We start from the raw sequence: 57,671 nt of genomic DNA on the forward strand, positions 1-57,671 counted from the left end.
GCGGTGAAGACTGGGAACTATGGATTAACGCACTATCAGAAGCTGGCGTGCTAGCAGATGGTTGCAAAACAGTAGCATACAGCTACATCGGTACTGAGCTAACTTGGCCTATCTACTGGGATGGTGCTCTAGGCAAAGCGAAAATGGACCTTGATCGTGCATCAGCAGCACTGAACGAGAAACTATCTGCAACTGGCGGTAGCGCAAACGTAGCGGTACTTAAGTCTGTTGTGACTCAAGCAAGCTCTGCAATTCCTGTTATGCCTCTATACATCGCGATGGTATTCAAGAAAATGCGTGAAGAAGGCGTACATGAAGGTTGTATGGAGCAGATCTTCCGTATGTTCAGCCAGCGTCTTTACAAAGAAGACGGCAGCGCTGCAGAAGTAGATGAAGTGAACCGTCTACGTCTGGATGATTGGGAACTGCGCGAAGATATCCAACAACACTGTCGTGACCTATGGCCACAGATCACGTCTGAAAACCTAAAAGAGCTAACTGACTACGTTGAGTACAAAGAAGAGTTCTTGAAGCTATTCGGCTTCGGTGTTGACGGTGTGGATTACGAAGCAGACGTGAACCCAGCAGTAGAAACAGATTTCACTCAAATCTAATCGTTTCTAACGGAATTAAAAAAGGCGCTCAATGAGCGCCTTTTTTGTGTCTTAATGCCTTGTGTTGAATCATGAGCGCTACCTAAAACCAACCAGCAACGCTCATTCAAAGGGTTTAGCTTAGAATAATCAGGATAGTACCTGCTAGCGTCATCAAGATATTAGCAATCGCGTACGTACCAGCATAACCCAGAGCAGGAATTGTCGACTTCGCGTATTCGTTCACTACATCCATTGCTGGCGCACATGTACGCGCACCGATGATGGCACCAAAGAGTAGGGCACGGTTCATCTTAAGTACGTAAGCGCCAACTAGGTAAGCAAGCACGACAGGCACAACGCTGACGATAAACGCCAAACCGATGATCTGCGGACCGACTTGTGAAAGGTGCTCAAAAATCTTACCACCAGCGCTCAAACCAATTCCGACCATAAAGAACATCAGTCCTAAGTCTTTGACCATGTTCAGTGCCCCCTGTGGAACATAACCAAAAGTGGGGTGGTTTGCTCGTAGGAAGCCCAGTGTGATGCCAGAAAGTAATAGGCCGACTGCGTTACCTAAGCTGAATGACACTTGACCAAACGTCATGGTCACCAAGCCAAACATAATGCCCAGAATAAAGAAGCTACAAAATGCGAGTAAGTCTGCCATCTGGCTGTGGATCGAGATGAAACCGATTTTCTCAGCAAGGCCATGAACACGACTCTTTTCACCACTCACCTGAAGTACATCACCTTTAGCGAGAACAATGTCTAAATCCATCGGCATTTCAATTTGAGCACGTACTACGCGGTTCAAGAAACAGCCGAATTCCGATAGGTTCAAATCAGATAAACGCTTACCAGCAATTGCATCGCTTTTAACCACGATCTCTTCTTCGACAATTCGAAGGTCAAGTAGGTTACGGTCGAATACTTCTTTGCCGTTACGGAAACTTGGGTCAAGACGTGCGTGGCTGTCTGGGAAACCTACTAGTGCGATTTCGTCTCCTTCTTGTAGGATTGCGTCACCATCTGGGTGGGCCAGAATGCCGTTACGACGAATACGTTCTATGTAACAACCTGTCTGGCGGTAAATGCCCAGCTCACGAAGGTTCTTACCATCTGCCCAGTCAATCAGCTCAGGGCCAACACGGTACGCACGGATAATCGGCAGGTACACCTTACGTTGGCTAGAGTTACCAAGTCCACGCTCTTGTGCGATCTGCTGCGCTGAATCCGATAGGTTTTGCTTTTGCAGCTTTGGCAGCAGTTTGGCGAACATGATCATACTGATCAAACCCACCAGATAAGCCATCGCGTAACCGACGGATAGATTTTCTAATACCAAAGAAAAGTCCATGTTACGCGGAATGGTTGCAAGACCAGAGTTTAATGCATCTTGTGCACCTACCAGAACAGGCGTAGCGGTAAGAGCACCCGCCATCATACCGGCAGATAAACCAAAATCGAGGCCCATATAGTGGCTGCAAAAGTAGGTAAGACCTACCGCAGAGACTAATACGGTCATACTTAGAATAAAGTAATGTTTACCGTCTCGGAAAAAAATGCCGAAGAAGTTAGGCCCAGCTTCAATACCTACACAGTAGATAAACAGCATAAAGCCGATGGTTAAGGCCTCTGCATTAAAAGAAAAGCCAAGATGGCCCATTACGAGAGAAGTAATGAGAACGCCAATAGAATTGCCTAACTGCAACTTTCCAAAGCGAATTTTACCAATGGCAAGGCCAATTGCTAATACGACGAAGATTAGAAGAATGGGGTTTTGTTCGAGAAGGTGTACGACGTCTATGTTCACTGCGTGGCTCGGGTAAGGTGTGTGCCAAATAAAATAGTTAAGAATTTCGAATTGTAACTAAATATGGAAAAAAGATAAGTGAAATTTTTTAGGTTTTACTATTACTTGACGTAGGGGAATTCTAATTTGGAAAGATAATAAAAAAGCCGCTAATAGCGGCTTTAAAAAATCAGTAATTTGAATTACTCATCGAACAGACCTAGGTGCTCTTTTGCGTAAGCTTCAAAGTCATCACAACCACCGATGTGCGTTTGGTCGATGAAGATTTGAGGAACAGTTTCTACTGGCTTACCAACTGTTTTCTCTAGGTCAGCTTTAGAAATGCCTTCAGCGTGGATATCTACGTAACGGTAGTTGAAGTCATCACGTTTTGCTTTTAGCGTTTCTGCGTGCTCTTTTGCACGAACACAGAATGGACAAGCTGGGCGACCAAAGATAACTACGAACATAATCTTATTTCTCCTAAAATCTCTTCTTGTAGAAAGCGACACTAGACTTCATGTCGGTACACGCCTTCATTTGTTGGGATAACTATGCCCGATCCAGTTACGGAAATAAAGTAGCAATTACCTCTTGTCTCGATAGGTGAAATCTATCGTATAAAAACTGAACGCGCACTAAGCTTATAGCCAAGAAAAGTCACTTTTGAGGGCAATTCTTAATCGTTTAAATGGCGTGTTAAGTATGTGAAGTGACGCATAAAAACATACTTAATGTAGGGTTAATGGCGGCAAGGTGCACTCGGTCAACTTTTTTTTGCTGAAAGCATAGCACTCTAGTGTGAGTTGTTGTTTGGGGAGGAAGTGTATGTTTCAGTTTATGACTGCGACACGGATTATCTTCGGCGAGGGGGCGCTCCAATCTTCGCTGTCTGTAATCAATCAATTTGGCTACAGCGTTTTACTGGTCACGGGTAAAGATACGCAACGAGCCACACCTATCATTAATTATCTAAAAGCGCAGAACATGCGTTATCAGCATGTCGCCATTAATGGCGAACCTAATATCACCATGGTGGAAGAAACTGCCGTGCTTGGGCGCAAGTTTCAGCCGGACATGGTCATTGCCATTGGTGGGGGCAGTGTCATTGATATGGGCAAAGCACTTGCCGCTATCATCCCCAACCAAGGTGATGTCTATGATTACGTCGAAGTGGTTGGGCGAAACGTACCTTTAAAAACCAAACCGATTCATTTTATTGCAATTCCTACGACAGCAAGTACTGGATCTGAAGTGACCAGAAATGCGGTGCTTAAGTCGGGGCAAGATCAAGTGAAGGTCAGTTTAAGAAGCCCGGAAATGCTTGCTGATGTAGCGATAGTCGATCCAACGTTAACCTATGGCACTGATCAATATACCTCTGGTCGCGGCGCGATGGATGCGTTCACTCACCTTATGGAAGCTTACGTATGTGGTGATCCTAATCCGCTCACTGACATGGTGTGTGAGGAAGGGTTGCGTCGTTTAAGCCGTTCGGTCATTGCAGGGTGTAAGCAAGACAGTCACAAAGCCAGAGCAGACCTTTCTTTTGCAGCACTTTTGGGTGGAATGGCCATCACCAACGCTAAGCTAGGCGCTGCGCACGGTTTAGCTTCTGCATTGGGTGGCAAGCTTGATGCTCCTCACAGTGTCATTACCGCGCGTTTGGCACCTCATGTTATGCAAGAAAACATCAATGCTGCAAAAAAGGCAGGGCGCAGCGACGTAATAAGCCGTTACAAGCGATTGGCGCAACTCGTCACGGAAAGAACCAATGCCAACGAGCATGACGGCGTACTTTGGGTGAAAATGGTGCTGGATAAGCTTGAGTTACCTCAGCTTGGAAAATTTGGTGTGTGTCAGACGTCGTTTGAGCAAGTCGCCGATGATGCACTAAAGTCAGTTGCCATCAAAGGTAACCCATTACCGCTTACGCAAGATCGTTTGGTGTACATTCTTCGCCAAGTATGTGATTGCAGCGATGCCTGCGTGGGCGAGAGTGAGGGTAGCCAACATGTAAGCTCAGTAGAGGTGTTGGAGTCACGTTCTGATCTCTCAGATGTGAATCAATAGAAATACGATTGACCAGATACGAAAAGGGGAGCTATTTAGCTCCCCTTTCTATTTTTTATTACTGACTAAGTCGATTCGCTAGTATTGACTCAGCTTGTCGTAGCGGCTGTCTTTCAGCGCGTCTTTTACTCGCTTCAAGTTCTCACGGAAGCCAGTGCCACGGCGCAGAGTAAAGCCAGTGGCTAGCACATCGATCACCGTCATTTGTACTACGCGACTTGCCATTGGCATGTAAACGTCAGTGTCTTCTGGTACGTCTAGAGTAATAGCCAGTGAGCTTGCTTTCTCTAGCGGTGAATCTTTTGCTGTGATAGCAATAACGGTTGCACCGTTTTCACGTGCAAGGTTCGCAATCTCAACTTGGCTCTTAGTACGACCCGTATGAGAAATCAGAACGATCACGTCGTTATCACTGCAGTTAATGCAGCTCATGCGTTGCATTACGATGTCTTCAAAACAAGTAATTGGAATGTTGAAGCGGATAAACTTGTTTTGAGCGTCACGCGCAACAGAAGAAGAGGCGCCTAGACCGAAGAATGAGATGCGCTTCGCTTGAGTCAACAGATCAACCGCACGGTTAACTTGCATCGCATCAAGGCTGTTTTTCGCAACATCCAAACACGCCATTGTCGATTCAAAAATCTTGTGCGTGTAGGCATCAGGGCCATCGTCTTCTTCCACGTTACGGTTAACGTAAGGTGTACCATTGGCAAGGCTTTGCGCAAGGTGAAGTTTAAAGTCCGGGAAACCTTTGGTATCCAGACGGCGACAGAAACGGTTTACAGTAGGCTCACTCACGTCAGCCATTTTCGCTAACGTTGCAATGCTTGAATGAATTGCAGTTTGTGGAGACGCCATAATTACTTCTGCAACTTTGCGCTCTGACTTACTGAAATTCTCCAGATTTTTTTGAATTTTTTCTAATGTATTCATAGTGTTCACGAGGGTATAGAGAACAACTCGCTGGCTCTGCTAACGGGTGGAAACCCAAGGGCTTCTCGGTCTAGAGGGGCGTTAACGAAAACTACCAGCGCCATAAAATCAGTATAAACCCGATCCTCAATCTGGCTAAACCAAATACGGTTACTATTTCGTGAGAATTTGACAAGCCTCAAACAAAATGTTGTAAAAACTACAGAATTGGATGTGGGATAGTTGGTTTGTTGCTCTAGTGGCACAATAATGATGTTTGAGTTACACCAAAACGAAAGAAATTTTCAATTTGATGTAACTCACATTGACGCTTAAGAATTGAGAATGTCTTCGACTGTTTCTTCAATCTTCGCCATTAAACTTGGAGCTTGCAAAGCAATTTCGCGTTGTTCATCCAGAACAGCACTTAGAATATCGTTCGTGGTCAATGGGTTGGCTAATACAACACGGAAAACGATGGTGTTCATACGCTGCCATTGGTCTGGGTTCAGTCGAGTACGAGAAACGAATGATTTGCCCGTTTCACGTTGACGCTTTTGGATAAATTGAGTCAGCTGGTTTAACAACTCGTTCAATTTCTCTTTCTGCGTACCTTGTGCTTTTTCTAGCGCTGCTCGTATATGAGTTGGCAAATAGCGATAGGTCAGCAGGCAAAGCTCAGGCTCAGACACCAACTCAAAGTCTTCCTGCTGGTTGATAAGATCAGCAAAGTAACGAGCCTTGGCAATACTCTGATCGATAAGCAGTTCATAACCAGGGCGGCTGATGATGTGCATCGCTGCGTAAACCAGCATCGCCATACCTGAACGTGAGCCTTCCAGAGTGTGGCTGCCTAAGTCTTTTGAACCTTTACGCAAGATATACTGCGCGTGATGCTCGATAGACTTCATCGCGTCTGGATCTTTAAACAGAACCATGCCCGCGCCCATTGGGATGTAGAGCTGTTTGTGGGCGTCAATGGTGACCGAGTCTGCAAGCTCAACACCGTCAAGCAGGTGACGATGGTGATTCGACATCAGAGTAGCTCCACCCCATGCTGCATCCACGTGAAAATGGCAATTGTGTTCCGCACAAACTTCGGCGATTTGAGCCAGAGGATCAACACTACCCGTCTCGGTTGTACCTGCAACACCAACGACAGCGATAGGCTTGATGTTTTGTGCTTCAAGCTCAGCGATTTTCACTTTAAGGTCATCAACGATAATGCGGTTATTCGCATCTGTTTTGACAGCAACCAAGCCTTCTTGGCCAAGTCCAAGCACGTCAGCGGCTTTCTTTAATGAGTAGTGGCCACGCTCTGAAACCAGAATTGCCAGTCCTTCATAGCCATAGTGCTTCATGGCTTTGAATAGACCTTCTTTCTCCACGCCTTTAAATGCGCCGTTCGCTTTTAATGCCTTGTTGCGTGCAACCCAAAGCGCAGTAATGTTGGCGATGGTACCGCCAGAACAAAATGCACCGAGAGAGTGCTTCGCACTGTGCATCCACTTAGCGTAGAACTTATCGTCCTGTCCGTAGATAAGGCGGTGCAACATACCAAGTACTTGGCGTTCAAGTGGTGTGAATGCTTTCGAAGTTTCAATCTTTACCAAGTTTTGGTTTAAAGCAATCATGATCTTCGACAACGGCATTAAGAAATACGGTAGGGCAGAAGTCATGTGACCAATAAAGCTTGGTGCAGAAGTGTGAACCGAGTGAGATACCAAAGTATCCAGTAGGTGCTCGGTGTGGTCTGAAACGAACTCAGGTTGCTCAGGAATCTGAGCAGAAGAAAAGTCTTTCTCTATTTCGTGTAAAGGCTTTTCTTCTGCCACGATGTGTTCACGAAGAAATTGATTCAAGTTCTGGGAGAGACTTTCGTCGATTTTGGTCAACGTCGAATCTGGACCTTCAGGAATCGTGAAGATCTTTAACAAGCTCTCGAAGCTAACGTCAGCGGTTTTTTGTTCCTTAACCATAGCAAAGAATCTTTGTAGTTATTTTGGTAATGCGAGCGGCACAATCTAAACCAAAACGGGCGCAAAGTCCCGTTTTAATTATTGAAACCCATGTTGCTGAAATGAAATTCTTAGGCGAGGTTTATTCACACTTCTGCTTTTCAATCTTAGCAATTGATTGATTGTACTTATTAAGTGCAGAATCGATCTGTTTTGGATGGCTTAATAAGTCAGCAAAAGCAGAACGTAGGTCATAGTTCTTTGGGTGGTTTGCTGATTGGCGGTCGCTGAACGTCTTTTGTGCCGCTTGGCCTAGTTCATCGCTGCGTGTCGCCAGTTGTTTTACATCGTGCTGTTCTAGCTTCAGCCATGCTTCGACGGGTTGCTCTGTTGCAACACGGCTAGGATCGTTTTTCAAGAAGTAATGTACCGCTTCACGGTTAAGCTCAAAGTGGTGCTTACGACCTTCTAAGAACCACTGACTTACTTCTTTCAAATCAGGGTATTGCGTAACGGTTAGGTCAACGAGATCTTGGTACCACTGCAGAGAAGCGTCGATGTAACCGTCGTATTTATTTGCAAGACATTGCTGATCAGCAGCAAAAGTGAAAGTTGAGCTTGTAGCGAGGAGCGCCGCAACGACAAAGCGTTTCATTGTTATTCCTTTTGGTTGTATTCCCTTTGTAACCCTAATAGGCACTATGCCTTGCCTGTCACTGATTACCGATCCAAGAGTTAAAAATCAAAGGGCTCGATAACAAAGCGGTAAACCAGAAAATTCTCTTTGAATTGAGCATTTTGAGGTTACGTGGGTATTTGAATTTTTGCCGTATTGTAATGGATGTTAAGGACTATTCCTGAGATCTAGCTAGCAAGAGACACAAAGAAAAGCATCATTACAGGCACTAATAAGCTTAGGATAAAACCGCTAACAATCGCGACAGGCACACATCGAACACCACCAGTGGTTTGAATCACCGGTAGGGTAAAGTCCATTGCTGTAGCACCCGCGTAGCCAATAGCAGTCGAAGGATAAGTGCGAATAAATAGTGGAATCGCGACCAATGCAACCAGCTCTCGCATTAACTCAATCAAGAAGGAGGCTCCGCCAAAGATTGGGCCAAATGCATCGCCCATCAAAATACCCGCCAGAGAGTACCAGCCAAAGCCCGATGACATTGCTAACGCTTGATAGAGTGGTAGGTCGAGAATCATTCCGGCAATGACGCCACCGATCATGCACGTCACTATGATCACAGAAGCGATTGCCATACCTTGTTTATTCAAAAGAATCTGGCGCAGCGTTAGGCCACTGTTGCGTAGTTGAATGCCAATAAAGAACAGCAATAGAAATAAAATCCACTCGCTTGCGGTATCTACCCAAGAAAGCCCAATAGGAAGAATTAAGCCGGCAATCAAACCGCCGCCAACAACGACCACTAATTTGACCGATTCTAATGCCATAGAAGAGAGAGGAAGTTTCTTTTGATTCTGGTCCGTCTGCAAAGGCAGCAGCTTATCAACCAGTGGCAAAGCCATTAGGTTACATACACCCAAGCAAACAAAAAAAGTGCCCGCGTAGAGGAGGATGGTTTGCAGGTTGCTACCAAGGTTATCAAGCGCAGCCAAGCTCAATCCCATCAAAGAGAGGATGACGTAAATAAGGTAAGAGGTCGATTTATTGATCTTCTCCAGTACTGACGAGCGAGAAACTGGAATTAAATAGCCCACCACTAATGGGGCGAAGATAAATAGCATCCCTGAGAACATAAAACTCAATGATTCCTTTCTGAGATAAGCAAGATAATTCAGCCACGCAAAAATGAATCAGAATACTATCTGAATGAAGTCGTGGCTGGATTTTGATGTATTAGAGATTAAAGACCGCTTGCGCTAAGCACTTCTTTAATTTCACTTTGGAAGTCAGTATCACTCATATTGCTGAGATCGTACAAGACCTCGGCGCCAGTTAAATTGAACTCTACTTCGTGATCTTCAATGCGTTCGTCTTGGTTACGGAACATTAATAGATGGTTTGCGATACGAGCAATATCTAAATAACTTACTTCAGGGCGAGCAGATTCGAACTTCTCATTCGAGGAGACTTCGCGGAAATCATTATCAAAGCCCCATTTTTCTAGTACTAATTTACTCGTAGCAGAACAGCGGGTTTGGAATATTTGTAGCGCGATATCGGCATCAAGGTAATTGCCGCGATCAAGATACAAGTGGTATTCGTTTATCAAGCAGAACAAGCCGATGTCCGCCAATAAGCCAACCAACAATGCCTTCTCTTGTTCTAGATGACCATAAGTCGCAGGTTCATGCTTGCGAAACTCCTGAACCACCAACACCATGGTTGCGCCAAGCTCACGAGAAACTGCGGCACTTTTCACCAAGATACTATTACATTCTTTGGTTAAGTTTACTGAATGCTTTAATTGTTCAATCGCTTGTGCAGTGACAATGTCTCTTACGCGAAGAATACCGAGTCGAGAAACGGCCGTTATTAAGTCATTACAAGTGATATTGCGACGATTAAAGATAACGGAGTTCGCGACACGCACGACAACAGCAGCTAGGCCAGGATCTTCTAAAAGTGCATTGGCAACGTCTGCGATGGTGGTGTGTTCTTCAGTGCAAAGCTGTTGAATCCTGAGTACGACATCAGGGATCGGAGGAAGGGAAATTTTGCCAGTAGAAATAGACTGTTCTACCAGCTGAGCGAACTCAGATTCGAGTGCTTTTATAAGCTTATCTTTATTATTCGGTAGCCAGAAAAATGATAGATGTTCCATTACGACGCTGTGCTTGAGAGCTTTCGTACAGTGTACCCTCACAGTATGTTAGTTATCAATTAAATACCTGTCTCGCTTTCGCAATTGCCGTATTAATCACCATGATGCTTAATTTTTGGCAGTGATTGCGTCAAAAAAACATCGGTCTAGGAGTTGTAAGTGTGAAACTAATCACGTATGTTGAATTTGTACTTTGGCATCTGTGACATAGATCCTAACTTATTTTTCAACGTTAAGTATGATTAAGACAGTTGGTGAGCGCAATTCACAAAAAATACGCCAACATATCGACAATTTATAATTCGCTACAAGCTGCTGTTTATCTGGTGACATCGCTAATCGGGGTAACTTATTCCAATTAAAGAGGTCAATGGACATGACAGACCAAGCTTTTTTTAACTATGTAAGCAATTTTAGTGAGTACCAAAAACGTTCAATGTTTGGCGGTATTGGTTTATTCAGCAACGACGCAATGTTTGCTCTAGTAAGTAACGACTGCTGTTACTTGCGCGGTGGCAATGGCCTCGATGAAGAGTTCACTCAACTAAACTGTGAAAAATATAAGCACGTCAAAAAACAAACGACGGCAACGGTAAATTATTACGATGTAACAGAATTGTTCGATTCCGGTTTTGCTGGGTTGGATGAGCTGCTACAAAAATCAATTAATTGTTCTATCAAGGAACGCAAATACCAAAAGTCTTCAGCCAGTAGACGTTTGCGTGATCTACCGAATATGCAGCTAACGCTAGAGCGTATGGTAAAGAAAGCGGGTATTGATGACGTAGACACGTTTTTGGAGCTTGGCCCAGTAGAAGTCTTCAACAAAGTAAGAGTGGCATACGGCAGTGATGTAGACGTTAAGCTGCTTTGGAAGTTTGCTGGTGCGATTGATGGTATCCATTGGAAACTGATCCAAGAACCACGCAAGAAGCAGCTACTGGCTATGTGTGAATAAATCTATTTAGTTTCACGATGATTGACTCGTTTAGGATGAAGTTAGCGAGTCATAAAAGGTGAGTGTTGAAAGCGACAAAAAGGAAGTTGATGTTTTTGACCACTTCATTTGAGTTAGTCATTGCAACAAATTAGTTTTTACCCATAAAAAACCGAGGCATATGCCTCGGTTTTTGTATTTTTGCTTCTGATGGAGCGTAATCAAATGATTGATTAGAACTTGAAGCGAGTCGTGAACATTACTTGATCACCGTAGAAGTCGTTGATACGCGCTTCTGCACCTAGAGAGAATAGCTCTGTAGAGTGGAATCGAGCGTAAACAGAACCGATCCAATCGTCATCGTTGTCGATAGATACGTAACCTGCTTTACCACCCACCTCTAGCTGAGGACCAAGCCACTGGCGTACACCAAGGTTCAGTTCCATACCCACGTCTGTGCTGCTTGAGTTTGATGGCTGCACAACACGCATTAGCATTTCACCAGTTAGGTCTGCCCAGTTGTTAAGTGGAGAGTGGAAACCAAAACCTGCAGCTGAGTCGAAATCGCCATCGAATTCTGAATCGATGCGCGCAACTACGTGTGCATTTGGGTGGATTGATTTGCTAAAACCAGCACCGAATGTCACAGGGCTTGCACCAATGCGAGCTTCCATGTAGTCGTAGCTAAAGTTGCTCATTGTTGCTGGAGCGTTGTAGTCGTTCGCAGCTAGAGCTTGGCTAGATGCCAGCAAAAGGGCAGTGGCTAATAGTGTTTTACGCATAACTAACGATAAACCTTGTCTTATAGTTCCATGGATCCAAGTAACCACTTGAACCGTAATCTGATTTGTTCGACATCATAATAAAAACCAAGGTCGACGACCAACAAAAAAGTGTCGATGTTTTGTCAAATGAGTCAATTGTGCCATGTTCACAGCAAAAAACGCGCCATGTAGGAGGTATCTTGGTGCCTTTTTCTCGCAAAACGATTATTCGCCAAAGCTTGCTCGTCTGTCAGCCATTGCATTGAGGATGGCTTCTGCATCCAGAATTGAGGTCCACGACAACAGATTGTCATCATTTTCTATCATAAAAGCAGTCAGTTGAGACGTGGTGGCTTCTCGCAGTTCTTCACCTTTCCATGGCTTAGCGATGTAGTAATCGAGACTTCCATGATTTACAGCTTCAACGGTGTCTTCTAGGCCTGCTTGCCCGGTGAGCAAGAGTTTACGTGCCGATTTTGTGTCACCATTTTGACTGAGCTCGATTAAGAAGCTTATACCAGTCTGCTCTGGCATGATGTGGTCACAAAGAATGAGGGCGAGTTGAATGCCATCTTCCGCCATTTCTTCAATCACTTGTTTGGCTTCCGTGACGGATTCCGCACCTTCGACCACAAAGTTATCTTCAAATGGAATCAGATCCTGAAGGACACTATCTAAGACTTCTCTTTCATCATCCACGCACAAAATCAGATATTTAGTCATGCTTCATCTCCTTCTTGAGTGATAGGTAACCAGACGGTCATGCAAGTGTACTGGTTGAGCTCAGACTCCACCTCTATCCAGCCTTTATGGCTAGCCATAATTTGTTGGCAGATAGAAAGTCCGATTCCTAAGCCGAAATTGCCTTCTTTCTTGGTTGTAAAGTTGAGTTCAAAAATGGCTTTTTGTTGTGATTTTGGGATGCCGCATCCGTTGTCTTTGAATGAGATGACAGCGTAGGTTTGATTATTTTTCTCGACCGATCGCGATCGAATAGTCAGCTCGCCTTTATCGGGGAAGGCATCAATCGCGTTGGAAATTAGGTTGGTCCAAACTTGCTGCAGCGCAATGGGTTGGCAGAGCGTATGAGGCAGCGGAGCGTAGTCAGTAGTGACCTTGTGCATTTTGAGTTTGTTTTCAAAGATCACTAACGTATCTTCAATGCCTTCATGCAGATCAGCAAAGTGCAAACTTTCATCATCGGAACGTGCATATCCCTTCAAGCTCTTCACCATGTCGGCAATGCGGGCAGCACAAACATTTATCGAGCGAAGTGATGAGCCGACTTGATGATATTGCTCTAATGTTCCTAATGTCTGTAATGAATCCGCTTTTTGACGAGTAAGATCTGTTATCAACGCTTTATCTGATTCGAGACCAAGGTTCACGACTTTTTTGGCTAGGTTCCTGTCTGGCAGGAAGTTGCTAAGCTGTTTAACGCGCTCTCGTAACTCCGCGGTTGAGGCTGGCTTAACCCTTTGGGCTCTAGTCAACAAATCAATGCCCTTTTCTTGAATGTCGTGGCTAGGGAGTTCTGTGAGCAGATTCTCCAGTGTCTGCGTCAGATTTTCCACCCCGCGGAGAATGGCTGCGATAGGGTTGTTTAACTCATGGGCAACGCCGGCGACAAGTTGCCCAAGCATCGCCATTTTTTCTCTCTCAATAAGTTGTTGGTGGGCAGATTCTAGAGACTCCAGAGTTTTTTGTAGTTGTAACTTGGTGTTGATGCTGCGTTGCAATCGTCGGTTGAAATGACGGAGGAGCAGGTTAGTAAAGAGCGGTAATAAGTTTGAATCGCTCTGCATTACTTTGCGGAATTCGTTTCGATCTAGTTTAATGACTTCTGTTTGAGTCAGGGTCAGTGCCGTAGAAAATGAGTTTTCACCGGTGACAAAGGACATGCCGCCAATGATATTACCTTTAGAGTGACGAACCACCTCACGTTGCATTCCTAGCTCGTCGCGTTTGTACAGCGCAACTTCACCACTGGTGATAAACCACAAGAAACTGTTGGGTTCACCTTCTACCGTCAGTAAGTGTTCTGGGGAGTAGGTTCGACATGCTTCACTATCGTCATCTTGTTCAAAGAAATGTTGTAGTGCGCTGATCACTTGTTCCGCCAGCTCTTCGTCGGAAAGAGAGTGGTAGTCGTTCAAGAAGCCTGCTTGGTAGTTGCTCATTTGATTTTCGATGTGAGCACGAAGCAACTTGTGCTGGTCGAGAATTTGGCTGTAGCTAAGTAAGTCTTCTCTATCGTGACGAAGAATAAATTGGGTAAGTTCTTTTTGTGCCGTATTGAGCAGCACCTTGTCTGGCAGTGGTTTCGTTAAGCAATGATCTAGGCGTCCTTCATTGACGGCGGTTAAGATTGCCTCAATATCAGAAGAACAACTGATAAGGATCTTTCGAGCTTGCTCGGTATGAGGTTTACGATCTAAACCGATAAGAAAATCGACGCCGTTGAAATGCGCGTGATGGCTAGCGATAACGAGCGCCACTTTTTGTTCTCTCTCTTCGAGGTATTCCAAAGCACTCTGGGCTTCTTCAATCGATTCTACCGACAGAATATCAAACTTGCTCGAGAAGGCAGACAACTCCAAGCGAAACTGCTCGGCACTAATGGGATTGTTGTCGAGGCACAATACGGCGTAGCGGTTCACAGTGGTTTGAGCTCCGGTTAAAACTTAGCACTAACAACATATCAATTAAATACAAGAATGGTTGGGAGCTGGGTATTGTTCTCGATTAATGAACTAAAATAACCATCAATAGTCTGATATATCTCAATGTTTTATCCGCTTTGGGTTTGGGTTAGACTGAGCACAAATACTCAATAAGTGACGTTATGGAAAATCTAAAAAAAATGGGTGCCATCGGTGGCGCTATTTCTCTTGCGCTATGTTGGCCGTTAGCGGTTGGTCAGATTGGTCAATCTATTATTGAAGACGGCATTGCCAATATGAACGATGAGATGGTGAAAGGCGAGGTTGTTGAATATGACCGCGGTTACTTATCTTCCGTTGTTTTGACGCGTTACACCGTGGTTGATCCAGAAATCAAAGCGCAGCTTGAACGTGATGGTTTGCCAACAGCATTTGATGTGACCAGTGACGTAACTCATGGTTTAACAAGCCTAAGTGCAGATTCTAGATTAGTAGACGCCGATTTCTTGCCTTTGACAATGCACAGCCAAACTCAGCTTAACGGTAATACCGATTTCACGCTTGATTTAGCGAGCTGGAACTACCAAAACGACGCTCAAGGCATGCACCTTTCATCAAGTCCTGCTCAGGTTAAAGGTAACGTGACAGTCCTTGGTGATTTGAACTACCAAGTGTCGATTCCTTCGGTACAGATTGATTTTGAAAACGGCGAAGAAATTCACCTCACTGAATTGACTGGCGAGGGTAAAGGCAAACAAGCGAAAGGTTACTGGTTAGGTGAGCAATCTTTCTCACTGCAAAAGCTGGATATCGTCGATGCGCAACTGGCGCCTTTGTTCCTGATTGAAAGTGCTAGCTACAGCGGCAATACCTCTCTCAACGAAGCGGGTGATAAGCTGAGTTCGAAACTGGTGTTGGATGCGAAGCAAATGCGCCTAACGGATGGAACCGATGTTGATAACTTCAAGCTGGATTTTGCTATTGGCGACGTAGATAGCAAATCGTTTGATGAGATCATGTCGATTTACCAAAGCTCGCCAATGCTTGATGAGCAAGAAATCCAAAAACTGTTGCCACATATTGATGCGCTCTTCAGCAAAGGCTTTAGTCTTTCTGTGAACGAACTGTCTTTGGCGTTTGGTGAAGGTAAGTTCCGTAACGAATGGCAACTGTCTGTTCCTCAAGGCACGGACAACATCACTCAAGACCCAATGAAGTTGATGACAGCAACGAGTGGTTCACTTAACACCTACTTCTCGGATGAGCTGGTGGATCTCTACCCATTCATTCAAGAAAGTGTTGATGAGTTGATGGTGATGGAGCTTATCGAGAAAAAAGACGACGGTTATGAACTAAAAGCGCAAATTTCGGATGGGAAATTGAAGTTCGAAAATGGACAAGAGTTTCCTTTAATCGCACTGCTTATGCCAGCGATGATGCAATAGAGAAGTATACAAAGTAAGTTTTTAGCTTTTTCAGTTTAAAAAGAGGTCGTAAGACCTCTTTTCTTGTTTTTATCCCTGCAAAAACGTGATATTAATTTCGTCATACTTACTTAGCAGGAGCAATGAGCATCATGGAACAAAATACGGACAACGTATTTAACTTCAGTGCAGGGCCAGCAGGTCTGCCAAAAGCAGTCATGCAGCAAGCACAAAAGGAGCTAATCAACTGGCAAGGTCTTGGTACTTCAGTGATGGAGATCAGTCACCGAAGTAAAGAGTTCATCAAGGTTGCGGAAGAAGCAGAGCAAGACCTTCGTGATCTTCTGAATATCCCAGACAATTACAAAGTACTGTTTTGCCAAGGTGGTGCTCGTGCTCAATTTGCCGCTGTTCCACTTAACTTGCTAGGTGATGCGGAAACTGCGACTTACATTGATGGTGGTTACTGGGCAGAAAGTGCCGTAGCAGAAGCGAAAAAGTACTGTGAACCTGACGTGTTTAATGCAAAAACAGTCATCGATGGAAAGGCTGCTGTGCTGCCAGCAACGGAGTGGAAGATCTCACCAGACGCGGCTTACGTTCACTTCTGTCCTAACGAAACCATTGATGGTGTTGAGATTAGCGACCTACCAGTAACGGACAAACCAATCGTTGCTGATATGTCTTCAACCATTCTTTCTCGTGAAATTGACATTTCAAAGTACGGCGTGATTTACGCTGGCGCACAGAAGAACATTGGCCCTTCTGGCATCGCGATTGCCATCGTACGTGATGATCTGCTTGGCTTGGCGAAGCAAGTACTACCAAGCATTTTGGATTACAAAGTGTTGGCAGAAAAAGAGTCGATGTTCAATACGCCACCAACGTTTGCTTGGTACTTGTCTGGTCTGGTATTCAAATGGCTGAAAGAACAGGGCGGTGTGAAAGCGATTGAGCAAGTAAACCGTGAGAAAGCGGCGCTGCTTTACGATTACATCGATCAGTCTGATTTCTACCGCAATGGTGTTTATTCAGCTAACCGCTCGCTAATGAATGTTCCATTCCAGCTTGCGAAGCCAGAGCTTGACGGCACATTCCTAGAGCTTGCTGATGCGAAAGGCCTTAAAGCGCTAAAAGGTCACCGAGCAGTAGGAGGGATGCGTGCGTCAATCTACAACGCGATGCCACTTGAGGGTGTTCAAGCGCTTGTCGATTTCATGCGTGAGTTTGAGCAACAGTACGCTTAAACATTTGCTGTGATATAATCCAAAAAGGCGTCGCAAAAGCGGCGCTTTTTGCTTTCTGCAGCACAGTGAAATCGTCAATGGAAGCATTCGCACATTTCCATGGCGCTTGTTTGAATCGGTACTTGTGGTTCGCTATGTTTGTTTTGATGTCAGTCATTTTCGAGGGTTCTTGTGAGATATTTGAGCTGTTTCCTTCTCTTGTTTCTTCCTTCTTTGATTTCCGCGCAGGAAATCCAAGTGTGGAGTGGTATTGAGTACTCCACGGTTGCTGAAATCAATGAGCGATTTCAGGAAGAGACGGGCAATACACTCGCCATCCGAGAATTTGATGTTAATAATATCCGCTCTGAGTTGCTGCTCGCCAAACAAACTGGGATTACGGTACCTGATGTAATTTGGGTGCCTTCAGACTTCCTTGGTTTACACGATTACTTTGACCTCGCCAAGATTCCACCGAGTTGGATAGAGGAAAAGAGTATTGAACCTAAAGCTCTTGAATTAGTGACGGTAGATGGTGCCATCTACGGTGTGCCACTCGGTTTGGGGAATCACCTTGTTTTGTACGTAAATACAAAACTGACGGACGACATACAGCCAACATGGGAAACGTTATTGGAAAAAGCGAAGCAGGGAGAAAACGCCCTAGCGATGCAATATCCCAACATGTACTTTCTTATGTCGTTCGTTCCTATGTTCTCTGATCGCAGACCTGAACCACTTACTGATATCGATGTCTCTGCGTTAGCTGCAGCACTCAAATTTTATGGCGCGTTGCCTGAAAAAGGGTTGGTGCACGATGAAGTATCTCAAGAGCAAGCGCGCGCTCAGTTCATTCAAGGCAAAGTCCCGTATTTGATTGATGGAGACTGGGCATTGGGTGAGTTGAAGCAGCATTTTTCAGCTGAGCTGAAGATCAGCAGTTTACCGACTTACAATAACCATCATATGCATTCTCTGAGTGGTGGGAAGGTGCTCGCTTTCAATGCCGAAGCCATGGCAAATAGCGATAAACGTAAAGCAATGCGCACTTTGGCCACCATTGTACAAAACCCTGAGTTTATTGAAGATGTGATTATTAATCAGAACCTTATTTCCACGAACCGTTCCATAAACCGTAAATGGTATGATGCAAATAGCACCTATTATAGCGAGTTGTACAAAGAGCTGACGCCAGCCTATGCGATGCCAAGTACGGTCGAAATGGCGGTAACATGGGAAGCGCTTATTCGCGGTTATAAGCGTTATCGTTCGGGGATGCCAGCCAAAAGCGCAGCTCAATTTGTGGTCGATTTTATCCAAAATCACTCACAGCATATCCATCGTCGTAGGAAGTCATCATGATTAGTTTGCGTAGCATACTGACTTTGATTGTCGTTGCAGGCTCTCTTTTACCTGCCTATTGGGTTGGGATCAGCATGATCGATAAGCACCAAGCAGACCTCTTGGTGCAAAAAGAGATCAAGTTGGAAAACACGAATCAAGGTATTCAGAAAACCATCAGTGAAGATTTAACATTCATTGCTAACTTAACTCGCTGGTATTCAAAAGATCGCCTGTTAGTGCAAGGCATGGATAACGTGCTTTATTCAAGTGTTATTTGGCAAATGATTGAGACCTTTGAAGGGCTTGCTACGAACGTCAGTACGACCTATATCATTGATAAGAATTGGCAGCCGATGTACGAGAGTAACGGCTCTGTCTATCATCTAGAGAACAGCCGCCTTTTAACCAAAATTAGAGCCGCAGATACACTTTATAAGCAAGGTAAGATGTACCACACCACTTACTTTGATGAAGGCTTGGTTTATAAAGGTGGACAGAGTGGCATTGCGATTGTTAGCCCACTTTTACCGTACACTTTGTTACCTGGTTCAGAATATGAGCCTCAAGGTTATTTGGTCGTGTTGGTGTCTTACCAAGATCTGATCCAGATCTCTCAACCTTTTCTTTACAAGCAAGAATCGGTCAATTTTCACTACGGCGATGTCAGCTTGACGAAAGGAGATGACTCAAAGTTCATGAGCGACATCGTGGTTACAAACCGGAACTTTGTTGAGCCCCTAGAAATCACAATGATCCATTCGGTTTCTAACGCTGCTCGTGATCAAGAGTTGATGCAATCCAAGCAGCAGTTGTTAAACATTATTGTTGCAACGTTAGTAGTGACGCTTGTTATCGCAATTTTGGCAAGTCGTTGGCTGACCCTACCAATCCGAGAAATGACGATGGTGGTTCGTAGTTTTAAAAATAATAAGCGGCCAGATCTCACACCTAAACGCTTTCAATTCAAAGAGTTTAGGCAGCTTATGAACCTTTTAGATTCACTGTGGGTTCAATTGACGAATCACATGGACGAGCTCGAGATTCGAAACCAAGCGTTACGTAAAGCCAACCAACAAGTTCAAGATACCAATGCGCAGTTAGCGAACTTTAACCAAGTTCTAGAACACAGAGTAGAAGAGCAAACGGCAGAATTGCGTGTGAACCTAACACGAGAGGAAGCGCACAAAGCTAAGTTGATGACATTGATTAATTTCACGACCAGTCATGCTGGTGTTGGTTATCACGCTATTCCTGAAGTGATTAACTCGGGTTTGAATCGCTTGTTACCTCAGTCTGATATGCGTTTTAGCTTTACGAAGCCCAAAGGCGAGAGAGTGAAAACCATGCGTTCATCAACTGGCACTGTGGTGGGGTATTTTGATTACGGCACCTATGCGTTAGATGAAGAAGAACGCATCTTACTTGAGCTATTCAAAAAGCAGTTGTACTCATGGTTAGAACTGGAAGATTTCGCGCGCAGAGACAAGCTATCTAAGTGCCTAAACCGTAAAGCGTTTGATGATGATTATGAGTTCGCTCGCCAATCGGTAGCGAAAGGTTGCTGGGACTCGATGGCAGTCATTATCATCGATATTAATGGGCTCAAAACGCTTAATGATAATTATGGACACGATCGAGGCGACTTGCTGATTTCAAAATCTACGCAATTGATTAAGTCGGTATTGCGAGATGAGTTGATGCTTTATCGCATCGGTGGCGATGAGTTCGCGATCATTGCACCTGAACAAAGCCAGCAATCACTGGAAGCATTGATAAGCTCGCTAGAAGAAGCGCAAGAAGACAAATGGATTGATCTATCGGAGCACAAGCGTCATCCACTCAAGTTCTCTGTCGGCGGGGCATCGAGTGATAATGTTTCACTAGATAATCTATTTTCCATGGCAGACGAAGCTATGTATGAGAAAAAACGAGCCTTCTATCAACTCTCAGGCAACGAATAACGGCTAATGTAAACAGTGATAGAGAGCCCTCACTTCATGTTGGAGTGAGGGCTTTTTAATACCGAAAATTTACTTTAGGTGCAGAGTTAAGGGTTTTGCGACTGCAATTGAGGCGATGGGTGAGGCATCATCAAGCGGGTAAGAGATATTCGAACTAATGATGCCTGCGTTGTATAGGCAGTACACAAGATCCAGTTTGATGTTGCTTTGTTCTAATTCCACGCCGGTAAACACTGTGCCGCAGTCAGAGATTTCAGTGAGGTTGACGGCTTTTTGTAAAGAGATCTTAAGTAATCGATCTTCAGCATCGTAACTGAACGACCTTACAGCGAAGTCGTCGATATTGATTATGGACTGATTCTCTTCATCAGTATCCAAGAAAATTGGGTTTACTTTATCCCTGTATCGAATCGATAGCGTTCCATGTAAATCAAATGGATAGCGAATTTTTTTCATGGTTCTCACCTGTAGGTAAATCGGAGGCACTCTACCTACCGATATTAACGAGTGAATGGAAACATGGGATAGCATCCAAGAAATAGATAAAAGCATGTTTGCTAAGTTGGTTTTACAGAGCAAATGTGAAAACGCCAAGGAATGAGATTGAACTAAAGTGACGGCGAAGTAGTCAACAATAAGCATATTATTGAAATCTAATCTGTTATTTGCCTACGAAATGAGATTTGAGAAAACTAGAATATAAACACATTGATTTCGTGCCCTTTGGCAAAGATTGCTGATGCAAGGCCTATTGACCAAGTACGAAATAATGAAAAGACCAACGAGGCATAGGAAAGAGGGAGGTGCAATGTTGGCCTTTAATCGCAGTGGATACTCAATGATGAAATTGGGGAAGCTTACTTAGCAGATGCAGCCGGGACGTTCTGTACAGGCTTCGCAGTTTCGGTGAGAACAAACACCACAGCAAGTAAGCAGATAGAGAAATTCTGGCTGAGTAAACAATTCACTTGTCTCTATGTACATGATGGCTCGAGTATAGCGCTTAGAACCAACCTTAATCGCTCCTACAGGGTTTTCGCCTTCATAGGCTGCTACGCTGAAGCCCATTTTTAGCATGACATCTACCGAGCTTTTGAGTGTCACACTCGCATAGTAATGATGGATCTGAGCGTTTTGAGCTAAGAAAGTAAACTCTGTATGTAATTGCTTCCGAAAAACACGCTCGTTCTTCGAGTGTTGACTGATGGCGTAATAAGAATACACCCCTTTGTCTTTTATCCCCTTAGTCAGCCTAAGATCGATTGAATCGATAGGTAAGCGGTTCTTTTTAATTCTATCAATCTCATTTTCAAATGTTGTTTCAGTAAAGAACATGCCAATGTTATGGCCGACTAGCTCTTTGTTAGAAAGGTATTTGTAAGTGATTGCTCGACCGTCTCGCTGGTATTCAACCAGATCGATGGAAGTGAGATTATGTTTGACGTTAAGCCACTTCAACTGATTGTGAAAGTTGTTGAGACTATGGATGAAGTCTTGCTCATTACTTTGGCTGAGCTCTTCCTCGTCAATATGGTTATGCTCAATAGGAAATGGCGTGTTGTAGTCAATTCCTGAAAGAATAGACATCGCATCCTGATATCGCTGCTTCAACGACAATTCAAATTGCTCCACATCATCTTTTAACGATGAGTCTACCCCCAAACTGCACAAATAAGGCAGCAAGTTATTTTCAAATGCCCTAAGCACCCTTACCCTTCGACTAAGGCTTGGTTGAGTTATGCCTCTTTCCCAGCGACTAAAAGTGACACAATCTATGTTGGCTAAATCACCACCTAATAGGTTTAACCTTATCGATGCTTGCTCCTGAGTTAAGCCTAATGTGGTTCTTATTGATTTTAGATAACTCCCGAACACTTTACTTTCCCCCTTTGGTTTAAAACATGTCCATAGCTAAATTTGTTATATTTGGTAGAAGTTATGTGCATGATATTTCCCTGCCGAATATGTCAATTACTTGAAATGGTATTCCATTTACACACAGCCCTTAAAAATTGATATGGCGTATGGGAGGCTGACAATGTATTAATATTTATGTCGTATTTGTTCATAAATATTACGCAAATCGTATTATGTTTGTTGTTAAATTGAGAAGGCATTGTGCTTATTGAGAGAATAGAAGATGCCTAGTTCAGGACTTATTTGTCCTAAATAACAATAAAAATGCCTTGAATTTACTCTCTTTTTTAGATTTGAATCTCATAGGTTAATGAAATATATACACTTATACATACGGTAAATTATTTTTTGCACTTATCTTAAAAGTGAGAAACGTTCGGCTGGGAGAACATATTTCATATGAGTATATTAGATATTTATTAAGGAGTTAGTCGCTCAGGATTAATTAGAGTACAAGCACTAATTTTTAATAGTAATTAATACGATTTCATAGTGCTTGTTATATTAGAAGGATGACTTATATCGATTTTTAGCCATTGATGATATTGGCTTGATGTTGATGAAGAAGAGAAATAATCGATGGTTGAGCTAATAAAACTGCGGTATCTACTTTTAGTAAGCATTTACGATATGCTGTTTTACCAATTTTAACTGACCCTATTTTATCGGGAGTATCGTAAGCGATTTTTTCTGCCCCTAGGCTTACCAAATAACCAGTAAACTGGTTATCAAAGGCGTAGTAGTACAGTTGAGTAATGTTTGAACGCTGAGCAATGTAATCGACCAATGTAGGATGAAGAATCATGAATACCTGTTCGCTAGTCGCATAACGACTTAAACAACATAAAGCAAGCTCTCTGGCTTCTGAGTATGCCCGTGCAAGGTTAAACGGTAAGGTTTGATGCGGTGTATTAAAGCAGGTATCTAGATCTTCCACGCGAAATAAAAAAGAAATGGAATGACCGCGAACTTTTTGTGAAGCACTGTCTTTGTAGACTTTGGCAATCAGTTTCTTTTCTTCATGCATTGTTAAAAAGTCTAGATCGATCATTCCAGGATAGTGGGCATCTGCATTCAGGAAAAAGTTTTTTAACCGAGTAAGGTGAGCGTCAACCTCGTCTTCAAATAACGTTTCTTCGGTAATCTCAATCTCTTCGCTGGGCTTCAACTCTTCATAGTCTGACATCATCAATAACGCACGCTGGGAGCGAAAGCGTGTATAAAGAATATCATCTAGAAATGTTTCATCTTCAGGGGAGGGGATGGACAGTAAGAAGGGCTTTAGATCCAGTGTTAATTCACGCAATACTTTGATGGCTTTAATCGTATTGGGTGTGGTGGTGTTTCTCTCCCAGCGACTTACTGTCACTGAGTCAACGGATGCGAATTCGGGGTTAGCAAGGTTGAGCTTTGTGGCCAGTTCCCTTTGGGTTAATCCTTGTTGCACTCTCAACTGTTTTAGATAGTCTCCAAACATACATGTACCTTGTTGTTATTATTGAAAGGAGGCCTGCATTACTTTGGCCTCCTAAATTAGGTTAGTTGATTATTGAGAATATTGTTTCTTCAATAGTAGCAATAACTCAGGACGAGTCATCCAAATTGCACTATCAAGTTTGAGGAGGCAGCGCATGTACTTTTCTGTCCCAATTTTGACGATGCCATGCACACTAGGTTCATCAAAAGCGACTTTCTCTGCCCCAATCCCAATCATATAGTCAGCCGTGAGCTTATCAACGGCATAGTAATAGAGATCTTGCACGTTAGCGTGTGTAGCTAGAAAGTCGATTCCAGTTTGATGGTCAATCCAAAAGGTTGGCTCGTCAGAGCAAAAGTGGGTTAACGCGCAGATTGCCATCTTTTTAGTTTCAGCATAAGGCTTGGTTTTCCTTATCGGTACTTTGAGATAAGGGGAGCAAAAATAGTCTCTCAAGTCGTCTGCATGAAAGAAGAAAGACAAGGAGTGCCCGTGCAACTTTCCCGTCAAGCTATCCAGATATTTTTTGCCGTAAATCTTATGATCTTGTTGATACTGATAAAGGTCGACATCGAACAGCAAGTTATGATCAATGCCAATACCGCTTAAGAAGTTCTTCAAGCTTTCTTCATACTTTTCTCCCCTCGCTTCAAACAGAGGGGCTTCAACAACATCGCTTGGCTCTGCGTCTTGATTAGAGCGGTATGATGTATTCATGAGCACATCTTTCGGTGAGTGGTAACGCTCATTGAGATAATGGTCAATTTGCGTTTTATCTTCATCGAACTCAATAGAGAGGAGGTAGGGTCTAATATCGTTTGTGAGTGTACGCAGCACTTTCACCGCTTTCACGGGATTCGGTGACGTAATATTGCGTTCCCAACGACTGACCGTTACGGAGTCGATAGAGGCAAATTCTGGATCTGCTAAATTAAGTTTTACCGCGAGTGCCTTTTGCGTAAGTTGTGCTTCAGTCCTAAGTCGTTTCAGGTAATCCCCAAACATACATAAGCCTCATGATGACTTGAATCGTATTTCATTCTTTCTTGATACCACATAAACAGTAGTAGCCGTTTTTATGCTAGGCAGAGTTACCTTTACTCATGTCAATAATATGTCTGAATTTGGTTATATCCTGTTCATCTATAGGAGGCGATAACAATAATCGGTCTTGCTTATTCGCATGTTAGTAGGGATAGAATTTCTGGCCTTGATAACCAAATTGCACTGTCGACGCGATATAAACAGCGTTTAAATGATTGGTTACCTATTTTTACAATGCCGTTGTGACTTGGTGTATCAAAGGCCACTTTCTCTGCATCTAAACTATTCATATAACTTACTGACCAATGGTCTACTGCATAAAAATACATATCATGAATGTTCGCATGAGTTGCAACAAACTTTGCACCAAACGCTCCATTTTTCCAAAACACTGCTTCATTCGATGAGAAGCGGGAAACGGTGCAGACGGCCATAGTGCGGTTTGCTGAATAAGGTCGAGATTGCTGCAACGGAACAGGAAAGAAAGGAGATGAAAGATATTGGCGTAGCTCGTTTGCATCAAATAAGAAGGAGATATTGTGTCCAAGGATCTCTTCGCTTTCTTTGGCAATATACTTACGAGTAACGGCTTTTTGCTCTTGTTGATATTGATACAAATCGATATCAAATAATGCACTGTTGTCTAAAGATAGACTCGCAAAAAAGTGCTTTAAGCTGTTTAGATAATCATCCTGGCTGCTCTCGAGTAGCGGTGCCTCTAGGACATCTTTACATTGGGTCGGAGCCTCATAAGATTCACTCATTAATTTGGCCCAAGGAGACTTAAATCGATACTCCACGATCTCGTCAAAGATACTTTTATCTGGCTCCACTGGAAGAGAGTTAAGAAAAGGCATTAGATCTGTTGTCAGCACTCTGAGGACCTTGATCGCTTTAACGGTAGTAGGGGCAGTGGTTCCTCTTTCCCAGCGGCTAATCGTTACAGGATCAATCGAAGCAAAACCAACGCTCGCAAGGTTTAACTTCGTCGCGAGCTCTTTTTGTGTCAGTCCAACCTCTTCCCTTAGTCGTTTTAGGTATTCCCCGAACATTCACTTCCTCACATTTCGAGCTCTGGATTAGGTTATTGATTGCTATGTCATTATAAGTTCCGCATGGCAGAGCTCAAGAAATTGGCTTTTTTGATGCCTGCTATTGTGCAATACGCTCCGTTAATCTTTATATTAGACAATGATGGTAGACGGTTATACTTATGAAAAATTCAACAAGGGAGGATGAATGTAAAACGGTCTTTGCAGATATACGCGAAGGTGCTTTTTATCCTATCTTTCAACCTATCTATGGGTTACAACGCGAAAACCAGATCGGTGCCGAGGTTTTAACTCGATGGAATAAACCTCGATGCAATGAAAAATCGTTCCGTTGCATCGAAGAAGAAGGCTATGCCAACTTTTTTACTCAGCGGTTATTTAAAAAGCTCTCTACCAGTCTGGGAGAGTTGCCTGAGTCTATCAGTTTTATTTCGGTTAATATTCCACCGTCTTATCTTTCAAGCCTATCCTTTTTTTCTGATGCGCTTCCGCTACTTAAAGCATGTAAGCGTTTTGGAGTGACACTTTGGCTTGAAATCACAGAGCAGACACAGTATCCCGCTGAGGTTTGGAACAGAGCCGTATTTAAAATGAACCTGCAGTTATGCCAATGTTTGGGCGTTAAGATTGCCCTAGATGACTTTGGACGTGATAACCATAGGGACGAGTCGATCATTCGCTATGTCGCACCTGATGTCATTAAACTCGACCGAAGCTTGTTGAGAAGACAGGGGGCTCAATACGAAAAGTTTTGGCAACGTTTGGCGAGTTGGAAGCTTCAATATAAATTTGATCTGGTTGCGGAGGGGATCGAAACCTCGGATGAGCTCAACTTTATGAAGAGTTTAGGCATTTGTTATGCTCAGGGCTATTACCTTCATAGACCAACTGTGGTAGCCGATTTTTGCCCTAAATTATGTGAGTATAAACCGGGCGGTTTAGCGCCCACAGCGTTGTGGGCTTAAAGGTCAGATATTTCCAACTTGTTGATTTAGCCACGCAATAAAAAGCTCGAGCTTTCGAGAATGTTTTTCGTTAGCCGTAACGACATAATATTTCTGTTTGCATTGCAGAGTTTGGTTTTTAAAAGGCGTGATCAGTTCGCCGGATTTAAGTCGTTTTTCCACCAGCGATAATCGACCGATAGCGACACCCGCATTGTGCATTGCGGCACTGACGGCTAAATCGGATCGGTCGAATGAAATGCTTGGAATAGCGTCAATGTCTGTTATGCCATTTTCCTTTGCCCACAGCGTCCATTCATCGTGGTGGGAGTTGTAATCCCATGCTTGGTTGTCGTGAAGTAGGGTGGCGTTTACCAAATTCGCTGGCTTTTCAAATAGGTTAAATTGTTCTGCATATGTTTGAGTGCAGACCGGGATTATCTCTTCGCTCATCAATTCTTTCGACCACAACTTTTCTGGCATTTGCTCATCGAAATAGATTGCGGCATCAATGCCATAACCTTGGAAATTGATGTTCTCATTGCCAGTAAGAATATTCAGCTCGATGGAAGGGTGCTTTTGCTTAAATAGGTACAACCTAGGTACAAGCCAACATTGCGCAAAAGAAGGGCGAGAGTAAATCGTCAGCTCTCCGGAGACTTCGCCATTTCTGACTTCCATTACCTCTTGGTTTAACTCGTTGAGCGTTCTATTCAAGGCGAGATAAATACGTTCCCCTTCTTCTGTGAGTGTGATTTTTCGGTGAGAGCGGGTAAATAAGGCAATGCCAAGTTCTTCTTCGAGCTTGTTGATACGGTGAGAGATGGCGCTGGGCGTCATGGAGAGTTCTTCTGCCGCAAGAGAAAATGAACTGTGTCGTGCTGCCACTTCAAAAGTATGAAGCTTGGAAAGTTGAAAACTATTGATGCGTTGGTTCTTGGCGAAAATATTGTCTCTGGTGTACATGTGCGTTATTGAGTCTAATTTGATAGAACACATAATAACGGCGTTGTTATAGTTGGGCTCACCTATGGGTCGAAAAATTCACTAAACGTCGTGTAAATCACGCTTTTGTTTAAATTCACTTCACCTAAAGGTGAGTTTTGATCGTTTGTCAGTTAAAGCATAGATTTGCTTTAATAGTGCTCATAGACAGTAATTTGCAGCTAGGAAAAGATGACAACCCATAACATATGTGCGCTCATAACCGAGTTCCCGTTAGTTAAACGGCTGATCGATTTAGAAGAGGTGGTTTGGTTCAACCCAAATATCACCACACTTGAAGAAGGTCTACCGTACGTTGGCTTAGGTGCTGCCAACATCAAAGACGCGAGTGAACGACTAAAACGCTTTGCTCCATACTTAATGAAAGCCTTCCCAGAAACGGCGGCTTCTAACGGAATTATTGAATCGAACGTTGTTGAAATCGATAAGATGAAGTCCTGCTTGGAAGCGCAATACGGCACTCAAATTCTTGGACGTTTGATGCTTAAAAAAGATAGTCATCTGCCTATTTCAGGTTCAATAAAGGCGCGTGGTGGCATCTATGAAGTGCTAACACATGCAGAGAAGTTGGCGATTGAAGCTGGGCTTCTAAGTGAAAGTGATGATTACAGCAAATTGTTCAGTGAAGAGTTTCGTCAGTTCTTTCAGCAGTACAGCATTGCCGTAGGTTCGACAGGGAATCTCGGCATGTCTATCGGCATCATGAGTGCAAAACTCGGCTTCTCGGTATCGGTTCATATGTCAGCGGATGCAAGAGAGTGGAAGAAAAACAAGCTGCGTTCTCACGGCGTAAACGTGGTGGAGTACGAGCAAGACTACGGTGTTGCTGTAGAGCAGGGGCGCAAAGAAGCGGAAAAAGATCCAACTTGCTTCTTTATTGACGATGAAAATTCTCAGACCTTGTTCTTAGGTTATTCCGTTGCAGGCGAACGCTTGAAGCAACAGTTTGATGATATGGGTATCATCGTTGACACGGAGCACCCTCTGTTCGTTTACCTACCTTGTGGTGTGGGTGGTGGTCCTGGCGGTGTGGCGTTTGGCTTGAAGATGGCGTTTGGTGACCACGTTCATTGTATCTTCGCGGAGCCGACACACTCTCCGTGTATGCTGCTTGGTGTACACACTGGTTTGCATGATGACATCGCGGTGCAAGATCTTGGTATCGACAACATTACTGCAGCTGATGGTCTAGCGGTAGGGCGTGCGTCTGGTTTTGTTGGGCGAGCAATGGAAAGACTGCTTGATGGTTACTACACCATCACGGATGAGCGCATGTATCATCATCTAGGTGAGCTAAGTGAACAAGAAGACATTCGTTTAGAGCCTTCTGCACTGGCGGGCATGATGGGGGCAGTGCACGTTTCACAAGACCAAGCTTACCAAGCGCGAATGCAGTTTACTGAAGAGAAATTAAACAACGCGACTCACTTAGTTTGGGCGACCGGTGGCGGCATGGTACCGGAAGAGGAAATGTCGGCTTATCTGGCCAAGTCAGGTCGTTAACGAATTTTGCACTTGTTATGGGAACAGCGAGAGCAAAAGAAAAGGGCTCATCAATTGATGAGCCCTTTGTCTATTTGAATCCCGGTATTACAGAGATTGTAATAGCTGGTGGTAACGACCTTTCTCAGCTAATAGTGCTTGGTGGTTACCTTGTTCGATGATCTCGCCTTGCTCCATCAAACAGATGTTGTCCATACTCTCTAGCTCAATCAAACGGTGGGTGATAAATACCACGGTTTTGTTCGCAAAGTGCTCTTTGAACAGTGCCATTACCGTTTGCTCTGTGCGTTTGTCTAGACCTTCAGTTGGTTCATCAAGAAGCAGGATTGGGGCATCACGCAACAGAGCGCGCGCAATACCAATTCGACGCTTTTCACCACCAGACAGTTGACGTCCGCCATCACCTAACCAAGCGTTCAATCCTGGCTCTTCTAAGAGATTCGCCAAGTCCACTTTAGTCAGAATGTCAGCCAACTGTTCATCCGTTGCTTCTGGAGCTGCAAGCAATAGGTTGTCACGCAGTGTGCCATTAAGAACATCAACACGTTGGCTTACTACGGTGATTGCAGCGCGCAGATCAGATTCACTCCAATCTTGTAGAGGCGCACCACCGATGCTCACTTGGCCTTGGTTTACATCCCAGTAGCGACAAAGTAATTGAATAAGCGTTGATTTACCTGAACCAGTTTGACCAACAATCGCTGTTTTTGAGCCCAGTGGCAGTGACAGTGTTAGGTCTTTCAGCACTTTTTGCTGACCGTCAGGGTAAGTGAAATCAACCTTGCCGAACTCAATATTTAACGGTTTATCACCTTCACGCTTCGATGTTTCTGGGAAGACAACGTCTGGTTCCGCTAAGGTGATTTCGTTCAATCGACGTGCTGAAGTCAGTGTTTGACCTAGGTATTGGAAAGCACCAGCAATTGGCATCAGAATTTCAAAGCTTGCCATGGTGGCAAATGCGAACAGCGCAATCCAAGGATCTGGCGCACGACCACCAACGCCATCCGCAGCAAACCACAGCATAGCAACGAGCGTTAAACCATTCGCTAGCATCAGCAGACCAGAAGCCATACCCGTTAGGTTAGCGTTGACGAACTGGTTGGATAGCAGTTGTTTTTGCTTCTCTAGAATCACGTTACGGTAACGCTCTTCTGCACCGAATAGGCTCAGTTCGCTGTAACCTTGAAGCCAGTCCAGTGTTGCTACGCGCAGTTGTGCTTTGTTTTGAGTCAGGTGTTCGCCGTTATGTTTGCCCAGTTTGTAGAACAACACCGGCCACACCAACAGCATTACCGTTAGGATACCGCCAAGCAGTAGTGCAAGATGCCAGTCAAAGAAAGCAAGCACTGCGGTTAGCGATAAGATACCGAATACGCCAACAATCACAGGACTGATAAGACGCAAGTACACGTGGTCCATTGCATCTACGTCCGCCACTAGGCGGTTCAGTAGATCCGCATCACGCATGGTAGAAACGCGGCCAGGGATCAGCGGCGCAAGCTTCTTGAAGAAGAAGATACGAAGATCAGTCAGTAGCTTGAAGGTTGCATTGTGGCTAACAACACGTTCGCCCCAGCGGCCAGCAGTACGCGCCATCGCAGCGCCACGAACACCTGCGCCAGGCAGCATGTAGTTAAAAGTCTCGCGAGCAATGGTCAAACCCGCTACAGCGGCTGCAGAGATAAACCAGCCGGAAAGCGTTAATAGACCAACAGAAGCTGCCAGCGTCAGAAACGCTAGAAGCATCCCCAGAGACAAACCAAACCAGTGCTTTTTATACAGTTTTAGATAAGGGAGTAAATCACGCATCTAAGTTCCCCTTGTCTGATTCACGTTGAGCTAGGTTGGCAGCCAACATTTCTTTAAATAAACCATCTTGCGATGCTAACGTTGCGTAATCACCACGTTGGACAATTTGTCCTTGCTGCATCACCAAAATCTGAGACACATTTTGCAGTGGTGCCAATTGGTGAGTGATCATCAAGTTAGTGGTGGACTCGGTGTATTTACCGATGCCTTCCATAACCAGTTTTTCGCTTCGTGCATCCAGACTTGCGGTTGGCTCATCAAGTAACCAAAAACGACCGTTTTGTAGCATTGCACGAGCAAGAGCAAGGCGTTGTGCCTGACCAACAGATAAACCACCTGAGCGGTCAGAAATTTGGTAATCCAAGCCATGCATTTCAACAAACTCTGCGGCGTGAGAGTCGTTGAGTACTGAATGGACTTGTTGGTCTTGAATATCTTGCTTACCTAAGGTGACATTGTCACGAATGCTGCCGTGCAGAAGCATTGGGTTTTGCCCAATCCAACTGATGGCTTCACGCCATGTTGCTAGATCCAACGCAGACAATTCACAGCCGTTAATTTTCAAGCTGCCCTTGTATGGCATAAAACCAAGGATGGTATTCACTAAGCTGGTTTTACCTGCGCCACTAGGGCCGACTAGTGCCGTGCTTTGGTTGGCATCTAGGGAGAAGGATAGGGGACCGACAAGTTGCTTACCTTCAGGGCTGAAGATAACAAGATCGTTCGCTTCGATATAAATCGCGGCGTTTTGTTCAACAGCTTTGTGACCATCTTTTACTTGGTCAACGTCTAGCTCTAGGAATTCAACGATACTTTCTGCTGCACCGACCGCTTGTTGCTTCGCATGGTAGAAAGTGCCAAGGTCGCGAAGTGGTTGGTAGAACTCAGGCGCAAGGATCAGAATAAACAAACCTGCGAAGAGGGTTACACCAGCACCGTAGTAACCAAAGTTAAGTTCACCGATGTAGCTGAAACCGAAGTAAACCGCCGTAATCGCAATTGAAATCGAAGTGAAGAACTCAAGCACGGCAGAAGATAGAAAGGCAATCTTCAACACATCCATCGTACGTGTACGGAAAACTTCTGATGCCCCTTTTAATGTCTCGGTTTCTGATTGTGTACGGTCGAACAAACGAATAGTAGTCATCGCCTGCAAACGGTCATAGAAGTGACCTGAAAGACGCTGTAGCGCTTTGAAGTTCTTACGGTTTGCATCCGCGGCCTTCATGCCGACCAATGCCATAAACATAGGAACAAGAGGTGCCGTCACAAGGAAAATGAGGCCTGCTGCCCAGTTGATTGGGAAAACCACCACTAGGATGATGAAAGGCACCAAAACAGACAACGACATTTGCGGGAGGTAGCGAGAGAAGAAATCTTGCATGTCTTCTACTTGTTCCAAAATCAACGTTGCCCAACTACCGGCTGGCTTGCCTTTGATATAAGCAGGACCAAGTTGGTGGACTTTATCGAGAATCAGTTGGCGAATGTAAACGCGGATTTGTTCACCGCAACGGTAACCGGCAATTTCGCGCCCCCAAGTACAGGCCGCGCGACCGACAACGGTGACACCCAATCCGACGAAGTGCCAAACAAGTTCACTCTTGTCGACATGCTCGATAATTAATTGGTGAAGAATGGAGGCGAGCAGGGCTGCTTGAGCCAATAAAAACACGCTTGATAGTACGCCTAGGCCTATCGCAACCATCAGCCAGCGCTTGGCCAACTTACTCTGTTGCTTAAGCCACTTATTCAAGCTGCTTTGCTTTTTCTTATCCATTGTGAAGGCTTAATGATAATTGTTTTAATGAGGCGGTAGTATACAAAAGAAAACCCAGCGGGAATACCGCTGGGCTTTAAGGATATGACACAAATGTGAAAAGTTATTTGTCAGTAAGCGCGTCTAGGAAGCGTTCTGCATCCAATGCTGCCATACAACCTGTACCAGCAGAAGTAATCGCTTGGCGATAGTTATGGTCCATTACGTCACCTGCAGCAAACACACCTTCGATGCTAGTTTGTGTTGCATTACCTTCAAGGCCGGATTGAACGATGATGTAACCATCTTTCATGTCTACTTGGCCTTCGAAGATTTGCGTGTTTGGCTGGTGGCCGATCGCGATGAATGCGCCCATTACTGCCAGATCCTCAGTCGCACCGCTGTTCACGTCTTTGATGCGAACACCCGTTACGCCCATGTCGTCGCCTAGTACTTCATCTAGTGTGCGGTCTGTGTGAAGAACGATATTGCCGATTTCAACCTTATCCATCAGACGTTTTACAAGGATCTTCTCTGCGCGGAATGAATCACGACGGTGGATCAGATGCACTTCTGATGCAATGTTTGATAGGTAAAGCGCTTCTTCAACAGCAGTGTTACCACCGCCCACAACTGCCACTTTCTGATTGCGGTAGAAGAAACCATCACAAGTTGCACAAGCTGAAACGCCGCGACCTTTAAATGCTTCTTCAGATTCAAGACCTAGGTATTTCGCTGATGCACCTGTCGAGATGATCAACGCATCACAAGTGTACTCACCAGAGTCACCTTTTAGACGGAATGGACGTTGAGACAGATCCACTTCGTTGATGTGATCGAACACGATTTCTGTTTCGAATCGTTCTGCGTGCTCTTTCATGCGTTCCATCAAACCTGGGCCAGTAAGACCTTCTGCGTCACCAGGCCAGTTTTCTACTTCAGTAGTGGTCGTTAGCTGACCACCTTGCTGCATTCCCGTTACTAGCACAGGGTTTAAGTTAGCACGCGCTGCGTAGACTGCTGCGGTGTAACCTGCTGGGCCAGAACCAAGAATTAATAATTTACAGTGTTTTACGTCGCTCATTATGGCTCCATAGAGGGCTGAACATTTCTTTCGATTGTATGGAAATTCTTAGTGCTTTAAAAGCATAAACGGATTGTACTGATCGAATTATTGGTTATAGGTTAGAACTTGCTGATGTTCATCGTGAAGTGTTTTCTTCTAGCATAAAATTCTATTCATAGTGCAGAGTTCTAGTTTCAAATACTGCTGAGTCTCTAGTTTGAATGTTTAAACTAATATGTAGCCATTCAGTAGATATGTATGTTGTTTTTTTGTTTTTGTTGAAGCTATCAACGTCAAATTCTGGTAATTGCAGAATATTTGCGTATCCTAGGTTGTAAATTAAATGTTAACTAATACAAACCAGATGTGCCTCATTAAAGGAGCCAATGATGTTACATTCACGTGAGAACACCCTACATTTAACTCAGCTCAGCATGGCAGCGATTGAGCAGCTTTCTCCTTCCTTTGAAGGTTTACCTCGTACTGAGCACGCTGACGGCCAATACCGTCTTCGTCGTTACTCGGTCGTGGGGTTCGAAAATGGTCAGGTAGTCGATTTAAACAAAAACAGCTTTGTACAGTCTTCGGATATAAACCGTTTTCAAGGCGATGTGGTTCGTCAATTTGAGCCAATTGAAAAAGGGATTCTTTCCAGCGAAGGTTTGCGAGAAATGTGTGAGCTGTTCGTTAACGCAAATCATCTACCAAATGGTCAGGAAATCGAAATTCACCAAATGCGAATCACCGCAATTTACGATGAAACACAAGTTGCGCCAGAAGGAGTACACCAAGACGGCTTTGACCATATTGCATTAGTCGGTGTAGGGCGTCACAACATCATGGGTGGTGACATCATGCTTTACAGCAGCCACAACCAAGCGCCTTTCTTCCGTAAAGTGCTGGAGAATGGGGAAGTAGCAATGCTGGCAGACAGCAAACTGTGGCACAACGCCGTTCCAATTCGCTCAGTGATTAATGATCAAGAAGGTCACATGGATGTATTTGTACTGACAGCGACGGACAAACGAAATGAACTTCAATCTTAACCAAATTCGAGAGCAGTTTCCGGCATTGGCGCAATACCATAACGACCGTCCAGTAACGTTTTTTGATGGTCCTGGCGGCTCTCAAGTTCCGCAGTCGGTGTTGGATAGTATGGTTAGCTACCTTGGACGATTCAACTCCAACCTTGGTGGTCATTATTTCTCAAGTCGAGAGACAGTTGATGTCATGCAATCGGCTCGCGAATCGGCACAAGCTCTGCTAAACGCACCGTCTTCCGGCAATATCGTGTTTGGTGCGAATATGACTTCGCTGACATTCCAGCTTAGTCGTGCGATTAGCCGCGATTGGCAAGAGGGCGATGAGATCATTGTTTCAGCTCTAGACCATTACTCTAACGTGTCGAGTTGGCAGCAAGCGGCTGAAGACAAAGGCGTGGTGGTTCATCAAGTCAGAATTAATGAAGAAGATTGTACGCTGGATCTTGAGCACCTTCAGAGCTTGTTGAATGAGAAAACGCGCTTAGTCGCAGTGACTTACGCATCGAACACCACCGGCTCGATTGTCGATATGTACCGTGTAGTCGAAATGGCACACAACATTGGTGCTCAGGTGTATGTGGATGCTGTTCATTATGCGCCACATCATTTGGTTGATGTACAAGCGTTAGGGTGTGATTTCCTTGCTTGTTCTGCTTATAAGTTCTTTGGGCCCCATGTCGGCATCGCTTACATCGCCGATCAATGGTTGCACGCAATCAAGCCTTATAAAGTTGAGCCTGCAACCAATATTGGGCCAGGACGTTTTGAAACGGGCACGCAGAGCTTCGAAGGTTTAGCTGGCGTGACTGCTGCTATCGAATACCTAGCGCAATTTGGTGATGAAGGTGCATCACTTCGTCAGCGCTTAGAGCAAAGTTATGCTTTGTACAATCAGCATGAGCAGCAATTAAGTGCGCATTTCTTGCAGCGCTTGAGTGCGCTTGATGGGGTGAATCTGTTTGGTATTAACAATGAAAGTAGCCAGCTGAGAACGCCAACGTTCGCGCTTACGTTTGATAAATACTCCCCAGAGTTCATTGCTAAGACATTGGGTGAGCACAATCTTTGCGTTTGGAACGGCCACTTCTATGCGCTAGGGCTGGTTCGCCAACTGGGGCTCGAAGAATCGGGTGGCGTGGTGCGAATTGGTTGTATGCACTACAACACAACCGCAGAGATCGATATGTTGTTTGATATGTTAGAGAGCATACTCGACGCGTAATCATCGACGATTCCACAAATCAAAAGCTCGAGCACTTGGCTCGAGCTTTTTTGTTTTTATAGAGTGAAGGTGGGCTTATTCGCTCACTTCAACCTCATAAGAGGTGAACTTACGCACGTTTATCACGCCAGTATCAAAGATCAGGTATTGGCCTTTAATGCCTTGCAGCGTACCCGTAACAATTGGGTTTTTATCGAAGTTGTGCGAAGTAATTTTGGTGGGATGCTGCTGAACTGGGTAGCTTAGGGCAGTGATATTTTCACTTAGCACTTCGATCGCGTCGTCACCGTACTGTTGCTTAATCTCAGCGATTTTATCTTCCACTAATGGCAGCAGTTCTGCAAAGCGTTCTTGCAGCTCAATTGGCTCACCATCGCCCTTAAGTAGCGTTCGCCAGTTAGTCTTATCGGCGATGTGTTTTGCTAGCTCGATTTCAATCAAGCCAGAGATATGACGAGTTTTCACTTTGAAGATAGGCAGACCTTGTGTCGCGCCTTGATCGATCCAACGGGTTGGAATTTGGGTATGACGTGTGATGCCCACTTTCAAACTCGAAGTATTCGATAGGTAAACGAAGTGGTCCACCATGCAGTTCTCTTCACCCCACTGCGGCTCACGGCAGGTGCCTTGTTCGTAGTGGCAAGTTTCTGGCTTCATGATGCACATGTCGCAACTTGCCAACTTCTTCATGCAAACAAAGCAGTGGCCTTGAGAGTAGCTCTTCTTGGTTTTCTTACCACAAGAACAACAATAGATGTTACCTGTGTGAGTTAGAGTAAGGGTTTTTCCAAGAAACGGACTCAAATCCACTTCTTCTTCACCCACTGGCAGTCGGTAGCTTACTGCACCACCTAGAGAAGCACGCATTTTGTTTAGCGTGCCTGTAGCAATTATTGACATGACATTACTCATTATTGTGTTTTTGACCAGTATATACCGAAGTAAAGAAGAGAGGCAGAAGAAAGCGGTGTTGAAATGGAATTGAAGCGTGTTCGCTGCCTTTTTAAACACCCATCTCTGAGCAGCGTGAAATGCTTCGCAAATAAGAATTAGCGAGAACATTCTTACAGACTTGAACCAAAATCACATTTAGTTTGTAACTAAGCTGTATTGAAAGTGAGAGTGTGGATTAAAAATCACTTTTTAACTTGATAAATAACTTTATTTGAAATGTGAAAAAACTTTCAGTACATTTGCTTAAAATAAACAGAACGATACTCAGTAACTAGGTTGATCACGATGAAGTGGATACATAAACTAATCTTTGCATTGTCGATATGCACCATCAGTTTAGTGGCGCTATACAGTTTGCTTGGTGATACTCGTAAACTGGTTGTGACCCCAGACTTATTTAATATCCACGTAACAAACGATGCAGTTGCTGGTGGCCTTAGCGAGTCTGACATTACCTACCAGAATCACAGCTTGGTGTTGAACTGTGATTTGAAAGAGAGCAAATATGCATGGCCATACTGCGGAATCTCAGTCTATACCGATGTAAAGGAAGCAACGAAAGGGCTCGATCTTTCGAGTTACCATACCGTTCGTCTTAAAGTCCGCTATGAATCGGCAGGGAATGGAGAGAATCCAAGTAAGAACTTACGTTTGTATTTGAGAAACTTTAACTCGGCTTACTCAGATCCAAATGATGAGTACACCATTAAATACAATGGCATGCAGTTTTCTCCCTCAGATTTCAGTGAGATCATCGAAATCCCAATTGCAAACCTTCAGGTGATGACATGGTGGTTGAATGACAACGATGTCGCGATTGAACATTCCGCACCGGAGTTCTCCAATATCACCCGAATTGATATCGCAACCGGAGCGGGTGCCGCTCTTGGTAACCACAAAATTGTAATCGACAAAATCGAGTTCGAAGGGGCATACATAGAGCAGTCGACACTGCTGTTTGCTTTGTTATTCTCATGGATGGCGCTGGGGTTAGCATTCTCACTACAAGAAATGCGTAAAAATAAAATCGCATACAACAAAGTACGGAAACGCCACCGCCATTTAGAGAAGGTGAATTCGACGCTTCGTACACAAAATTATGAATTTGCGGAACTGGCTCATCGCGATGCTTTAACTGGTGCGATGAACCGTCACGCGGTACAAAGTTGGCTAGAGCAGCAAGCACGACAAGTCCGATGGGGGCATGACTCGTTCTCCATTCTTTACATGGACTTGGATAAGTTTAAACGTGTTAACGATAAATATGGCCATCAGATGGGCGATGATATCTTGCGTGAGTTCGTGATGGTGATTGCAAGCTCAATTCTACCTGAAGACCGACTTGTTCGTTGGGGAGGGGAAGAATTCGTGGTCTTCTGCCCGAACACGAATATCGAACAAGCCGTTAAAAAAGCGGAATTGATCAGAGAGAATGTTGAGAAGCATCTTTGGGTGCATGGTGAGCTTTTGACGTGCAGCATTGGTGTTGCTCAAATGCAGAATGAGCGTGTTTCTGAAACCATGGCGCGTGCCGATGAAGTCTTGTATTTAGCCAAACGTAACGGCCGAAATAGAATTGAGGTTAACTACGGTATGCAAAAGCAATCTGAAGCGGCAATTGAGGCTTCATAGAAAAAAGGTGGCCGACCGACCACCAAAAGGGAACTGCTGAACATGACTAGGGGGTAGTAGTTAGGTATTCGGGTGATTACCAAGGACAGCAGTCGTAGTGCTAGTTTAAAAAGAGAGCGGCGTTTAAACGTCGCTCTCTTTATTTTGGTCAGGACAATGTTTTATCAAAACCGTGTGTTTACCAGAACAACCAAGCGAATAGCGTCAGTGCACCGATACATGCAACGTTCAGCACCATACCGATTCGCATCATCTCTTTCTGTTTGATATGACCCGTCGCAAATACAATCGCGTTAGGTGGCGTTGCTACTGGCAGCATGAACGCACATGATGCAGCTACAGCAATCAATGCTGACAGAATGACTGGCGATAGACCAAGTGCCTCTGCAATGGTGGCAAATACTGGTACCAATAGCGCTGCACTTGCTGTGTTACTTGCAAACTCTGTTAAGAAAACAACAAACGCAACCACTGATAGGATCGTGAGTAGTACGCCTGCTTGCTCTAAGAAACCAGCTAGACCGTTAGCTAAGAATACGCTTGTCCCTGTTGCTTTAAGGACGTTACTGAGACAAATACCGCCGCCGAATAGGATCAAAACACCCCAGTCAGTCGTCTTTTCAATGTCTTTCCACTCTACAGCGCGAGAAGCACCAAGCAAAAGAATCGCACCAATCGCCACCAAAGTATCGAACTTCGCGAAGCCGCCCAGCATGGCGTTAATTGGTTTGCTGAAAATCCAGAATGTTACTGTTAATAGGAAAATCGCCAGCGTGATCTTCTTACCGTTTGTCCACTCAACAGGTTTGTGGTCAAGTTCGAATTGATGACTTAAATCCGGCTTGGTCATCACGTAAAGCACCAAGATTGCGATAGGCATAAGAATCAATGAAATCGGCAAGCCAAGTTCCATCCACTCGGTGAAGCTCAGACCAACTTCTGCCGCTGCGATTGCGTTTGGTGGGCTACCAACCAGTGTTGCGATACCACCAATCGACGCACTGTAAGCGATACCAAGTAGCACGAATAGGTAAGTGCTGTGACTCTTCTTCGCATCTAGTTTGCTCATTACACCAAGAACCAAAGGCAGCATCATCGCAGTTGTTGCCGTGTTAGAGATCCACATTGATAGACCCGCGCTCACACCAAACAACATGAAGACCGCGACAGACATTTTACCGCGCGCAATCAGCAATACCTTGTCGGCAATCGCTTGATCGAGTTTTTGCTTGTGAAGCGCGGCGGCGAGTGCGAAACCACCCAAGAACAAGAAAATGATCGAGTTGGAGAAGTTGTTCAGTGCGGCTTGGGTATTGAATACGCCTAAGAACACCGCGAGTAACGGGATTAATAGGGCCGTGATGCTTACGTGAATGGCTTCCGTCAACCAAAGTACGGCAACGAAAATCAAAATACATAAGCCGGTTACGACTTGGGGCTCAAAGGGTAAGGTGTTGAACAGAATAGCGAATAGCAGGACATTAGACGTCAATATCATGCTGTTGCGTGTGAAGAACCAGTTCTTCAATGTCACAGCGAGTGCGGTCATGGTTGTGCTCCTTTTGCATTGCCTTAGTGTTGGTTTTTTATGGCAAAGTAACTGACTTGTAGTTATTTATTAATTTAAATGTTACTGCGAATGCGAAAGGGTGTTTTGTCTGAATCGGCGGCGGAATAAGAAAGTGTGAGGTTGAGAATTGGAAATGGGTAGAAATCTACCCATTTACTTTTAATGAATTGTTATCGTGGTGTTGTATTGAACAAGGATGTTGAAAGAAGCGACACTTGGCTCGACTCACTGAACCGGGATATTGCGTTCGTTGTCGATGGCTTCCTGCTTTTCTTCCACCGCAACGATTGGCTCTTGAGGGCCAAGGAAGCGCGGTTGCGTATTCATGATGTACAAGTCCAAAAATGCTTTCACGCGGGCCATCAGTTCACGTGTTCTCATATTGAGTTTCTGCTTACTCGCTGTTGGGCCCGCTACGGCCAAACACTGTGCATCGATATTATAAGCATCAGCAATAAACAGAGCGCGCTCACAATGGAATCGTTGTGTGACAATCAAGAAACGCTCGGAGGCGAAAATCTTTTTAGCGCGCACGATGGAATCTAAAGTACGAAATCCTGCATAGTCGAGATGAATCACTTCTTCTGGCACACCAGCTCTGAGTAAATCGCGCTTCATCGTCCAAGGTTCATTGTAAGAGCGATGTGCGTTGTCTCCACTCAACAAAAACTGCTTTACTTTTCCTTGTTTGTACAGCTCGATAGCGGCGTTGATTCTGTGGGTGTAATAAGTATTGAGGATTTTCCCAATGTACTTACTGGTGCCAAGTACGACTGCGACTTCGTGCTCTGGCACTTGTTCGTAGTCGGTAAAGATTTCTTCTTGCGCTTGCAGCACGACCCAGCGGTCTATGGTGATAACGGTGACCAAAAGGCCGAGTAAAGAGATCGACAAAACCAAAGCCAGACGCTTCCATGAGAACTTGAGCTTCCAGTTTGACTTTATGCGAGAAAACAGCAAAACTTTCGATGTCCTTATTTCAATGTGTATCCCTCATCATATCTGATAGAAATGAAAAGAGAGAAGCCCATTTATGCCAAAATATGGTTAGGATGAGAAAAAAAAGCATAAAAAACAAAAGCCCCCGCGATGCGAGGGCTAAATATTATACAAAGCGTAGCAAAATTTAGAATGCTGTGCGTTTGTAACGACGGTAAACCGGCTGCCAGAATGCTTGGTCAATGGCATCGTTTAGCGCTTCATCGGTGATTTCTAGCGCAACACCTTGTTCAATCGCTTTCTTCGCTACAGCGAATGCAATCTTCTTCGATACCAGGTGAATTTCCTCTAGTGGCGGAAGTAGGGCACCGTTGCCGTTGATAGCCAATGGCGAACATGTTGCCAATGCACGGCTTGATTCCATCAACATTTCGTCCGTTACGCGCTTGGCATTCACTGCAAGTACACCTAGGCCGATACCAGGGAAGATGTAGCTGTTGTTACATTGTGCGATTGGGTAAGAGCGACCTTCATGAACCACTGGCTCAAATGGGCTACCAGTTGCTACTAGTGCCTCACCGTTTGTCCAACGAATGATGTCGTTTGGTGTTGCTTCTACGCGGCTCGTTGGGTTCGATAATGGGAACACGATCGGACGCTTGCAGTGTTTGTGCATCTCTTTGATCACTTCTTCGCTGAAGAGGCCTGGAGCACCCGATACACCGATCAGTATAGTAGGCCTAGCGTTGTGCATCACATCAAGAAGTGAGAAGCCATTTCCTTCATTTTCCCACTTCTTCGTATTATCGAACTTCTGAACTAGGCGCTGTTGGAAATCAAGAAGGTTAGGCATGCCTTCTTGCAATAGACCCCAACGGTCAACCATGTAAACTTGTGAACGTGCTTTCTCATCAGAAATCCCTTCCGACACCATTTGTGCGATGATCGCTTCTGCGATACCACAACCTGCCGAGCCAGCACCCAAGAAAGTAATACGTTGATCAGACAGCTTAGTACCTGCCGCTTTACATGCCGCAAGTAGAGAACCGACGGTTACCGCCGCTGTACCTTGAATATCGTCGTTGAAACAACAGATGCGGTCTTTGTAGCGCTCTAGAAGTGGCATTGCGTTTTTCTGTGCAAAGTCTTCGAACTGGATCAGGGCATCTGGCCAACGGCGTTGTACTGCTTGGATAAACTCTTCAACAAACGCATCGTAATCTGGACCAGTGATACGCGGATGACGCCAGCCCATGTACATAGGATCGGCTAGACGTTGCGGGTTGTTAGTGCCCACATCCAGTACGATTGGTAGTGTGTAAGCTGGGCTGATACCGCCACACGCTGTGTAAAGAGAAAGCTTACCGATTGGAATACCCATGCCGCCGATACCTTGGTCACCCAAGCCCAAGATACGTTCGCCATCCGTTACCACGATAACTTTAACGTTGTGGTTTGCTGCATTGTTTAGCAGGTCATCGATACGGTCACGGTTCGGGTACGAGATAAACAGACCACGGCCACGACGGTAGATGTTTGAGAAGTTCTCACACGCTGCACCAACGGTTGGTGTGTAGATGATCGGCATCATCTCAGAAATGTGGTTTTGAACTAGGCGGTAGTATAGCGTTTCGTTCGTGTCTTGGATGTTGCGCAGGTAAATGTGCTTGTCCATGTCACTTTCAAAGCTTTTGTACTGTTGGTACGCACGCTCTACTTGTTCTTGGATGGTTTCAGTCGTCTCTGGTAGAAGACCTTCCAAGTTGAATGAACTACGTTCTTCTCCGGAGAACGCACTGCCCTTGTTCAAAAGAGGGGTCGCTAAAAGAGCCGGACCCGCATATGGGATATAGAGTGGGCGCTTGTCGTTGTTCATTGGGTGCCTTAAATGTAGGGTTGAAGGATGCGTGCAAAATTCTAACGGGTTCACTATTTAGTTGTAAACATTCGTTGATGTACATCAACGTAATGTCGCAAAAAAATCCAATTACCGACGAAAATATCGTCACTGAAACGATAATACTGTCATTAATTAGTCAGAAGCGATTCCTAAAGCAGGAATTTCTCACTCAGGTATAATGCCTCGCAATCCATTATCACGTTCTATCTTTTATGTCTCAATTACCTATCGATAGCTTACAAGCTGAATTTGACCAACTCGTGAATCACCACCATTTAGTGGTAGAAGCCGAAACCGGTTCTGGTAAATCCACACGGTTGCCGCTTTGGGCGGCCAATCACGGCCGAGTATTGGTGATTGAGCCACGTCGAATTGCTTGCACATCGTTAGCCGAGTTTCTTGCCGAGCAATCTGGCCAACCACTTGGTAAGAAGATTGGTTACGCGATTAAGCTTCATGCACACTACGATGAAAACACCAACGTCGTGTTCGTGACCCCCGGTGTTGCACTGCGTTGGTTCGCGGAAGACAAACTGGCTAGCTTCGATATCGTGATGGTGGACGAATTTCATGAACGCCGCTGGGACATTGATCTCCTTACGGCGATTTTAAAGCAAGAAAAACAGCACCGGTTGATTGTCACGTCAGCGACCTTAGAGGGTGAAAAACTGGCGAACTATTTGGATGCCAAACGGCTGCGATCGGAAGGTCGTTGTTTTCCTGTTACCGTTACCCATCGTTCACTGGATAGCCGTTACTTGCCGAACAAAACGGGTTGCGAGAACGATGTTGTTCGCACGGTGAAAGAAGCTTTGGAAGACGAAGAGGGCGATATTCTCGTTTTCTTACCGGGTCGTAAAGAGATCACTCAATGTTCACAGATGCTGCAAAACCTTGATGATGTGCTGGTGGTGAAGTTACATGCGTCAGTCAGTGATGAAGAACGCCACCGTGCATTGACAGTACAAAAGCAACGCAAAGTGGTGTTGGCAACCAACGTCGCGGAAACCTCTCTGACCATTCCAAACATCCGCGTCGTGATCGACAGTGGTTTAGAACGCAGAACCGTGCAACGAAATGGACGCACAGCACTGACGTTAACCAACATTTCTAAAGCCAGTGCGGCGCAGCGAATGGGGCGGGCAGGTCGTGTTGCTGAAGGGGCGTGTATTCGCTTGTTTGGTGAGCATGCTCCGTTGGAACTGGTGACGCCACCTGAATTGCACCGTGAAGAACTTGTAGAGCCAATGCTCGCTGCGGCTTGTTGTGGTTATAGACTTTCCGAACTTTCCTTCCTCGATTCTGTACCTGAAAAGTCACTCAACTCAGCACGCCAAACCCTGCAAGGGATGGAAGCGATAGACGAGCACGGTGACATCACCGAACACGGTAAAAAAGTTTACCCTTTACCAATTGATGCCTTATTTGCGGATTTAGTGACTCGTATCCAGACCAAATCAGAAAAAGAAGCAATGATCGACTTAGCAGCAGCGCTGTCTATACCCGCTCAATTGTATCAATTGCAAGGTGGGGAATCGGCGGAAGCATTAGCACAAGAAGAACCATTTGGCTGCGATGCCTCATTGATGATTCGTTTGGTGCGAGGGGAGCAGCTTCCTGGCGTTAATGTTGATGCGAGCGTGCTTGATGAAGCGCAAGGTTTAGCAAAGCAAATGCGAGAAGTGTTTGAACTGCCGGATCTTGAAGTCGCATCGCGATACAAACGCGATGAATTGACTAAAGCCATTGCCACGTTACATCCAGAACTTGTATTTGTTCGCCGAGAACGACGTCGTGACGCGCTAGGCAATGGCTTGATGGAAATGATGGTCGGGCGCAATAGCCGTTTTCCCGAAAAAAGCGAAGCTGCATTGGTGCTAGATAGTCACAGCGTGCCCGGACGAGGCGTAAAGCAGACTCTTAACCTTGCCTCTGTCATGCTGCCCATTTCACTTAAGTTGTTGCGTGAATTAGAACTTGGCGAGTGGCAGCAAGGCGAAACCAATTATGAGGAAGAAGTGCCGCGCGCGACCATGCATTTGACCTATGCTGGGCGAACCATTTGCACGGAATTCCAAGCGCTTGAAGGTGGTATCGCAGTTCAGTCCATCGTGGAGATGATTGAAGCCGAAACGCTACTGCCGGGTTTTGCCCCGTTAAGAAAACAGCAAATACAACATTGGAAGATTTATAACGCGCTTGGATTAAATCAAGAGCCTATCGATAAAGCCACGCTTGATGGTTTGTCGTTTTCAACTTGGCTCGTGGAACAGTTAGAAACGCTTGGCGTGGAAAGCATGGAAGACATTGAACTATTTGAAGCGGACGATATCCCATTCGAAGGCATTCCTGATTGGGAGTATCAGGACTTTGCAGAGCAATTTCCGCTTAAACTGCTGTTGGCTGAATTAAAACTCGATGTGGAGTACTTCGTGTCTCGCAAGTTGGTTCATGTTATTTATACCGATGGCAATCGAAAGGGGGACCCTAAACGCTGGGAGCTACCTCGTTGGTCTGGTTGGAAAGTGCAGTACAAAAAAGCCAGTCGTGTGCTGGATGTGAAATAAGGAAATTCATAATCCGGAACGATAATTGCTTTAATCCGTTTCCCTTGCAGTTTATGACCTAATTTTTAGGTGATAAGGAATGAATTTGCCGCTCCTCTTGAGCGGCGTGAAGGAAAACGATGAAATATAAAGTAATTCCATTCTTGTTGTGTCCCGCATTGGCTTACGGAAAAAACATTGCGCAGATTTCAACTTATGAAGACAACTACGTATTAGGTACATACACCACCGACATCAATCAAAACGCTTACAACGAACTCGGTTCTGAAATGGACTCGCTGCAACAGTTTGAAGTGAAGTTTCAGATCTCAGCTTCGATCCCGTTTTACCGATTCAGCTCTGGCACCGCGTTAATGGGCGCATACACGCAAAAGTCTCTCTGGCAACTCGCTAACTCTGACATTTCCTCTCCGTTCAGAGAGACCAATTACAAACCACAAGTGTTCTTGGCTCACCAATCAAACATGTTGTTATTTAACCACTTAGAGTTAGGTTACAAGCATGAATCAAACGGCCAGTCGAGTAAGCTTTCTCGTAGCTGGGATCGTCTTTATCTCGCTGCTGAGCGTTTCTCCGGTCCAGTTGAATACGGTGCGCATGCTTGGTGGGTTGTCACCACAGAAAATGACGACATGGAAGACTACTATGCACCCTATGAATTGTGGGCGAAGTTCTACACTGGCGCTGGTGTGTTTAATACCCGAGGCTTCTACAACTTTGCCGATGACAAAGGTGGCGTAGAATTGGGGTACACCTTGTACTTTAATGACATCTTAGGTTTGTATGTTCAGGGCTACCATGGCTATGGTGAAACCTTGATTGATTATGACCATTCACAAACCCGTATTGGACTGGGAATCAAATTGGTTAACCTCTAGTACCGATTTGCTTCTTCTCCTTGTGGGAGCGTGCTTTTAGTTTGGCGTTTAAAATATTAATCAATTGGATGCGTATATATGGCGAAGCTGTACATCATTTGTTACAAAGCTGGTTTTAATATTTCCTTTTGAGGTCAAATTAAGGCATAAAAGACCATTGTTTTATATCCTATTGCTATATCAAAGTAATTGAACGATATTTTGTATACCTCAGTTCAGAGTGTCGAGGCATAGGATGGAGCAACAAGGAAAGACATGCATTGAATTCGACTACACAAGCTTCCTAGGAGCAACGGGAAGTAAGAAGTGGACCTTTTTGGAGGCCTTCGCCACCATCGCTCCCATTTTTGGTCTGATGTGGAAACAGAACATCGCGGAATTAAGCCAACCAGAGGATCGCCTTTGGGATGCTGCCTTAAAATCGATGTCTTCACGTCAGAGCGATGAATCCAATCTAGTGATGTTGGTGAAACTAGCAAAACATGAAGGAATCCATGAGTTACGTGTAGTGATGCCTTATTCGTTAGACTCTCAGCAGATAGAGTACATTGAATCTCGAAGTAAACTAAAAGTAGAAACTGCAGAGCAAGATGTACTTAATTTGAAGCTCTAACGCCAAGGAACATATCCTCAAACACAAAGCGACCTATAACGGGTCGCTTTTTTTGTTTTGAATATCACATTTATCAATAGCTTCATGGTTTGTTGGAAATGTGATGAATATAGAGTATTTACACTTTAATTAACAAAAATGTCATATCCAGAAATGCAATTGTCATAACTAGCTTCTAACTTAATGTTTTTTAGAGTAATTAGCCAAACAAACCCAATACCAAAATTGGCTTGTTACTTAGCGTAGGAAAACGCGCATCGATAAGAACACAATAACAAAGGAAGTTACTATGTCATTGTCTCGCCGAGATTTTATAAAAGTCGTCTCTTCAGGAGCCGTTGCTACCACACTAACTGCATGTGGGAGTGATGATAAAAATACAGTCACCGATGCCTCATTCGAACATGGTGTCGCCAGCGGTGACCCAACTCAAACTCAAGTAATCATCTGGACACGAGTGACTACGGAGGCGAGTTATGTCGATGTCTCTTGGCAGGTGTCTGTAACGGAAGATTTCTCTAGTATTGAGCAAAGCGGCACCTTTGCGACAGATACCAGTCATGATTTCACGGTGAAGGTAGATGTGCAAAATCTCAACCCCAATACACAGTATTACTACCGTTTTATGATCGGTGAGGCGAGCAGTATAGTAGGCATAACGCAGACTCTACCAGAAGGCAGTGTAGACAAAGCATCGATGGCCGTTGTGTCTTGTGCGAATTATCCGGCGGGTTACTTCAATGTCTATAAAGAGATTTTAGAACAGCACCAAAAAGCGTCGTTCGATGTGGTTTTGCACCTTGGCGATTACATCTACGAATATGGTGCTGGGGGTTATGCCAGTGAGGATGCGGCAGCATTGGGGCGTGAGCCAAGCAAGGGCACTGAATGTATTACGTTAGATGACTACCGAAAGCGCTACGCTCAATATCGCCAAGATGAAGATCTCCAAGCTCTGCATGCAGCATTACCGATGATCGCAATCTGGGATGACCACGAGTTAGCAAACGATGCATGGAAGGAGGGGGCGGAAAACCACCACAGCAGCGAAGGCAGTTTTAATGACAGACGCGCCGCGGCGGCAGCGGCTTGGACTGAGTGGCTTCCTGTGCGAGAAAACACCTTTTCAAATATGCTGATTTATCGTCAGTTTGCCTTTGGTGATTTGATCAATTTGATGATGCTCGATACTCGATTGGTAGGCCGCGAACAGCCATTGGATTATTTTTCTCTCGATGCCCCTACTATGGAAGCGATTGGTGGATTAGTTGCGCAGTCTCGCAGTACAGAACGAGAACTACTTGGTACAGAGCAGCTCGCTTGGTTAATGAATGCGTTTAATCAAGAAGCAAAATGGAATGTGCTTGGGCAGCAGGTTCTTATGTCGAGAATGGAGCTACCTAGCTCGGTGATGTTGGCGATGTTCCAACTCTTTACGGCGACGGATGAGCAGAAAATGGACGCGCTGCTAGCAGTAAACAATGCGATCGCCAGTTATCTTGCTGATCCAAGTTCAGACACCGTAAAGTTGCCATATAACCTAGACGCTTGGGATGGCTATTATGTGGAACGTGAGCGTGTTTATGAAATCGCTAAAGCAAGCTCAGGCAACTTTGTTTGCTTAGCTGGTGATACGCACAATGCGTGGACCAGTGAACTGAAGGATGTGTCAAACAACCCTGTTGGTGTCGAGTTCGCGACAAGTTCGGTCAGCTCTCCGGGCTTGGAAGAATATTTAGCTTTGGAGCCCGTCGCCATTGCTCAAATGGAATATACATTGCCAAATCTAATTTCTGAACTGCAATGGACAGACATCAAGCAACGTGGCTTTATGCGTGTCACCTTTACACCTGAGAAAGCAGAGTCAACGTGGTATATGTTATCTACGATTAAAGATAGAAACTATCAAATCACTACAAAAGTGGCATCCACATCGGATGGGTTGACGCTTGATATAGAGTAGGGGGCGACTCGTCGCTTTGTTCAAAACATAAAAAAGTCCGCACTTGTGCGGACTTTTCGATTGGTTAATTTAACCGTTCAATACTGAGTGTTACTTCAGTCGATCAAACCGTATTCTTTGCTCAAAATTTCGATGATTTCAGCTTTTGGATCGTTGCTCAACTTGATTGGTTGGCCCGTTATCTTCTCTGCAATACCGATGTAAGTGCGTGAGATGTCCATCAAAGACTCTACTGGCAGTTCGTTATCACGAGCAAGCGCTTCACGTTCTGGCATGCGCTCTTTGTTTAATAGAATATCGGGATCTGGGAAGTGGTTTAGCAAGAACTGACGGAAACCTTCTTTAGAGTTTTCAACGATGTTGCCCGCTTGGTATTCTTTCGTATCCCAAATACGCGATGAATCCGGCGTACCGACTTCATCCATGTAAATTAGCTTTTCGTTACCGGCAGCATCGTGCACGTAACCAAATTCAAACTTGGTATCCACAAACGTTTGGTCAATCGCTTCGAGTGCATTGCTGATCACGTTAAAGCCTTCTTTTAATAGCTTCTCGTACTGCGCGATGTCTTCTGCGTTTGAAAAGTTAAAGGCTTCGAAGTTGTCTACGATGTTCTGGCGAGTAATGTTGACATCATCCGCTTCAGGAACGCCAGGAATGCCTTTCAAAATACCTTTGGTTGAAGGCGTCATGAGCAATTCAGGTAGCGCTTTATCTTTCTCAAGACCTTCAGGAAGTTCAATACCACAGAATTCACGTTCGCCATTTGCGTAGGCACGCCACATAGAGCCCGTGATGTATTTACGGCAGATTGCCTCAATCTTAACTGGCTTCGCTTTTTGTACGATCCAAACGAATGGGTGAGGGATATCTAAGATGTGGCTATCAGCAAGGCCGTTATCTTTAAACAATTTGAACCAGTGGTTAGAGATTGCGTTCAATGCAGCGCCTTTACCCGGAACGCCTTTTAGTCCACCTTCGCCGTGCCAGATACAATCGAAGGCTGAGATACGATCACTGATCACCATGATGGCCAGTGGGGCATCAGGAGCGACATCGTATCCTTTTTCTTTGATCAGTCGTGCGCTGTCTTCTTCAGTTAACCAGTAAACAGAGCGGACTTTTCCGCTGTGAACAGGCTTGTGGGTGCGAATTGGCAGGTCGTCATTGACGGCAAGTACTTGATTAGCAAGGCTCATTGCGACATTCCTATCATCTTAATCAAACGTCATAAAGAGAAGATATCCAGCGAGAAGTATGCGCTGAATAAATCGAATGAAGGCATCATACCAGAACTATTTTAACTCGCCAGAGAAAAAGCAAACGTTTGCTTTAATTTGTTAAAGCACAAAAAAAGCCTCCTAAAAAGGAGGCGAGATGCAGGATGGATAACGTCGATCTTGTTAGTGGTACTTGTTCACTCTGCCTTCGACGAAAAAGACTTCACACTGATAACGTTGAGCGATGTCGCGAAGCATTGATTGATTCATTAATGCAATCTTGTTCGAAGCGACGACGGCGCTGGCGTTACCAGACTGAATAGCTTTAATCACGATTTCCACTTCAGAAAGCTGTTGAGATGGCTTCATCTGAATGATGTTTTGACAGCGAATGTTGGAAGCAGCAAGTTGCTCAAAATCAGGACGAGGGCACTCAGCGGTAAACAGGACCCATTGTTGCTGTTGAGACAATACTGCCAACTTAGAAAGCAGTTGGTCAGACACATCCATAGGGTGTGTTGCTTGTGCCAATACGTTGTAACGAGAGTATGTATGAGATTGAGTTTGTAACTGCATCTTACTGTTCCTTTATACATGCTGTATGTGTATACAGTAGTTTGTTTTTGATGCCTGATCAACCGCTTTTTATGAATTGAGTTGAAAAACGTTCTCTTAGTTATCATTTTGTTTTTATTAACTCATTGAAATTAAATAGCTATTTTTGATTTTTGACATGTTTGATAAAGGTGGGGAAATGTGAGATGGTCTGCATTTCGGTACTGCATATACAGGTGTTTACTACTGTATATACAGTACTTCTGAGCTCTGTATACAGTGGTTTTTCCAGATTTATACAGTACTTTTCGAGACTCTCTACAGGGTTTTAAGAGCCCTTAAAGTTATGAGGAAGATAAATATACAGCGGAAGTTTGAAGTGAAGCGGGCAGTTAGCTGGTTGTTAACAAGGGGTCTAATTCGATAAGTAGATAAAAAGCAGGCTGCGAATTCGCAGCCTGAAAATACAAGGATCGATGTTTAATAATGGTTAGAATTCGGTTTTTGCGCGTGCGACTTCTGTTTCAAACTGGCCAATGTTACCGGCTCTAACGAGCTGTACCATGGATTGAAACATGGCACGAATCTGTTCTATGTTGCCAGGGTTTGCTCGTGTACATAGACTGCCTAAATCAGAGCCTGCGATTCTCAGTAGACGCGCTCTATTAGGCCCTGACACTTTTCGCTTGATTGTGTTCTTCAAAACCATCAACTCACCGGTCGCAACGACTTCAGGCGGCTGGTTGGCAATGATTGCGGCTGCTTCATCTGTATACATGTGGTCACCAATGTTTTGTGTTTGAGCAAAAACTATACTCCAGAACCATCATTGGTTTGACCCGCTGACAGGGAATACCATCGTCTTCACTATGAAATAAGTGACATTGTTTTAGATAGGTTTGTTAATAGACATCGAAACACCGGAGAGTTAGGGAATATTAATACCCTCGAGACAATCTCGGCGAGATAAGTATTGAAGCGGGATCAAAAAAGCGCCTTGTAAAAAGGCGCCCTTGAAAATCAGTTCCGTTGATTTGTTCTTGTTAACTTGCTCTTTGCGCCATGCGTTCACGCATTTGCAATTCGCCTTGGTTGAATAGGCGAACATCGATTTTGGCGATGTCGTAGCAAGCTTTGCAAGAACTGTGGTACTTACCATCTACGTAATCATGACGAGTTACAAAGCTAGGTTTTTTACACCAATCACAGGTGCCTTCTTCAGTGAACATTGATTTTCTCCCCACCTATATGAATTTTGAGTCGTTAGGTGTTATTTTTCGCCAAGTATTATGGCATACAAAAGATAGGCAGGTTAAATGTCTGTTAATTTGTTTGAGAGGGAGATCGATTGCGAGCCTTTGTTTTCGAGGGTGAAAAGCTCGCAAGCTTAGGGTGTGCGACGGTGTTTTACTCTTTTGTAACATTTTGTGAAATAGTTTTAAACGCTTGATTTAAACGCTTCATCTCTTCCTCACTTCCCCTAGAATCAGGATGATAGAGTTTTGACAATTGTCTGTAGCGCAACTTTACTGCCTTACTGTCTGGGATGGTTTGCGGAGTATAGCCAAACATGGCACAAGCGATGAGGAGCTTTTGGGTTTCAGGTTGCCCTTTGATCTTCTTAAACTCTTTAAATACTTTTTCCAATTGGCGTTTAAGCTGTTTGTTAGCAAACTGCAGTTCTTTAACTTGTGTCTCTAGTTGCTGAGCATTAGAGGCTTCGTACGCAGCGCTCGCTTTAGCTTTATGACTGTTTCTACGAAACCCAAAGGCACCTCCACCCAGCAGCAAAGCGACAGCCAGTGCACCGGAAGCGTACCAAATGTTGGACTCGTCCGCTTTCGCCTCTTGCAGTATCTCTACTTTTTCTTGTTTCTCTTCATCGGTGGCTTTTTTATCAAGCTCGACAATCTCAGAAACTTGTTTCGCTCTGAGTTGATTGAAGCGCTCTTCTAAAAACTGATTGTAGGCTTGTTCTGCTTGAGGGTTTTTAAGTGCAGACAATTGATACCAAGCTTCCACTAGATCAGAGTTTGAAACGTCAGCTTGATGATGCTGAACAAAATCCGCTAACAGAAAGCCGCGGTCAGTCGGATCATTTAATGCAACCGAGGTAAACCAATAGACTGCCTGAGTGTAGTCGATATTACCGCTTAAGCCGCGTGCGTAATCTTCTGCTAATTGCTTTTGAGCGGGCAAATACCCTTGGTGTGCCGATTGCTCTAACCAATAACGGGCATCTGTAGGTGACTCTGGGTTGGGTTTCAGTGCCAGTTGCTGAGCAAGATCGAATTGGGCTTCGGGTTGTGATGGATTTGGGGAAGCAAACACAGTGCTGCTAAAGCAGGTACTTAAAGCAAAGGTGAGGGCAATGGTTCTGAAAGACATTGGGTATGTCAGGTCTAGCGCACTTCGCTAGACCTGCTCCGGTAATCATTATTATTACCGGTATGGTGCAACCAAATTACTTCAGTGGCAAGATCTGGATTTCAACACGACGGTTGCAAGCACGACCTTCAGAAGTTTGGTTTGAACAAATTGGGTTGCGCTCACCGTAGCCACGTGCAATTGCGCGACCTGGAGCAACTTTTTGTGACACTAGGTACTGACGTACTGATTCAGCACGGCGCTCAGATAACGTTTGGTTGTAAGAATCGCTGCCTGTGCTGTCTGTGTAACCATCGATCACAAGACTTGTGTCTGGGTATTCAACTAGGATACGAGCCACGCCACGCAGTGTGTTGTGGATGCTTGAATCAAGTTGGTAAGAGCTTGAAGAGAAGCCAATGCCGTTTTCCATGCGAAGAAGCAGTTGGTTTTCGCCAACGCGTTCAACTTGTACGCCAGAGTTTAGTAGGGCACGACGCAGTTCCGCTTCTTGTTGGTCGAAGTAGTAGCCAACACCAGCGCCTGTTGCACCGCCAGCAGCTGCACCAATCAAAGCACCTTTACGGCGTTCTTTTGCGTTATCACCCACAGCTAGGCCAATTGCCGCACCTGCGATCGCACCGATAAGCGCACCTTGCGTGGTTGAGTTAGTTTCGTATTCACCTGTGGTTGCGTTTTGGCGTTGTGTTGCTTGACAGCCAGTAAGAGCCAGCACTAGCGCAAGTGCAATAGACATCTTTTTCAAGGGAAAATCTCCGTATAAGCCGAGGCGCAAGTGCGCCTCATAATGGGATGTGAATTATGGAATAGAAAGTATTGATATTTGTTATGAGAACGTCAGGCAGAGAGAACTTTTGTAAGCTTTTTCTTATAGTTGGCGACGTTGTGACCAGTTCTATGGTTACTTAGAGGAGTCGCCCAACATTTTCCTAGCTTGTTCACCGCCAACACCACGGTTAACGGAGACTTTACGGCCTTTCTTCAAACCTACTTCATAGTCTGCCGTGATGTTCTTCATCGCTTCTTTGAGCTGCTTCTTGAACGTCTCACGATCGATGTTTTTGAATTCTTTATCAATGTAGTTATTGATTTTGTTTGCTGACTCTTCGTCTGGCGAGATCACAGGCAGCTTCTCTAACGCGCCTTCCACCCAACCAGAAACGAATGAGTTTACGCGACGAGTGACTTCCATTGAAGAGGTGCCAGAACCAGCAAAGCTATTGCGGAATTGCCCGGTACTCTCGTTTAGTTCGCGATAGATAATATCGAAAGCGAAAGCCGCGAAAATTGCACGGTCTGCTTCACCGATAAACTCGACACGTTTAAGCCCTTTGTGGTTCAGTAGAACCGCTTCAACACCGAACTTGGTGTTAATGCCACGAATCACACGCAGCAGTGTTGAGCTGATGTTAGTCGGCAGGAGGTGTGAAGATTGAGTCTTACCCATTTTGATAAACTCAATATCATCTTTGTCCAAGCCGTATTTCAGCATGAGACGGTGCGCCATCTTGATAGCGTTAGCTGCCTCATTTACGTTGGCGGAATTGCCCAGTTCTAAACACTTGGCGATTTTTTTCAGAGCTTTTTGTTTATCCATCGACAACCAGTACCGAGAACGGAAAATTTAAGAAGTCGGACATATTACCTTTTTTGAGGCAAAAACGGAATAACGATAGCAAGGGAAAAGCGTGCTGCAAAAAGAAAGCCCCTTGTAAAAAGGGGCTTTGCGATGATGAGGTTATCAACAAAAATTACAGACCAAGTTGGTCAAGCAGATCATCGGCATCACTCTTGTTGCTCGCCGATTCTGCCGCTTTTTTGTCTTCCATGCTTTTGCGCGTGGCTTCTAGGATATCGTCTGGGCTTTCATCTTCCGCCACCTCAAACTCTTCTAATTGGATAAACTCAGTTTTGTCCATGGCAAGCTCTAAATAGAAGATGTTGTTGTTTGCTGTTGAGAAAGTCACACGTCGCGCTTGTGGGCGGTCGAGGTTGGTATCGACTTGCAGAATCACTTGCTTGTTCAGTGACAGCATTTTTGGCTGATTCTGAGTGATGTTGGTTTGCAGCTCTTTGCGAATCTTGTTGGTGAAGTCACCAACAAGTTGGTTCATCAACTCACCCAGTACATCGCCCACTTCATCTGAGGTGTGTGAGATCGCCAGTTCTTCTTCTGGCATGCCCATATTGCGCATGTAGTTGGTGTAAATCTCAAGCGCCGCTTTCGCGGTAAAGTTAATCACAACTAGGCCAGTGAAACCGCCATCAAACAGCACAAAACAACCAAAATCCGGCTTGAGGCTGGTTTTATTGATCTTTTGCACCATTGCAGAGTAATTAATTTGAGAAGAGGTTGCCGAAGTGAGAACGCCAGAAACCGACTGGCAAAGTTTTAGAAGGATATCTTCAGTGGTTACAACTTTATTTTTTTTCATCCTGAAAGCTCATATTGAAAGGCTATTTCCCTTTCAATGTAAGGCATCAAGCCTTCAAAAATAAAGTATAAGTTTAAATATTGTATTGAGATTCTGATTTGAACGCTTTTTTAAATGTTGTAAAGTGACATAATTCAAAGAAAACAACTTCATTCACGACTTTCCTCCGTAAACGGCTGTTGGAGCGAAAGGCAAGGATGATTAAAAATTAGATAACCCGCAGCTGATTGGATCAGCGCAGTAGGGGCAGGAAGCAAATGTTACCAAGATTACACTCGCAAACGGATGTCGATCCTCTTGTTCTTAGTTTTCTCAAAGAACTGGAGCATTCCGGGTTCACTGGCGATATCGAAAGCCAGTATTCTAGCCGTCTCGCGGTAGCCACTGACAACAGTGTCTACCAACAACTCCCTCAGGCTGTTGTCCATCCCAAAACCACCCAAGATGTTTCCCTCATCGGTAGACTCAGCAATAGAGAAGAATACGAACGCATTACTTTTTCTCCTCGTGGTGGCGGTACAGGCACCAATGGCCAGTCTTTAACGAAAGGTATCGTGGTCGACTTGTCTCGCCACATGAACAAAGTGTTAGAGGTGAATGAAGAAGAGGGCTGGGTTCGTGTTCAAACGGGTGTGGTCAAAGACCAATTGAATGATGCCGTTCGTCCTTATGGGTATTTCTTCTCTCCAGACTTATCGACCAGTAACCGCGCCACGATCGGCGGGATGATCAATACGGATGCGTCCGGTCAAGGTTCGCTTAAATACGGTAAAACGTCCGATCACGTTCTCTCTCTCCAGGCTGTGTTTGCCGATGGTTCTGTTTTGGAGTCGGATCTTTCTCATGGTTTACCAAGTGAAGGCGAGTTTGCCGATACCGCGATGCGTGTGACGGAGTCGGTATGCCGTGACAAGCGCCAACAAATCAACGATAAGTTTCCACCGTTAAACCGATTTCTTACGGGCTATGACCTTAAAAATGCATTTGACGAAGAGAAAGATAGCTTCGATATCACAAGAGTTTTATGTGGTGCGGAAGGCTCATTAGCGTTTATCACGGAAGCGAAGCTCAACCTAACCCGCATTCCTAAAGCGCGAACTCTGGTTAACGTTAAATACAACAGTTTTGATTCTGCATTGCGTAACGCACCATTCATGGTTGAAGCAAAAGCGTTGTCGGTTGAAACCGTAGACTCAAAAGTACTGAACCTCGCGAAACAAGACATCGTTTGGCACACCGTCAGTGACTTGATTGCCGACGTACCAGATAAAGAGATGCTTGGCATTAATATGGTTGAGTACGCTGGTCAGGATGAAGAAGAAGTTGCTTCTCAAGTTGCGTTCCTAACGGCCAAGCTTGATAGCATGCTAGAAACAGAAGAAGCGGGCATCATTGGCTACCAAGTGTGCAGTGATGTGGCGAGCATTGGCCGTATCTACAACATGCGTAAAAAAGCCGTGGGTTTATTGGGCGCAGCGAAAGGGCGCGCTAAGCCTGTTGCGTTTGCAGAAGACACCTGTGTTCCACCGGAAAACTTGGCGGACTTTATCGTTGAGTTCCGCGAGTTGCTTGATGCAAAATCACTTAACTACGGCATGTTTGGCCACGTAGACGCAGGTGTGCTCCACGTTCGTCCTGCATTGGATCTGTGCGATCCTCATCAAGAAGCCTTGATGCACGAAATCTCGGATGAAGTGGTTAAGCTGGTGGCAAAATACGGTGGTTTAATGTGGGGTGAGCACGGCAAAGGGTTCCGCTCTGA

The 57,671-nt window shown here is 44.8% G+C and carries 48 protein-coding genes (2 of these 48 running past the window's edge); 17 read left to right on the forward strand and 31 right to left on the reverse strand.

What is annotated here, in order from left to right; translation table 11 throughout:
- Window positions 1-614, forward strand: partial view of an enoyl-ACP reductase FabV gene (gene fabV, locus KIO97_RS09750; protein WP_051118852.1) — the 3' portion only. It extends 589 nt beyond the left edge of the window; only the last 614 of its 1,203 coding nucleotides appear in the window; its start codon lies off the left edge, out of view; its stop codon occupies window positions 612-614.
- 115 nt (window positions 615-729) lie between these two features.
- On the opposite strand, the gene KIO97_RS09755 is transcribed toward fabV, so the two are convergent.
- Window positions 730-2,412 (reverse strand): aspartate:alanine antiporter, encoded by a 1,683-nt coding sequence (locus KIO97_RS09755; RefSeq protein WP_285382220.1) that lies wholly within the window; start codon window positions 2,410-2,412, stop codon window positions 730-732.
- Window positions 2,413-2,594: 182 nt separating this feature from the next.
- Window positions 2,595-2,861 carry a GrxA family glutaredoxin gene (locus KIO97_RS09760; protein WP_005428550.1) on the reverse strand — a complete coding sequence of 89 codons (267 nt, stop codon included), beginning with the start codon at window positions 2,859-2,861 and terminating at the stop codon, window positions 2,595-2,597.
- 358 nt (window positions 2,862-3,219) lie between these two features.
- Between KIO97_RS09760 and KIO97_RS09765 the strand changes: the two genes are divergently transcribed.
- A complete protein-coding gene (locus KIO97_RS09765) occupies window positions 3,220-4,464 on the forward strand; it encodes an iron-containing alcohol dehydrogenase (protein ID WP_285382222.1) in 1,245 nt (414 codons plus the stop codon).
- Window positions 4,465-4,542: 78 nt separating this feature from the next.
- Here KIO97_RS09765 and KIO97_RS09770 read toward each other — a convergent pair whose 3' ends face one another.
- The 5 genes from KIO97_RS09770 to KIO97_RS09790 form a co-directional block, all read right to left on the reverse strand.
- The gene (locus tag KIO97_RS09770) at window positions 4,543-5,397 is read right to left on the reverse strand and encodes a MurR/RpiR family transcriptional regulator (protein WP_005444542.1); all 855 of its coding nucleotides are present in this window, start codon (window positions 5,395-5,397) and stop codon (window positions 4,543-4,545) included.
- Window positions 5,398-5,708: 311 nt separating this feature from the next.
- On the reverse strand, window positions 5,709-7,355 hold the full coding sequence (gene panP / locus KIO97_RS09775; protein WP_045378344.1) for a pyridoxal-dependent aspartate 1-decarboxylase PanP: 1,647 nt from the start codon (window positions 7,353-7,355) through the stop codon (window positions 5,709-5,711).
- Window positions 7,356-7,476: 121 nt separating this feature from the next.
- The gene (locus KIO97_RS09780; RefSeq protein WP_038891356.1) at window positions 7,477-7,989 is read right to left on the reverse strand and encodes a hypothetical protein; all 513 of its coding nucleotides are present in this window, start codon (window positions 7,987-7,989) and stop codon (window positions 7,477-7,479) included.
- A gap of 209 nt (window positions 7,990-8,198) precedes the next feature.
- Window positions 8,199-9,104 carry a lysine exporter LysO family protein gene (locus KIO97_RS09785; RefSeq protein ID WP_038891355.1) on the reverse strand — a complete coding sequence of 302 codons (906 nt, stop codon included), beginning with the start codon at window positions 9,102-9,104 and terminating at the stop codon, window positions 8,199-8,201.
- A 107-nt stretch (window positions 9,105-9,211) separates the two neighbouring features.
- Window positions 9,212-10,132, reverse strand: a complete 921-nt coding sequence (locus KIO97_RS09790; protein WP_285382226.1) for an HDOD domain-containing protein — start codon at window positions 10,130-10,132, stop codon at window positions 9,212-9,214.
- A 370-nt stretch (window positions 10,133-10,502) separates the two neighbouring features.
- Between KIO97_RS09790 and KIO97_RS09795 the strand changes: the two genes are divergently transcribed.
- Complete coding sequence (locus KIO97_RS09795) at window positions 10,503-11,090, forward strand: TfoX/Sxy family DNA transformation protein (protein WP_005428539.1); 588 nt, start codon at window positions 10,503-10,505, stop codon at window positions 11,088-11,090.
- Window positions 11,091-11,302: 212 nt separating this feature from the next.
- Here the strand turns inward: KIO97_RS09795 and KIO97_RS09800 are convergent, their stop codons facing one another.
- The 3 genes from KIO97_RS09800 to KIO97_RS09810 form a co-directional block, all read right to left on the reverse strand.
- The gene (locus KIO97_RS09800; RefSeq protein WP_005428519.1) at window positions 11,303-11,851 is read right to left on the reverse strand and encodes a hypothetical protein; all 549 of its coding nucleotides are present in this window, start codon (window positions 11,849-11,851) and stop codon (window positions 11,303-11,305) included.
- A 207-nt stretch (window positions 11,852-12,058) separates the two neighbouring features.
- The gene (locus KIO97_RS09805; protein WP_005529183.1) at window positions 12,059-12,556 is read right to left on the reverse strand and encodes a response regulator; all 498 of its coding nucleotides are present in this window, start codon (window positions 12,554-12,556) and stop codon (window positions 12,059-12,061) included.
- Window positions 12,553-14,493 carry an ATP-binding protein gene (locus KIO97_RS09810; RefSeq protein WP_285382229.1) on the reverse strand — a complete coding sequence of 647 codons (1,941 nt, stop codon included), beginning with the start codon at window positions 14,491-14,493 and terminating at the stop codon, window positions 12,553-12,555. The genes KIO97_RS09805 and KIO97_RS09810 overlap by 4 nt, the downstream gene beginning before the upstream one ends.
- 185 nt (window positions 14,494-14,678) lie before the next feature.
- On the opposite strand from KIO97_RS09810, the gene KIO97_RS09815 reads away from it, so the two are divergent.
- The 4 genes from KIO97_RS09815 to KIO97_RS09830 all read left to right on the forward strand — a co-directional run bounded on the left by KIO97_RS09815 (window position 14,679) and on the right by KIO97_RS09830 (window position 20,451).
- Window positions 14,679-15,941, forward strand: coding sequence for a DUF945 family protein (locus KIO97_RS09815; protein WP_285382231.1), 1,263 nt, complete (start codon window positions 14,679-14,681; stop codon window positions 15,939-15,941).
- Between the two features lie 131 nt (window positions 15,942-16,072).
- Window positions 16,073-17,167 (forward strand): 3-phosphoserine/phosphohydroxythreonine transaminase, encoded by a 1,095-nt coding sequence (gene serC, locus KIO97_RS09820; RefSeq protein ID WP_285382233.1) that lies wholly within the window; start codon window positions 16,073-16,075, stop codon window positions 17,165-17,167.
- A 237-nt stretch (window positions 17,168-17,404) separates the two neighbouring features.
- Window positions 17,405-18,508, forward strand: a complete 1,104-nt coding sequence (locus tag KIO97_RS09825) for an extracellular solute-binding protein (protein WP_285382235.1) — start codon at window positions 17,405-17,407, stop codon at window positions 18,506-18,508.
- A complete protein-coding gene (locus KIO97_RS09830) occupies window positions 18,505-20,451 on the forward strand; it encodes a diguanylate cyclase domain-containing protein (protein ID WP_045368679.1) in 1,947 nt (648 codons plus the stop codon). Before KIO97_RS09825 ends, KIO97_RS09830 begins: the two co-directional genes overlap by 4 nt.
- A 69-nt stretch (window positions 20,452-20,520) precedes the next feature.
- On the opposite strand, the gene KIO97_RS09835 is transcribed toward KIO97_RS09830, so the two are convergent.
- From KIO97_RS09835 to KIO97_RS09855, 5 genes are all read right to left on the reverse strand, one after another.
- Window positions 20,521-20,907 (reverse strand): hypothetical protein, encoded by a 387-nt coding sequence (locus KIO97_RS09835; protein ID WP_005428530.1) that lies wholly within the window; start codon window positions 20,905-20,907, stop codon window positions 20,521-20,523.
- Window positions 20,908-21,312: 405 nt separating this feature from the next.
- Entirely contained in the window at window positions 21,313-22,326 is a 1,014-nt protein-coding gene (locus KIO97_RS09840) for a helix-turn-helix domain-containing protein (protein ID WP_050906394.1), read from the reverse strand.
- Window positions 22,327-22,897: 571 nt separating this feature from the next.
- Window positions 22,898-23,845, reverse strand: coding sequence for a helix-turn-helix domain-containing protein (locus tag KIO97_RS09845; RefSeq protein ID WP_285382238.1), 948 nt, complete (start codon window positions 23,843-23,845; stop codon window positions 22,898-22,900).
- A 69-nt stretch (window positions 23,846-23,914) separates the two neighbouring features.
- Window positions 23,915-24,850 (reverse strand): helix-turn-helix domain-containing protein, encoded by a 936-nt coding sequence (locus KIO97_RS09850; protein WP_285382240.1) that lies wholly within the window; start codon window positions 24,848-24,850, stop codon window positions 23,915-23,917.
- A 170-nt stretch (window positions 24,851-25,020) separates the two neighbouring features.
- On the reverse strand, window positions 25,021-25,941 hold the full coding sequence (locus tag KIO97_RS09855) for a helix-turn-helix domain-containing protein (RefSeq protein ID WP_285382241.1): 921 nt from the start codon (window positions 25,939-25,941) through the stop codon (window positions 25,021-25,023).
- A gap of 161 nt (window positions 25,942-26,102) precedes the next feature.
- Here KIO97_RS09855 and KIO97_RS09860 point away from each other — a divergent pair, with 161 nt between their 5' ends.
- Window positions 26,103-26,906 carry an EAL domain-containing protein gene (locus KIO97_RS09860; protein WP_045368690.1) on the forward strand — a complete coding sequence of 268 codons (804 nt, stop codon included), beginning with the start codon at window positions 26,103-26,105 and terminating at the stop codon, window positions 26,904-26,906.
- 3 nt (window positions 26,907-26,909) lie between these two features.
- Here the strand turns inward: KIO97_RS09860 and dsdC are convergent, their stop codons facing one another.
- The gene (gene dsdC / locus KIO97_RS09865; protein WP_285382244.1) at window positions 26,910-27,851 is read right to left on the reverse strand and encodes a DNA-binding transcriptional regulator DsdC; all 942 of its coding nucleotides are present in this window, start codon (window positions 27,849-27,851) and stop codon (window positions 26,910-26,912) included.
- A gap of 210 nt (window positions 27,852-28,061) precedes the next feature.
- Here dsdC and dsdA point away from each other — a divergent pair, with 210 nt between their 5' ends.
- Window positions 28,062-29,393, forward strand: a complete 1,332-nt coding sequence (gene dsdA, locus KIO97_RS09870) for a D-serine ammonia-lyase (RefSeq protein ID WP_285382245.1) — start codon at window positions 28,062-28,064, stop codon at window positions 29,391-29,393.
- An 87-nt stretch (window positions 29,394-29,480) separates the two neighbouring features.
- Here dsdA and cydC read toward each other — a convergent pair whose 3' ends face one another.
- From cydC to trxB, 3 genes are all read right to left on the reverse strand, one after another.
- On the reverse strand, window positions 29,481-31,205 hold the full coding sequence (cydC, locus tag KIO97_RS09875) for a cysteine/glutathione ABC transporter ATP-binding protein/permease CydC (protein WP_285382247.1): 1,725 nt from the start codon (window positions 31,203-31,205) through the stop codon (window positions 29,481-29,483).
- Complete coding sequence (gene cydD, locus KIO97_RS09880; RefSeq protein ID WP_285382249.1) at window positions 31,198-32,985, reverse strand: cysteine/glutathione ABC transporter permease/ATP-binding protein CydD; 1,788 nt, start codon at window positions 32,983-32,985, stop codon at window positions 31,198-31,200. The genes cydC and cydD overlap by 8 nt, the downstream gene beginning before the upstream one ends.
- 103 nt (window positions 32,986-33,088) lie before the next feature.
- A complete protein-coding gene (gene trxB / locus KIO97_RS09885) occupies window positions 33,089-34,048 on the reverse strand; it encodes a thioredoxin-disulfide reductase (RefSeq protein ID WP_285382251.1) in 960 nt (319 codons plus the stop codon).
- Between the two features lie 371 nt (window positions 34,049-34,419).
- Here trxB and KIO97_RS09890 point away from each other — a divergent pair, with 371 nt between their 5' ends.
- The gene (locus KIO97_RS09890) at window positions 34,420-35,076 is read left to right on the forward strand and encodes a 2OG-Fe dioxygenase family protein (protein ID WP_005428534.1); all 657 of its coding nucleotides are present in this window, start codon (window positions 34,420-34,422) and stop codon (window positions 35,074-35,076) included.
- Complete coding sequence (locus KIO97_RS09895) at window positions 35,060-36,295, forward strand: cysteine desulfurase-like protein (RefSeq protein WP_285382253.1); 1,236 nt, start codon at window positions 35,060-35,062, stop codon at window positions 36,293-36,295. Before KIO97_RS09890 ends, KIO97_RS09895 begins: the two co-directional genes overlap by 17 nt.
- 75 nt (window positions 36,296-36,370) lie before the next feature.
- Here KIO97_RS09895 and KIO97_RS09900 read toward each other — a convergent pair whose 3' ends face one another.
- Window positions 36,371-37,195, reverse strand: coding sequence for a DUF2797 domain-containing protein (locus KIO97_RS09900; protein WP_285382255.1), 825 nt, complete (start codon window positions 37,193-37,195; stop codon window positions 36,371-36,373).
- Between the two features lie 339 nt (window positions 37,196-37,534).
- Between KIO97_RS09900 and KIO97_RS09905 the strand changes: the two genes are divergently transcribed.
- On the forward strand, window positions 37,535-38,881 hold the full coding sequence (locus KIO97_RS09905) for a diguanylate cyclase (RefSeq protein ID WP_285382257.1): 1,347 nt from the start codon (window positions 37,535-37,537) through the stop codon (window positions 38,879-38,881).
- A 178-nt stretch (window positions 38,882-39,059) separates the two neighbouring features.
- On the opposite strand, the gene KIO97_RS09910 is transcribed toward KIO97_RS09905, so the two are convergent.
- The 3 genes from KIO97_RS09910 to KIO97_RS09920 form a co-directional block, all read right to left on the reverse strand.
- Window positions 39,060-40,430 carry a DASS family sodium-coupled anion symporter gene (locus KIO97_RS09910; RefSeq protein WP_038891330.1) on the reverse strand — a complete coding sequence of 457 codons (1,371 nt, stop codon included), beginning with the start codon at window positions 40,428-40,430 and terminating at the stop codon, window positions 39,060-39,062.
- A gap of 246 nt (window positions 40,431-40,676) precedes the next feature.
- Window positions 40,677-41,411: a vancomycin high temperature exclusion protein gene (locus KIO97_RS09915; RefSeq protein ID WP_285382260.1), complete on the reverse strand. Its 735-nt coding sequence runs from the start codon at window positions 41,409-41,411 to the stop codon at window positions 40,677-40,679.
- Window positions 41,412-41,577: 166 nt separating this feature from the next.
- Window positions 41,578-43,266, reverse strand: coding sequence for an NAD-dependent malic enzyme (locus tag KIO97_RS09920; RefSeq protein WP_285382262.1), 1,689 nt, complete (start codon window positions 43,264-43,266; stop codon window positions 41,578-41,580).
- Between the two features lie 236 nt (window positions 43,267-43,502).
- Here KIO97_RS09920 and KIO97_RS09925 point away from each other — a divergent pair, with 236 nt between their 5' ends.
- The 4 genes from KIO97_RS09925 to KIO97_RS09940 all read left to right on the forward strand — a co-directional run bounded on the left by KIO97_RS09925 (window position 43,503) and on the right by KIO97_RS09940 (window position 49,311).
- The gene (locus KIO97_RS09925) at window positions 43,503-45,857 is read left to right on the forward strand and encodes a helicase-related protein (protein WP_285382264.1); all 2,355 of its coding nucleotides are present in this window, start codon (window positions 43,503-43,505) and stop codon (window positions 45,855-45,857) included.
- A gap of 119 nt (window positions 45,858-45,976) precedes the next feature.
- A complete protein-coding gene (locus tag KIO97_RS09930; RefSeq protein ID WP_005428061.1) occupies window positions 45,977-46,735 on the forward strand; it encodes a phospholipase A in 759 nt (252 codons plus the stop codon).
- Between the two features lie 235 nt (window positions 46,736-46,970).
- Window positions 46,971-47,348 (forward strand): hypothetical protein, encoded by a 378-nt coding sequence (locus KIO97_RS09935; RefSeq protein WP_005428025.1) that lies wholly within the window; start codon window positions 46,971-46,973, stop codon window positions 47,346-47,348.
- A 289-nt stretch (window positions 47,349-47,637) separates the two neighbouring features.
- Window positions 47,638-49,311, forward strand: coding sequence for an alkaline phosphatase (locus tag KIO97_RS09940; RefSeq protein WP_285382267.1), 1,674 nt, complete (start codon window positions 47,638-47,640; stop codon window positions 49,309-49,311).
- A gap of 95 nt (window positions 49,312-49,406) precedes the next feature.
- On the opposite strand, the gene KIO97_RS09945 is transcribed toward KIO97_RS09940, so the two are convergent.
- From KIO97_RS09945 to KIO97_RS09980, 8 genes are all read right to left on the reverse strand, one after another.
- The gene (locus KIO97_RS09945) at window positions 49,407-50,510 is read right to left on the reverse strand and encodes a phosphoribosylaminoimidazolesuccinocarboxamide synthase (protein WP_050905540.1); all 1,104 of its coding nucleotides are present in this window, start codon (window positions 50,508-50,510) and stop codon (window positions 49,407-49,409) included.
- Window positions 50,511-50,714: 204 nt separating this feature from the next.
- Complete coding sequence (locus tag KIO97_RS09950; protein ID WP_285382270.1) at window positions 50,715-51,107, reverse strand: SulA-like leucine-rich domain-containing protein; 393 nt, start codon at window positions 51,105-51,107, stop codon at window positions 50,715-50,717.
- A gap of 469 nt (window positions 51,108-51,576) precedes the next feature.
- Window positions 51,577-51,864 carry a hypothetical protein gene (locus KIO97_RS09955; protein WP_005428049.1) on the reverse strand — a complete coding sequence of 96 codons (288 nt, stop codon included), beginning with the start codon at window positions 51,862-51,864 and terminating at the stop codon, window positions 51,577-51,579.
- Between the two features lie 265 nt (window positions 51,865-52,129).
- Window positions 52,130-52,315 carry a hypothetical protein gene (locus KIO97_RS09960; protein ID WP_005428035.1) on the reverse strand — a complete coding sequence of 62 codons (186 nt, stop codon included), beginning with the start codon at window positions 52,313-52,315 and terminating at the stop codon, window positions 52,130-52,132.
- Between the two features lie 178 nt (window positions 52,316-52,493).
- On the reverse strand, window positions 52,494-53,474 hold the full coding sequence (locus tag KIO97_RS09965) for a J domain-containing protein (protein ID WP_285382272.1): 981 nt from the start codon (window positions 53,472-53,474) through the stop codon (window positions 52,494-52,496).
- A 76-nt stretch (window positions 53,475-53,550) separates the two neighbouring features.
- The gene (locus tag KIO97_RS09970; protein WP_373417317.1) at window positions 53,551-54,210 is read right to left on the reverse strand and encodes an OmpA family protein; all 660 of its coding nucleotides are present in this window, start codon (window positions 54,208-54,210) and stop codon (window positions 53,551-53,553) included.
- A 165-nt stretch (window positions 54,211-54,375) separates the two neighbouring features.
- Window positions 54,376-55,071, reverse strand: coding sequence for a DUF2786 domain-containing protein (locus KIO97_RS09975; RefSeq protein ID WP_005428026.1), 696 nt, complete (start codon window positions 55,069-55,071; stop codon window positions 54,376-54,378).
- Between the two features lie 154 nt (window positions 55,072-55,225).
- The gene (locus KIO97_RS09980) at window positions 55,226-55,909 is read right to left on the reverse strand and encodes a DUF3334 family protein (protein ID WP_005428030.1); all 684 of its coding nucleotides are present in this window, start codon (window positions 55,907-55,909) and stop codon (window positions 55,226-55,228) included.
- A 257-nt stretch (window positions 55,910-56,166) separates the two neighbouring features.
- Here KIO97_RS09980 and KIO97_RS09985 point away from each other — a divergent pair, with 257 nt between their 5' ends.
- Window positions 56,167-57,671, forward strand: partial view of an FAD-binding and (Fe-S)-binding domain-containing protein gene (locus tag KIO97_RS09985; RefSeq protein WP_285382275.1) — the 5' end (the start) only. Its footprint extends 1,531 nt past the window's final position; the window shows 1,505 of its 3,036 coding nt (coding positions 1-1,505); its start codon is at window positions 56,167-56,169; the stop codon falls past the right edge of the window.

The sequence above is a fragment of the Vibrio sp. B181a genome (genome assembly GCF_030248375.1).
Lineage (GTDB): Bacteria > Pseudomonadota > Gammaproteobacteria > Enterobacterales > Vibrionaceae > Vibrio > Vibrio campbellii.

What these genes read in the sequence shown, in the direction of transcription:
- KIO97_RS09760 (WP_005428550.1), bottom strand. Translation starts at nt 2,861, where the DNA reads ATGTTCGTAGTTATCTTTGGTCGCCCAGCTTGTCCATTCTGTGTTCGT.
- KIO97_RS09765 (WP_285382222.1), top strand. Translation starts at nt 3,220, where the DNA reads ATGTTTCAGTTTATGACTGCGACACGGATTATCTTCGGCGAGGGGGCG.
- KIO97_RS09770 (WP_005444542.1), bottom strand. Translation starts at nt 5,397, where the DNA reads ATGAATACATTAGAAAAAATTCAAAAAAATCTGGAGAATTTCAGTAAG.
- panP (WP_045378344.1), bottom strand. Translation starts at nt 7,355, where the DNA reads ATGGTTAAGGAACAAAAAACCGCTGACGTTAGCTTCGAGAGCTTGTTA.
- KIO97_RS09780 (WP_038891356.1), bottom strand. Translation starts at nt 7,989, where the DNA reads ATGAAACGCTTTGTCGTTGCGGCGCTCCTCGCTACAAGCTCAACTTTC.
- KIO97_RS09785 (WP_038891355.1), bottom strand. Translation starts at nt 9,104, where the DNA reads ATGTTCTCAGGGATGCTATTTATCTTCGCCCCATTAGTGGTGGGCTAT.
- KIO97_RS09790 (WP_285382226.1), bottom strand. Translation starts at nt 10,132, where the DNA reads ATGGAACATCTATCATTTTTCTGGCTACCGAATAATAAAGATAAGCTT.
- KIO97_RS09795 (WP_005428539.1), top strand. Translation starts at nt 10,503, where the DNA reads ATGGACATGACAGACCAAGCTTTTTTTAACTATGTAAGCAATTTTAGT.
- KIO97_RS09800 (WP_005428519.1), bottom strand. Translation starts at nt 11,851, where the DNA reads ATGCGTAAAACACTATTAGCCACTGCCCTTTTGCTGGCATCTAGCCAA.
- KIO97_RS09805 (WP_005529183.1), bottom strand. Translation starts at nt 12,556, where the DNA reads ATGACTAAATATCTGATTTTGTGCGTGGATGATGAAAGAGAAGTCTTA.
- KIO97_RS09815 (WP_285382231.1), top strand. Translation starts at nt 14,679, where the DNA reads ATGGAAAATCTAAAAAAAATGGGTGCCATCGGTGGCGCTATTTCTCTT.
- serC (WP_285382233.1), top strand. Translation starts at nt 16,073, where the DNA reads ATGGAACAAAATACGGACAACGTATTTAACTTCAGTGCAGGGCCAGCA.
- KIO97_RS09830 (WP_045368679.1), top strand. Translation starts at nt 18,505, where the DNA reads ATGATTAGTTTGCGTAGCATACTGACTTTGATTGTCGTTGCAGGCTCT.
- KIO97_RS09835 (WP_005428530.1), bottom strand. Translation starts at nt 20,907, where the DNA reads ATGAAAAAAATTCGCTATCCATTTGATTTACATGGAACGCTATCGATT.
- KIO97_RS09845 (WP_285382238.1), bottom strand. Translation starts at nt 23,845, where the DNA reads ATGTTTGGAGACTATCTAAAACAGTTGAGAGTGCAACAAGGATTAACC.
- KIO97_RS09850 (WP_285382240.1), bottom strand. Translation starts at nt 24,850, where the DNA reads ATGTTTGGGGATTACCTGAAACGACTTAGGACTGAAGCACAACTTACG.
- KIO97_RS09855 (WP_285382241.1), bottom strand. Translation starts at nt 25,941, where the DNA reads ATGTTCGGGGAATACCTAAAACGACTAAGGGAAGAGGTTGGACTGACA.
- KIO97_RS09860 (WP_045368690.1), top strand. Translation starts at nt 26,103, where the DNA reads ATGAAAAATTCAACAAGGGAGGATGAATGTAAAACGGTCTTTGCAGAT.
- dsdC (WP_285382244.1), bottom strand. Translation starts at nt 27,851, where the DNA reads ATGTACACCAGAGACAATATTTTCGCCAAGAACCAACGCATCAATAGT.
- dsdA (WP_285382245.1), top strand. Translation starts at nt 28,062, where the DNA reads ATGACAACCCATAACATATGTGCGCTCATAACCGAGTTCCCGTTAGTT.
- cydC (WP_285382247.1), bottom strand. Translation starts at nt 31,205, where the DNA reads ATGCGTGATTTACTCCCTTATCTAAAACTGTATAAAAAGCACTGGTTT.
- cydD (WP_285382249.1), bottom strand. Translation starts at nt 32,985, where the DNA reads ATGGATAAGAAAAAGCAAAGCAGCTTGAATAAGTGGCTTAAGCAACAG.
- trxB (WP_285382251.1), bottom strand. Translation starts at nt 34,048, where the DNA reads ATGAGCGACGTAAAACACTGTAAATTATTAATTCTTGGTTCTGGCCCA.
- KIO97_RS09890 (WP_005428534.1), top strand. Translation starts at nt 34,420, where the DNA reads ATGTTACATTCACGTGAGAACACCCTACATTTAACTCAGCTCAGCATG.
- KIO97_RS09895 (WP_285382253.1), top strand. Translation starts at nt 35,060, where the DNA reads ATGAACTTCAATCTTAACCAAATTCGAGAGCAGTTTCCGGCATTGGCG.
- KIO97_RS09900 (WP_285382255.1), bottom strand. Translation starts at nt 37,195, where the DNA reads ATGTCAATAATTGCTACAGGCACGCTAAACAAAATGCGTGCTTCTCTA.
- KIO97_RS09905 (WP_285382257.1), top strand. Translation starts at nt 37,535, where the DNA reads ATGAAGTGGATACATAAACTAATCTTTGCATTGTCGATATGCACCATC.
- KIO97_RS09910 (WP_038891330.1), bottom strand. Translation starts at nt 40,430, where the DNA reads ATGACCGCACTCGCTGTGACATTGAAGAACTGGTTCTTCACACGCAAC.
- KIO97_RS09920 (WP_285382262.1), bottom strand. Translation starts at nt 43,266, where the DNA reads ATGAACAACGACAAGCGCCCACTCTATATCCCATATGCGGGTCCGGCT.
- KIO97_RS09925 (WP_285382264.1), top strand. Translation starts at nt 43,503, where the DNA reads ATGTCTCAATTACCTATCGATAGCTTACAAGCTGAATTTGACCAACTC.
- KIO97_RS09930 (WP_005428061.1), top strand. Translation starts at nt 45,977, where the DNA reads ATGAAATATAAAGTAATTCCATTCTTGTTGTGTCCCGCATTGGCTTAC.
- KIO97_RS09935 (WP_005428025.1), top strand. Translation starts at nt 46,971, where the DNA reads ATGGAGCAACAAGGAAAGACATGCATTGAATTCGACTACACAAGCTTC.
- KIO97_RS09940 (WP_285382267.1), top strand. Translation starts at nt 47,638, where the DNA reads ATGTCATTGTCTCGCCGAGATTTTATAAAAGTCGTCTCTTCAGGAGCC.
- KIO97_RS09945 (WP_050905540.1), bottom strand. Translation starts at nt 50,510, where the DNA reads ATGAGCCTTGCTAATCAAGTACTTGCCGTCAATGACGACCTGCCAATT.
- KIO97_RS09950 (WP_285382270.1), bottom strand. Translation starts at nt 51,107, where the DNA reads ATGCAGTTACAAACTCAATCTCATACATACTCTCGTTACAACGTATTG.
- KIO97_RS09955 (WP_005428049.1), bottom strand. Translation starts at nt 51,864, where the DNA reads ATGTATACAGATGAAGCAGCCGCAATCATTGCCAACCAGCCGCCTGAA.
- KIO97_RS09960 (WP_005428035.1), bottom strand. Translation starts at nt 52,315, where the DNA reads ATGTTCACTGAAGAAGGCACCTGTGATTGGTGTAAAAAACCTAGCTTT.
- KIO97_RS09965 (WP_285382272.1), bottom strand. Translation starts at nt 53,474, where the DNA reads ATGTCTTTCAGAACCATTGCCCTCACCTTTGCTTTAAGTACCTGCTTT.
- KIO97_RS09970 (WP_373417317.1), bottom strand. Translation starts at nt 54,210, where the DNA reads ATGTCTATTGCACTTGCGCTAGTGCTGGCTCTTACTGGCTGTCAAGCA.
- KIO97_RS09975 (WP_005428026.1), bottom strand. Translation starts at nt 55,071, where the DNA reads ATGGATAAACAAAAAGCTCTGAAAAAAATCGCCAAGTGTTTAGAACTG.
- KIO97_RS09980 (WP_005428030.1), bottom strand. Translation starts at nt 55,909, where the DNA reads ATGAAAAAAAATAAAGTTGTAACCACTGAAGATATCCTTCTAAAACTT.